Origin of the sequence: Cognatishimia coralii, from assembly GCF_037478305.1 — a bacterium.
GTDB classification, from domain to species: Bacteria; Pseudomonadota; Alphaproteobacteria; order Rhodobacterales; family Rhodobacteraceae; genus Cognatishimia; species Cognatishimia coralii.
In genome coordinates, this window is record NZ_JBBGAZ010000004.1 from 223,219 (window position 1) to 278,457 (window position 55,239).

The following is a 55,239-nucleotide window of genomic DNA, read 5'->3' on the forward strand; positions in this document are numbered from 1 at the left end:
CTTCAGGGATTGCTTGAGGGCTTTCTGGCCCAGGAGGGCAGCAACATCCTTGGGGTAGTTGCGGCGGTAGAGCCATGTCTGACCTTTCAGATAGGCATAGCGGATCTGTGCTGACATCTGTCAGGTTCCTTTCGGTTTAAAAATGGGGGAAGTGATCTTTCGCAAGATCATGTCGAAGTCTGGCTCGCCGTACTCACCTTCGAGCGGGCCAGTTAAAGAGTAGCCACCAACGCAGTCGTCATAGACCTCATCCACGAGGAAGAGGTGTTCTGGGATATCGTCGAAGGCCCTGATGACCACATGGTCTCCGGGATGGAGGTCCATGTTAGGATCTCGCCAGCAAGAGGTCCGGCAGGACGAAGCCAAGTGCCAGAGACATCGGCACCGGGAGCGGTACTGGCTGCATCCACGAAGGCATCATCGCCAGCAGGACAATGCAGTAGGACAGTCCGTTGGGGATGAGTGGCCTCACGCCCCACTTCCACCGAAGGAAAAGAAAAAGGGCCAGCCTCAAGCTGACCCCCAACACGCACCACAGCGTGAAAGAGCTGAACATCTGAATATCTCCTCTAAGAGTTCTCTTTATTCAGATGCTTGGTTTTGCGCGGTTTTTTGCAGAGCGGGCGAAAGCTCGGGCGGGGACCTTCGTTGTTTTTTGTTGAATGGCTTTGATGCGGATGAAGCGGACATTGGATCGGCCAAAGTTAAGTTCCGCTTGCAGAAGCAAAGCTGCTACTGGCTCCGTATCAACATTCTCTGCAAGCCTGGCTACGGGGTTTTGTGATTGCATCAGTTGCAAAATTGGTCGAATTCATGCTCTAGCAGGTTTTGAAACGCGCTTTTTGTGACGAGGGACCGAAGAGGATTGATTGAACGGATTGAAACAGTGGACGTGCTCGTCATTGGCGGGGGAACAGCAGGGTTCGGCGCGGCCATTGCGGCAGGTCGCCAAGGCTTGAACGTCACGCTAATGGAAGCAACTAGCAAGATCGGCGGTGTAATGGCCTTTTGCCCAGGAATGCCTTGGGGCGGGGGTTATCCTGTGGATCAGATCATCGGTGGTATATTGGAAGAGCTGACCGCGCGCCTTGAGGCAATGACCCCACCTGCAGCAGAAAAACGCTCCTGCACCCTCGAAAATTTCGGCCCGGAAATCATCTACGACCACGACATCGCGACATTGACGATGTTCGAGATGCTGGAAGAAGCCGGAGTGCAAGTCCGTCTGAATGCAACGGCAGTTGAGCCGCAAATGGAGGGACCTCGGATCAATGCGGTTCGCTGTTTTGACCGAAATGGCACGTTTGAGGTTGTACCGAAGATGGTCATCGATTGCTCTGGCGATGGTGACATTTCAGCCAAGGCGGGCGTGCCTTACGTCCTAGGCGATGAGAGTGGAAACATGATGGCGGTGACCATTTCGTTCCACATGATCGGTGTGGATTGGGACGCGGCCTTTGCCCACCCTGATCCGTATTTCACAGAATATGCGGCCAGAGGCATTGACGAGGACCGGCTGCACCCCGATCTGGCGAAGCTCTATCTGATGAAAGCGTTTCATCACGGAACCGTCTTTTGCAATTCTGTACATGTCCGCGGTGTTGACGGGACCGACCCAGTGGCCGTTGGTCAAGCCACGCAAGAAGGTCGCAGACGTTGCCTGCAACTGGCGCGTTTCCTCCAATCGGACGTTCCCGGCTTTGAGACCGCGCATATGTCCATGCTTTCGCCCACCGTGGGCGTGCGGGAAACGCGTAAACTGCAAGGCGTCATCCGAGTGACGGGTGCTGATCTTGCGCGGGCCACCAAGTTTCCAGATGGCATCGTAAGCTGCGACAATCCCATTGATGACGTCATGCGCAGTGATGGGGGCATGACTCATGACGCGGCGATTGAGAAGGGCAGTTACTACACCCTACCGTTTCGCGCTTTGATCCCCGAAGCCGTTGAAAACCTGATGTTCGCTGGGCGCATCATATCGGCGGATGCCACAGCCTTCGCTTCGGTTCGTGGGATGCCACAGTGCATGGCGATGGGTCAAGCGACGGGCACGGCTGCGGCGCTTGCCTTGGAAAAGGCGTGCCCGGTGCAAGAGGTGGACACCAATCTTTTAGTAGCGGAGCTCGCGAAACAAGGCATCAATCGGTTGGGGCCAGCCAATTGAAAGGATTTGACCCGCAATACACCGACCTCCCGGACTATATCTTGAAGTGCACGCGCATGATCTGGGAAGGGCGAGGGATTTCGGAGCTGGATTGGCACTATGGCGACAATCTTCTGGTGCGCACACCCGCGGGGATCAGCCGGGGTAATGCGGCGGGCAAGGCTAACACCATAGCTACGCTGGCGGAGTTCCCAGACAGGCAACTCTTAGGGGAAGACGTGATATGGAGCGGTGATGAAGATACAGGGTTCCTTTCATCCCACCGCATCCTATCTACTGCCACCCACCAGGGTGGCGCATTTGGGCCGGCCACTGGCATCACATGCACCTTTCGCACAATCGCGGACACCTTTTGCAAGGACAACCGCGTCTGGGATGAGTGGCTGATCCGCGATAATGCTGCAATTGCTGTTCAACTTGGTCAAAGCCCAAGGGAAGCCGCACATGCCGCTATTCTTGCGGGCGACACCAAAATGCCGCTCACGCCAGACACGGATATTGAAGGACCTTACAATGGTCGTGGCAACACGAATGAATGGGGTGAGAGACACGCGGACGTGCTGCGCAGCATCATGGCAGCAGATTTCTCAGTTATCCCGAAGCACTACGACAGAGCCTGCCATGTCTCGTTCCCTTGTCGGCAAGAAAACTATGGTCATGAGGCGGCGACTGAATTCTGGCTTGGTCTTCGTAGTGCCTTTCCCAGTGCGAACTTCACGGTTGAACATCAAATAGGCCGCGTTGATCCGATGATGTCCCCGCGCAGTGCGATCAGGTGGTCTCTTACAGGCACGCACGAAGGCTGGGGACGGTTCGGCTCGCCAACCGGTGCCCCCATTCATATTATGGGTGTCAGCCATGTTGAGTTTGGCCCTTGGGGCATTCGCCGCGAATTCACATTGTTCGATGAAATCGCGATCTGGAAGCAAATTCTGTTGCAAACGCAGCATGCTTAGGCCGTATTCGCCGTACTTGGACTATTTTCCGCCGGAGGTTGCACAGACTATCGCGCACGTCAGCTTTCTATCATCGCATGCCGTTTGCACTCTGTGCAGCAAACGGAACTCTGGACTCACTGCCGCTATTCGCTGCACCCGCCTTTTCATAGATACTTCTTTTCTACCCTCCCACAACACATCACGGAGGCTAACGAAGATTGACGACCACGACAAACACCTGGTCCAATAACGCAAAGAATTTAGCACTCAGATTACTTACGCCACCGCTTGAAAAACCGCGGGTTGCGGCGGACAAATTCATCTATCAATCCTGTAAGGCCGCCACGCTCAACGCCATGCAAATAAAGATAGCCTGCAGTTGCGCCGACAGCCGCACCTAAAGCGTCAACGATCAGATCACTCATTGTGTCATCAAGACCAGATTTTTGCATGTTCAAACCAAGCAGTTGATCCATGGTGAACTCAAACACTTCCCAACCAACTCCAATTGTCACCGCGAAGCAAAATGAAAAGGCTGCAACGCCAAAAGCAGGAGCTGCGAACCGATCGCCTTGAAACATCATAAAAATCAAAAGAAAGCCGGTCAGGCCGAGAGCTACTGCAGAACTACCGTGCATAGCCACGTCCCACCACCAATATCGTTCATAGAAATCAAAGACTTCCCCCAAAAAGAGAGTTCCGCCTGTGAACAAAACAACCCCAACAACAAAGCTGTCTGGCACCTTGATGTCTGCCCACTTCGAAATAACCACCGGAGCCAGCGACAACAGCAAAGTGGCCATTGTCACAAAGGCAAATTGCCAGCGGGCGAGAATAGCCGCAATGACTGTTAGAACGGCAAGTCCAAGCCAGATCAGTCTTGCTAGGATTGGTTGGTTGGCAAACATAAGGTGACAACTCCTGCTGGCTGTGGTGAAATTGGTGCAATGAGTATACCTCGCCTGCGGATTGCAACCTATAACCTTCAGAAATGCATAGGCATGGATCTACAACGTAGGCCTGATAGGAGCTTGCAGGTAATCAATGCGCTACAGGCCGATATCGTCGTGCTTCAAGAAGCGGATAAACGGTTGCCGCCCAGGCCGGCAGCTCTGCCACACAGAATGATCAAAGAACATGGGTGGCGCATACTCTCGTTTGGTGCTCCTGGCGGCTCGCTAGGCTGGCACGGCAATGCTATGCTGGTTTCAGCCTCCGTAACAGTTATGAAGTTAGGGCACATAGATCTTCCAGGTCTCGAGCCCAGAGGCGCTATTTTTGCTGATGTAAAGACGGCGATAGGTGAAGTTCGCGTTGTAGGGTTGCACTTGGGGCTACTTCGCTACTTTCGGTTATTACAAGTCGCAGCGATATTGCGATATTTGCAACAGCTTTCTCCTACTTCAACCATATTGGCCGGCGATTTTAACGAATGGGGAAGTGGTAAGGATCTCGATGCCATAGCCAAGGGCGTTACATTTATTAAGTCTCCCGCTAGCTTTCCTTCGCTACGTCCAATTGCGAGGCTTGATCGTTTCGCACTGCCTCCTGACTTAACCGCACTCGGTACAGATGTTCACACCGCTCAACCCGCGAGAATAGCATCGGATCATCTTCCCGTGTGGGTCGAAGTGACCAGAGTTTAAACTAAACCGACCATAGACTCAGTTCTTTTCCGCCATATTGAAGCCAACTCTCCCCCATCTCCCATTACTGGTACCTATTAGGAGGGAGCACACACCCACCTACGGAGTGAGCCACAGACAGCACCTCAGGGAGAGGCCTTCAGAGAGCCCTAAGAGAGGGCCGCAGAGAAGGCCAGAGAGACCTCCTAAGGCTCCCCAACAGCACCTCCGAGAGAAGCCCCCCCCAGCACCCCCAGAGAGCTCCAGAGAGGGCTCCTAAGGTATGGCTGGGATGTCGAAGTGCCCCATGTCACCGAGCCTGAGAAATGCCCCCGAAAGTGCCCCAGTTTGCTAGGTGCTCGGGTAAAGCCGAAGGGAAGTATCGAGAAGCAAGGTATCCTACCACCCCAGCCAAACACTTCCTTATTTTGATACGCTGTATAGTTGCCGCGCGAATGTCTCGTGATTTCGGGCGATTGTCAGACAGGGTTTTCTGCAGAGACGCGGGCCGGAGCATGAAAAGGGCATATTTCAGGCCCAAGTCTCTGTATGCGACTCCTGCGGTGCGAGTTTGCAGATTTCGGGTGTGTTTTCAGAGGCTCGCGACTTGATCGCGCTGTTCTGACCAGACCGCAGAGAAGCGAGTCTTGATCAGATAGTCTGTGGTGAGGCCATCAGGTTGTTCACCGGTGGAGATGCGGTCAAGAACGTCAGGCGCCAGCAGCGCCAGATTGGTCACATCCTGAACACGGCGCTTAGAGACACCTTCGGAATTGGCAATCTCTGAGAAGGTTTTGCCCGCAATTATCATTGCCAACCAGCTACGCCCCTTCACTATGTTCTGCACCAGCGTTTTGTCGATCGCTGCCGGCGCGTCGCCCAGATGCAGTTTCAGCTCAACGCCACGCCTGCGCATCTGGAAGGGAGCTTCGATGGTCAGCTCAACCAGATTGATCTGCTCCGGTTTGCTACCAAGACGTTCAGCAAGCATTGACTCGTCCAGCCGTACCGTCAGGGAACCCGGTCGCAAATCAACGCGCTCAATTAAAGCCAGCCGTTCCTTTCCTCCAAACTGAACCTGAAGCTTTTCCGTTACGACTGATAGTTCGGCTGCCGTCAAATCCGCAGTCAGCATTGCTGCGGCACCGGGTCTGGTCAGATGTTGCTTAATAAGCTCAGCCAGCAAGCTCTCCACCTGATCTGCGGGCAGCCGCCAGGCGTCCGGATGTTTCCGGCTGCGTTCTTTGACTAACCTTCGAGAGATGTAATAGCGAAGTCTCTTTCCGTTCTTTCGGCTGTGGCTGGGTGTCAGACGATCGCCGGTTTCATCAAAGAGCTTACCTGCCAGAAAGGATCTGATTGCCTTTTGTCTGGAGCCGCGAGCCACCGCTGCCCTACTCTGCATCATATCCTGAACTTTGTCCCAAATCGCCGGATCAATGATGGCTGGGTGCTGTCCCTCATAGACCAGTTTCTTGTGCCGGATGCGGCCGGCATAGATCGGGTTGCTCAAAATATGCTGGAGTTGACCGCGGTCGAAATGCGTTCCACCCGACATTTGACCGCCTGCTCGTTGCCGGCTCCGGGACTTGAGATCGAGTTCCTCCGCCCGTTCTTTTACATCCCGCAGGGTGCCAAGTTTCAGATAGAGGCCAAATAGCGTCCTGATCGTTTCAGCTTCAGTCTCATCTATCTTCAACGTTCGGCCATCCGGCTGATAGCCCATTGGCACACTACCACCCATCCACATACCCTTCTTCTTGGACGCGGCGATTTTGTCCCGGATACGTTCTGCCGTGACCTCGCGTTCGAACTGAGCAAAGCTGAGCAGCATGTTCAATGTCAGGCGCCCCATGCTGGTGGCGGTGTTAAAGCTCTGGGTGACCGATACGAAGGAAGTTTCTGCCGCGTCTAGCCGGTCAACCAGCTTGGCAAAGTCGGCCAGCGAACGTGTCAGTCTGTCGATCTTGTAGACCACAATCTGTTCGATGCGTTTCTCGTCCACAGCCTGCATTAGGCGCTGAAGCGCCGGACGCTCCAGATGGCCGCCCGATATGCCGCCATCGTCATAGCGATTTGGCAGCAGTTCCCAGCCCTCGTGTTTCTGGCTTAAGATATAGGCCTCACAGGCCTCACGCTGGGCATCCAGCGAGTTAAAGTCCTGCTCCAGACCATCTTCCGAACTCTTGCGGGTATATATTGCACAGCGGATCCGTCGCATCATTGAACTCCAAAGAAGCGTGGCCCGGACCAGCGAGTGCCCGTGATGTATCGCGCAATGGCGGATAAAGAACGCCATGTTCTGCCATCCATGACATAGCCGCCGTTGATCACCTCAACCAGATAGGTGCGCCCGTTCCATTCTCGAACCAGGTGCGAACCCGGCTTAGCCTGTGTAGATGGCGTCGTGCCTGACGCGATTTGTTTCAATCGGCGACTAGTCGTCACCGATAAGCCTCCCAGCTCCCTGTTTTGCAGTTCCCAGATCAGCACCCGCTTCATGAATTGAAGGGATAGATGTTTTGGCGGTGATCGCTCGAATATCTCCCTCCAGCGTTCAATGCAGCCTAGTCGATCCAGTCGCTCAATGTCATTGACCGCTCGTTCGAGCTGGAAAGTGCATGCACTCATCATTGCCTTACACCAGCGCAACGATGTGATAGACAGCACCTCTTTTGGCGTCGGTGCGTTCTACTGAAACTCCCGCCTTGCGCAGTGTCGATATCGCGGCCCGAGCCGTATGCGGCTGCCAGCCAAAAGCCTCCTGCATCTGCTTAGTCGTAGCGCCAGCCTTGCGGCTCAGCAGATTGATCAGCTGTTCCTGCCGCTCGGGCCCCGACTTTACGGCCTTAGCTTTCGCGACTTTGCTTTCTTGTGCGGATTCCGTCATCATCTCTCTCCACTCATTTGCGAAGGCCAATCCTCCGCCAGTACTGAGTGGAGCCCGGCGATCCCGGGCGATGTGTCGTGACGACAGTACCGCTCTCATTGGTCAGGAAGTCCAGTGATAATTAACAAGAAAGGCGTGAGGCCGACATTCGCTGCAGGTTGCGCCAACGTCTGAGATGCGGAACAAAGCCGCCGTCCAGGTGTGCCTCACCAAAGTCTGGTCCTTAGCCATAAGCGGATATGCAAGAAATATACGTCGGACAGGAATCGAATTCTTTCTGTTCCAATTGGACAAGGTTTTGAGCTGCCTAATGGTGATGATGTGGATCATTCCCTGATGCAATTTCTAAGTGATGTGCTTGATGATGGGCTCCAATGGTCATGATGCCAAAGAAACCAAGGCCTAGGACGCGAGCTCGATCCTCGTCTGATTTGACTGCAATTCGCATGATAGCACCATCTTTTGATGGCTCTGCGGTTACCAACTAGCCGGATGAGGCTTGCAACATTGGCGCATGGGCTAAAGTCATGCGCTGAACGGCCTGTGCGACGTCCCCAGCTCCGAAAACAGTGAACTCAGCTGAATTGCCATCAACCCGAATGTCTACAGATGCCTCAGTCGTGACGAGTTCCATGTCACGCAGATGATCTCGGAGCGCCTGAATGTTCACCTTTTCCCAGTCTGTCTTAGGATCCTTTGAAAGGATTTGAACGATTTCAGAAATCGCTGCGAATGCCGACTGGCCTGCCTCAACAGGATGGTTTGGCATGCCATGGACATGTTGAGCAAAGACAGGGTTAGCAAACAGAGTCACGATGATAGGGATGGAATATTTGATCATGAGGTATCCGCTCTTGCAGTGTAATCAGCGCAGTTGATACAAGCTTTCCACCAAATCGCTTATGATCGAAATCATATGTTACCTACGCCGTTCAACTCTTTAGATGAGCAAGAGCTCTCAGTTTCACACCTTTCAAAGGGCGATTATGTGTTTAGGCAAGGCGATCCAACAAAGGGATTGTTCTTCGTCATTTCCGGTGAAGTCTGTTTGATGCGTGTAACAGAGGCAGGAAACCATGTGACCATCTACAATGCTCGTGCAAATGATACCTTTGCCGAAGCGTCAATCTACTCTGAGACGTACCACTGCGATGCGGTTTGCCTGTCATCTTCGGAGATCGTTCAGATTTCAAAGAAAGCCGTTCGAATTAGACAGCGGAAAGATGCTGCGTTCTCTGAGGCCCTTACAAAACGAATGGCATTGCAAGTACAGAGCTACCGCCAACTCCTGACGTTTAATGCGGTAAAGTCTGCGAGTGATCGGGTTTATCTGGCAGTCACATCGGGAATGCTAAGTGGCCCAGTTACCCAATTTGCCAGTCAAATCGGACTAACGAAAGAGGCTTGCTATCGCGCCCTGAGAGATTTGACCGGAAACGGTATGCTGATCAAAACGGGTCGAGGCAGATACATCCCTTCGCGTCGGAACGATGATCGTAAAAATTAGGAAATCAGCCGAGAATTCCTGGCCAATTTTTCAAGCCAGCAGCGTTGTTTATTGGAATGTCTTGCCGAACTTCACAGTTTCGGCGTTCCGGACTCGACAACTGGTTTAGTGACGCTTTACGGCAAGACAAGCATCTAAGGCTCCGCTAAGAGCTCTCTTTATTCAGATGCTTGGTTTTGCTCGGTTCTTTTTTAGAACGCCTAACTTTTCAGACATTCAAATTTACTTCAATCACCCGTGCTTAGACTAACGGTGAAGACACGACCAAGAGATTGGGATACGACAATAGAATGAAAGTTGTGCTGCTTGCGAAAACACTTGGTTTATTGCTGCCTATTGCATTGATCTCGCTTGCCCTTGCCACCAGAGCGTCTACCGAACCAGAGGATGTAGGGCACGTTGTAGAAGATGCAGGCGGTCAGATTGAAAACGTGGCAGTCATCGTTCAACGCCAATCAGATGGACAGGTGTGGTCGAGCAACCTTGAACGTGCTCATCAGCGCTTCTCGCCTGCCTCCACGTCGAAGATCCCACACACGTTGATCGCGCTGGAACAAGGATATGCGAAGCCAGAGACGAACTTTTCTTGGGACGGAGTGCCCAGGAGTGTCAGAGCTTGGAACCAAGACCACTCTTTAGCAACGGCGTTCAAGGACTCTGTGGTGTGGGTTTACCAAGAAATTGCTCGAACTGCCGGTCGCAGCGCGTTGGCCGAAGCGCTAGAAGATTTCAGGTACGGAAACAGCAGTGTAGGGTCAATAAATCAGCTCACAACTTATTGGCTCGACAATACACTTCAAATCTCTGCCGTCGAACAAGTGGGGTTCCTATCGAGACTTGCTCAAGAAAAGCTTGAGCTTTCGGGCGACACATACACGGCGATAAAAGGTATGATGGTAAGTGAGGCCAGAGAGAATTGGGTTTTGCGATCCAAAACAGGGTGGTGGCATAGCAAAAGCGCAATGGACATTGGATGGTTCGTCGGATGGTTAGAATGCTCTGGCGAGACATACGTATTCGCTCTGAACATGGACATGCCAGATACCAGGTTTCTCTTAATGAGAAAAACCATCGTCTATGCAATCTTGGAGCACATTGACGCTTTCAACTGTGATTGAGTGGCGAAAGTTCGGTAAGCTAGTGCAACATCCTAGACTAGCGACACCTTAAGCTATGGCTTCTTGTGAACGCAAAGGTTCGGTCACGTTTGCCTTGTTGGTCAACCATGCCAAGGCATCATTGCGACTGTTAAAACACTTCGAGTTGCTCTCTTCTCTCAAACCGCACCTGTCAGCGAACATAGATGCAAACCTGATTTTAAGCGTCGTCTCAAAGTTTTCAGCTACAAATGCTATCCGCTCGTTCCGTTGAAAAGGGAGTAAAGAACCTCGTCGAATAATGAGCTGTCGGATTTCTGACACTTCAAAGTACTTCAGGTCAGAAAGCAAAAAGTTAAACAGTACTTTGGGACGGGATACGGCAACATCCGAGCTTTTCGCTTTTGAGATTAGTTCGGTAACATCATTTGGAGTAAATGGATCTAGCGCTGTTAGTTCAACGATGCCGGTTGTTGGTGAGTAGTTGCTTAGGATTGGCATTTTTTCTGCTCGAGTCTCTTATGGCTGCTCTAAGCCTCAAGCCTCAAGCCTTAGGCCGTCCACTAGGTGGAGGGTAAATACCCAAATTTCAACAGTTACATTTTGCGACAAAACTAGCTGTAGTTGCACGGGTTGGAATGGAGCTAATCTTAGCACGGTTTGAGACTTAAAGGTATGTGGTTATGGAATTCAGAAGAAACCAGCGACATTGGCAAATGAGCTCTCTTAGTAGACGATCTGTTTTCGGGGTCTTGCTTGCAGTCGCTGCTGCACCGCAATTTGCATTTGCACACAAGAATCAATTTCCCGACCGTTTTCTTCCTCAGTTGGTCAACTCGGGTCGACGGGATTGGGAGGCTGGTTCAGTTCACGTGGTACCAGATGATTACTTCCTCTACTTTATGTTAAATGACGGTTTGGCAATCCGCTACGGTGTCGGGGTCGGGCGCAAAGGGTTGTACAAATCGGGGACGTTTACGGTCGCACGGAAAGCAAAATGGCCTTGGTGGAGGCCCACAAATGCCATGATACGAAGAGAGCCACACAAGTACGCGCGATACAAAAATGGCCTGAAAGGCGGACCAAATAATCCGTTGGGTGCGAGGGCGATCTACCTATACGATGAGGCCGGTCGCGACACGTATCTACGTATTCATGGTACTAATGAGCCTCGAACCATTGGCTCCGCTGTCTCCAATGGTTGCGCGAGACTTACGAATGAACACGTGAAAGACCTTTACGAAAGGGTAGAAATTAGTGCCAAAGTTCACCTCCACCCTAAGGGCTAGGCGCACCAGCTAACCCTTGAACGACCGACAGATTGTATTGAACTGCAGCTACTCCAAGCTATTGCAGTAAAGCTTCAGATGGAGAATGGTGCATCAGAGAAATTGGTTCAAATTGGCAGGCTCAATTGAATTCGTTGGTCAATGCACATCAAAGAGGAATGAAGCAACGACTTGTTCTGAATTTCCTGAAAATTTAAACGTTCTAAGGTTGGGGCAAAGGCTGCAGTTCTTAGCGGTGGTTTGAGAGTGTCTATTTTCTCTGACTTGGATATGTTAAGTACTCTTTTGATTGCTTCAAAGGGAAGATTTGGTCAAAACCAGTAATTTAATTCTACGGCCAATCGTAAAAACAACCAAACTGGGCGACAAAGTGCGGAGTATTTGTTTAATCGCCTAGCGCAATTTAGCCTAACACGCATGTTTGTGGCCAATTCGATTTGCATACAACAGCAGGACGCTAATCCTTTTCCTACAACTCGATTGGATGTCGATGGAAACATTGAAAAAAAAACGCCTGAAGGGCACCAAAACCTGCACATCATGTCAAGCTTTTTCGGTGAGGTTTGGCTACAGGTAACTGATCGTAGCTTTCAGAGATAGAATTGGCAGGTTGGTTCGCGACACCGAAGGGGCCGTATGGACTAGTCCAACAAAAATAAACACCGGTTAGCTAGAACCCAGGGAGACCAGAGCGTGGCACGTCTATCGTGAGAAAGATCACCAAGTCGTCCTTTCGTTTTGGTGTGGCATTGAAAGCTTGGGATGCGTCGCTCCTCAATTTCTGCTTCGCAACTTCGTCAACACTTTCATAAACTCAACTAGATGGACCAAAGTTGGTTTTCTAGCTTACTCAGTGCGACGTCAATTAACGAACGCCAGATCTTTGTCAGGGCTTAGGCAGGTTGGTAACTAGGTTTGGAATGGGACGCCTTGACTGTTACATTCTGCGACAAAGTCTTAGCGGCGTCAGACGTATCGCTAATGTATTGGCAAATGATGGAACCTAAATCGTACATAATAGTCGTAGACGATCATCCCGAGATCCGTGACTCCGTCGCGCGGTACCTAAAACGCAATGGAATGGAGGTGGCAACCGCACAAAACGCTGCTGAGATGAATTTTCAAATAAGGGCTAGAACGCCTGATTTGATCGTTCTGGATGTGATGATGCCGGGCGAGAGTGGGCTAACTGCCTGTGCACGTTTGCGAGAAACGACGTCAATTCCGGTGCTGCTTTTGACGGCCTTGGACAGTGATGCCGACTTACTGAAAGGTTTTGAAAACGGTGCGGATGACTACATTGCAAAACCGTTCAATCCGCCTGAGCTATTGGCTCGCATAAAAGCGATATTACGGCGTACAAACACAGCGGCTAACAAAAACGATCTGGCAGGTCAAAAGGTGCTCCTAGGCGGAGCCACATATGATGTTGACGCACGCGTGATTGAGCGAGAGGACGGTCGCATGGAAGTATTGACCTCTGGTGAAGCGATGCTGCTTCTCGCATTGATCGAAAATGCGAGAGTTACCTTGAGCCGTGACGACTTGTTGCTCAAAACGACAGGCAGATTACCGGGCCCTTTCGATCGCACCATTGACAATCAGGTCAGTCGATTGCGCAAGAAGATCGAACCTGACGTTCTACGTCCGCGGTTGATCGCAACAGTCCGAAACGGAGGCTACGTATTGTCCTGTGATGTCGAGATACTTCCATGAAGCAGTTCAGTCTCTCTTTGCGCGTTCAACTTGTGCTTCTAGTTGGGGCAGCTTTTCTGGTTGGCCAAGCACTAAGCCTTGTGTTCTTCGCAGACGAACGATCTTCAGCGGTGCAAGCTGCGTTGGGAGCAGAGGCAGCGAGTCGTGCCGCAAATGTTGCTCTCCTGATAGAGAGCGCGCCATCTGAATTACATCAGCAAATTGTCATGGCCGCGAGTTCCCCGTTGGTGCGTTTCGAAATTGGGCCAGTTGCACAGGTGATGGATGGAGAACATCATGAGGATGCGGCGGTTGAGGCCCGTATTCGCGCATTATTGAACGACAGTTTCAGCCGAGCCATAAGGGTGGAAGTTCATGAAATTGATGGGATCGTCCTGCCAGTTCCAAATCTAACTCCGGAATTGGCGGAGATGCACGCCGATATGATGCGCGGTACACTTGCGGCGCTTGAGCTCGAAATCTCCATCGCCCTTTCCGGTGGAAATTGGTTGAATGTGGCAACGCGTTTTGAAAGGCCGCCATGGCAGCTATCGTCTGCCACGTTTTTATCGGTTCTGCTGTCTGCCGGGCTGGGCGCACTTGCTGTATTTTGGTTTGTCATCGCTCGGTTGACACGGCCACTGACGGCCTTGAAGCAGGCGACGGAAGCGTTAGGACGTGGAGGCCAGGTTGTGCCGCTCACCCCTGCCGGGCCACCAGAGGTGAAGGCGCTGACGCAAGCTTTCAATGTGATGCAGGATCGGTTGCATAAGTTTGTTGCGGATCGAACCATGATGCTGGCGGCCCTGGCGCATGATTTGCGATCTCCGCTTACGGCGATGCGGGTCCAATCTGCTATGGTCGATGACGTCGAGACTCAGGCAAGTATTGTGCGTTCGACAGAAGAAATGTCCGAAATGGTCGAGTCGACACTTGCTTACGCGCGTGGGGTTGGAACCGAAGAGGCCGTGGAGGACGTATTGCTTTCTGAAATAATGGAACGCGCAGGCGCGCGACCAGAAGACTGGCCCAACGGATTAGTGGTCGCAGCACGCAAAACGGCTGTTATTCGCGCGCTGCGCAATCTGATTGAGAATGCTCAGCGATACGGCAGTGTCGCCGAAGTACACTGGTCTGTCACGGGCAGCGACCTCGCAATCTGTGTGAAGGACAATGGTCCGGGAATTCCAGAAGAGCAGATCGAACAGGTGCTTGAGCCCTATGTGCGACTAGAGCAAAGCCGTTCTCGTGAAACAGGTGGGGCGGGGCTCGGTCTTTCCATCGCACGAAGCGTTTTCCTAGCGCACGGTGGCACACTTGCTTTGTCAAATCGGCAGGCTGGTGGACTCTGTGCGTGTGCAACGCTTCCGGGCGCTGTGGTGTCGCAACAAACTAGCGAGCTATCGCTGTCGTTACAAAATGATACGCAACACCACGAAGCCGAAGTGTTAAGCCATCCTCGATGAATACGGAGGCAGGCAATGACCGAACCGCCCAAATCTATCAGCCGACGAAGTCTACTCGTTGCGACGGCAACGGCGCTCGCTGCGCCTTCGGTGGTTCTGGCACAGTCTAGTGGAAATGGTGGGGTGCGGCGCAACGTGTCGTCTTTTGTTTTGCACGATTGGCAGGACCATTTTGAAAGCATCGGCAAGGGAATCTTGCTCTCAAATACAAATACGAGAGTTTTGCAGCACTGGACTGCGGATGGCAAAATGAGAGTATACCCAACGTCGGTGCCATTGACAGATGAACTGACCAAACGGGGCTATACAACTGTCGTCGAGAAGCGGAAAAATCCCAGTTGGCGTCCTACACCATCGATGCGCGAACGAAACCCGGAGTGGCCCTTGGTAATAGAGGGCGGAGCGCCCGAAAACCCCTTGGGCACGCGAGCGCTTTACTTGTCCTGGACCTATTACCGTATCCACGGAACACAGGACACCCGCAAGATCGGGCGCCGGTCGTCAAACGGGTGTATTGGGCTCTTTAACGAACAGATTGAGGAAGTATATGAACGGACTCCTATTGGCACGCAGGTGAAATTGATTTGATGAGCAAAGCAGGATTGTTCGTGGGCTCCGTCTTGGTGGCGGGTATCGCGGTGTTTGGCTACCAACTGATGAACCCGTCGCAGCCGGCGGGGCATTCGATGACGCCTCCGGATCTAAGTGGAATAGAAGATGGTGCGCCTATTGCCACGGTCGCCATTCCAGTGAGCTTTTCGGAGAATGCTGTTATTGGACAACGTATTTTTGAGGCAAAATGCGCCGACTGCCATGGTGCCAACGCCGCAGGTCAAAAGGGTGTCGCACCTCCCTTGGTTCACAAGATTTACGAGCCTTCGCATCATTCCGACATGGCATTCATAATGGCGGCGAAGAACGGAGTACGAGCGCATCATTGGGATTTTGGAAACATGCCTCAGATCGAGGGCATCACAGATGGTGAAGTGAAGCTTGTGGCCATATACGTTCGCGAATTGCAGCGCGAGAATGGGATCAATTGAAGGTGAACCGAAGCGCCTCGTATATTCGTTTCCTGCTGCTAACGGCCATTGCGGCGCTGATTTTTGTTCTTTCGCCGACCGATGCAGCGGCACATTCATCGCTCTCTCCTGACCTGGTCGCAGACGTTTATTTGGATGGTCCAGATGGCGACGCGCATTGCCATCGTGCAATTGAATGCGTCGTAACCTTTTACTTACAAGAGACGTTTGAACATACACCAGCCGACACGCCTTTATCTAAACCAAACACTCCAGCGGGCACAAATTTGGTTGGGGTCAAGCTGGGACGCGATCCGCCGATACCGATCGGATTTTGATGACTGAATAGATCTGAACATCAAAAACGGAGAAAAAGATGAAAACGACAAACGTAACTCTGGTCCTGTTGGCCAGTATAACTGCCGGTGTAGCACTGGCACACAGCGGTGCGACTGGCGTCGTAAAGGAGAGAATGGACGGTATGGCGGCCATGCAGAAAGCTGTGAAAGCCGTGACACCGATCATGCGCGGGCAAGTCGAATATGATGCGGATGCGGTGCGCTCTTTTGCTGCTGCGGTAGAAATGCACTCAGGCGAAGCCATGACCAAGCTGTTTCCGGAGGGAACCGGGGGCAAACCCTCGGAGGCCAAAGATCAAGTCTGGTCCGATTGGGAAGAATTTGAGTCTCTGGCAATGAACCTCGAAACCCTCGGCAAAACTCTGTCGGAGGCTGCGAACAACGGATTGGCCGTACAGGCGTCCGGCGGAACCAGCGGGTCCATGATGGGAACGGGAAACATGATGGGTTCGGGAACCATGATGGGAGGGAACTCGGCAATGGGCGGCATGATGGGTCAATCAAGTGACGGCATGATGGATGCCGACATGTTGGCCTCCATGCCCGCTGATATGCTTTTCACCCGGATTAGCCAGACCTGTTCAGCCTGCCATTCCAAGTACCGGCTGGAGTCGAACTGACATGCGTCGCCTGTTTTTGGGCACCGGAGCGATTGCCGTCTCGGCGGCAATCGGTTTCGTGGTGCTGACCGTCTGGCCTATAGGAGCCACACCGTCACCTGAGCTCGCCAATCTGACAGGCGATGTGAACAGGGGAGCCTACCTCGCCCGGGCCTCCGGTTGCATCGCCTGCCATACAAATCCGGAGGGTGGCGCGCCGCTGGCTGGTGGTGTTGAACTCGATACACCATTTGGCACGGTCTATTCGCCAAACCTGACCACCGATCCTGAGCAAGGCATCGGCAACTGGACGGTTGAGCAGTTCGCCGTTGCGGTGCGGCAAGGTATTTCGCCCGCGGGAGAGCCTTATTATCCCGCATTTACTTATTCCTTTTACGCGGATTTCACTGATCAAGAGGTTGCCGATCTCTGGGCTGCGTTTCAGACACTTCCTGCTGTTGAAACCCCATCGCGCGCGCCGGAGATGGCGTTTCCGTTCAATCAACGTGCGGGTTTGAAGTTGTGGCGTGCGCTGTTTCAATTCGACCCGCTAACAGAACCAGTTGAAGGCAAAAGCGACAGCTGGAATCGGGGCAAATGGTTGGTCGAGGGAGCGACGCACTGTGCTGCGTGCCACACCACCCGCAATCTGCTGGGCGGACGAAAGGTCGCAACAGCAAAGTTTGCAGGGTCTGATATGCTGCCCGGTGGGGGAAAGGCACCTCCGATTGACACCACGTCGCTTGTACAAGAGGGCTGGGACGCCGGAAGTCTGGCATACGCTCTGAAGACCGGTATTACACCGTCTGGCGACGCATTCGGCAACGCGATGGGGGAGGTTGTTCTTTTTGGAACTCAATTCCTGTCAACCGAAGATCTGGACGCTATGGCCGAATATCTAATGGACCAACCGTGATGATAGGAGACTTTGGATGAACCCGACACGGAGACAGGTGCTTGGCGGATTGGCCGCGAGCAGCGCCGTTCTCGCGTTGCCTGCTCGGGCAGTGGGCACAACCGCTCTGACAGCGCAGGTTGCGGATATGCAGCTTTTGCCCCAAGAGTACGGGCGGACGACGATTTGGGGATTTGGCGGCACCATGCCCGGCCCTGAAATCCGTGTCGCGCAAGTCAGCCGGGTACAGCGACATTTGATCAATGACTTGCCGCAGGCAACGTCGATCCACTGGCACGGAATTCGCATCGACAACGCGATGGACGGGGCCAGCGGATTGACACAGGACGCCGTTGAACCGGGTGCCGCCTTTGATTACGACTTCATCGCGCCAGATGCTGGCACCTACTGGTATCACGCGCACAATCGGTCATTTGAGCAAGTGGCGCGTGGCCTGTACGGCGCTTTGATCGTAGAAGAACCTTCCCCGCCCGATGTAGATGCAGAAGACGTGCTTGTGCTGGACGACTGGCTGGTCGATCCGGCCACTGGCCAGATTGATAGCGCCTTTGAATCGCCGCATGACCGCAGCCATGCAGGTCGAAACGGAAACTTCATTGCAACCAACGGGGTGTCAGGTCTCGCGAAGACTGCACGCAAAAACGAGCGTCGGCGTCTGAGGATTATCAATGCGGCAAATGCCCGGCTCTTTCAATTGCGGTTGGAAGGACTTGATGGTTGGGTCGTCGCGCTAGACGGGATGCCCCTGTCCCAACCCAAGAAAATTGGAAAGTCCTTTATTCTGGGCCCTGCACAACGCGCAGATGTTTTTGTGGATGTGACCGCTGATGTGGGATCATCTGCATACCTTCTTGCAATTCTGGATGGGGAAGCATGGCCGCAAGTTCGCTATGATGTGACCGGTCAATCGGCCAAGGCCAAACGAAATATGCCCAAACCGCTCCCGGAAAATTCGCATCAGAGGGTGAAACTTGAAGGGGCCACGTCGCTTTCCTTGAACATGGAAGGCGGCGCAATGGGAAGTCTTAGAGCCGCAACGTTTAACGGCGAGCGACTGAATTTCCGCCAGTTGGTTCGGGAAGGCCAGTTTTGGGCATTCAACGGTGCCATTGGGACAATGAACAATCCGCCGCTTGCCAAGCTCAGTCAGGGAGAAAACGTTCGACTGCGGATTCACAACGACACAGCTTTTCCTCATGCAATGCATCTGCACGGCATGCATTTCCATGAGGTCACCGAGGACGGTCGTTTGGGCCCGTTGCGAGACACGACCTTGTTGTTTGGAGACCAGACGCGGGAGATCGCCTTTGTCGCAGACAATCCGGGCCAGTGGCTTTTGCATTGTCATATGTTGTCGCATGCAGCGTCCGGCATGATGACCCGTATCGAGGTTGCCTGATGCGCTACTCGGTGGTCATTTTCATAATGGCCGTCGCAGCGGGCGGTGCTTGGTTCTGGTCCGGACCAGAACAACTTTCAGCACGTGCGGCAGGTAGCGGTGCAGGGGATATCGTTGCGGGTGAACAGATTTATGCTGAGTATTGCGCTGCCTGTCATGGCGCAAACCTTGAAGGACAGGAGAATTGGCGTAGCTCCGGCGCGGATGGACGATTGCCTGCGCCACCGCATGATGAGACCGGTCACACTTGGCACCATCCGGACAGTCTGCTCTTTGACTATACTAAACTCGGCGGCAAAGCTTTGATGGCGACGAAGGGCATTGAGTTCGATAGCGGAATGCCCGGCTTTGCCGACCAGCTGACAGACGCCGAAATTCACAACGTTCTGGCCTACATCAAATCGACGTGGCCGGAGCGCATTCAGAAAATTCAGGCCGAACGCTCAGAGGCCGAAGAACAACAGGATTGACAATGAAGCTTGCCAAACTCGCCCCTTTCGCAATCTCCGCAGCCGCGCTGATTCCTCTATCAGCATATGCTGATGACAAGTCAGACGAACGGATCAAGGAACTGGTCTATGAAGCCATCCTCGAAAATCCGCAGATCATCATGGAGGCAGTGCGCTTACTGGAAGAGCGCCAGCAACAGGATCAGGCCGCCGCCGCTGCCACTGTTCTGAAGGCTGAACGAGATAGGTTGGAACAAGACCCCAATGCCATCGTGCTGGCCAACCCTGACGGCGATGTCACGGTGGTAGAATTCTTTGACTATAACTGTCCCTATTGCCGCCGCGTCATGCCGCAGGTCGATGCGCTTGTTGAACAGGACGCAAACGTGCGTCTGGTCTATCGTGAATGGCCCATTCTGGGGGAGGGTAGCGTATTTGCTGCGCGCGCGGCTTTGGCCGCCCGTGAACAGGGAAAATATGAAGAATTTCACGTCGCAATGATGAGAATGCAGGGCCGGGCCGAAGAGGCCAGCGTGCTGCGGATCGCGCGCGACGTCGGGCTCGATATTGACCAGTTACGCCGTGACATGGACGCCCCTGAGGTGGATGAACATATCCAGACCTCGATGGAGTTGACTCGCGCGTTGGGCTTTAACGGAACGCCCTCCTTTGTCATCGGAGATGCCCTGATCCCGGGGTTTGTTGAGGCAGACGTTTTGATCGAGCAGGTTGCAGCGGTCCGGGAGGCCAAGAACCAGTAGATGAAATGGACCCGGCGAGAAACGCTAGGTGGCGGTCTGGCGGCGCTGTCGGCCGCAGGCATGCCCACGTTTGCGGCGACACGTAGTTACACTCTGCGCCCGGAACCGATCATGGCTTCTGTGGGTGGGATGCGGCAGGAACTGCTGGGATTCAACGGGTCTTGGCCAGGTCCGGAGCTGCGTGCGGGGCAGGGCGACCACATGCGCGTCCGCGTTGAGAACGGCCTGCAGGATGGTGTTCTGGTGCATTGGCATGGGCTCCGGTTACCAAACCGAATGGATGGCGTAAGCGTGCTGACGCAAGATGTGATCCCGCCGGATGCGAGCCACGACTATCGTTTCCCCGTGCCGGATGCGGGCACGTTTTGGTACCATTCGCACTACCTGTCGTACGATCAGGTCAGCCGCGGCCTTTTTGGTCCGCTCATCATTGATGAACAGCAGCCACCGGATGTCGATCATGACATAACGGTCCAGTTATTTGATATGTTGACCGACGACAGCGGAGTGTACGACGAGGATACAGGTGCCGAACAGTTTGCGGCAACTGGCAGAATCGGAAATGTGATGACGGCAATTGTCAGCCGGGAAACGGTCCAGCGTGGTGATCGGGTGCGGTTGCGGCTGATAAATCCGTCAATTGACCGCGTCTATAGCCTGCGCATCAATGGTATCGAAGGCAAGATTGTTGCCCTTGATGGTATGCCTCTCGAACAGCCGCAACCGTTCGAGGATATCATTCTGGCGCCGGGGCAGCGCTGCGACGTGATTGGTGACGTTTCAGACGCGATTGCGTTTGCCGATGACGACATCGGACAAACCTTGGGGCAGATCGCAGCGCAAGGCCAACGGCAGCGCAGGACAACTGCCATTCCTGCACTTCCTCCAAACCCGATGCCCCAGCCAAAGGGCCGCGAAGTCAAAGCGCGGCTTGTCATGCAAGGTGGTGCCGGAGGTGGAAAGCATGACGGTTTCGGGACTTGGGCGCTGAATGATGTGTCCGGGCTGCCGCGTGAGCCGCTACTCAATGTGCGGCGGGGAACAACCGCCCGGATTTCGTTATACAACGCCACGGCCTTCGACCATGTCATGCATTTGCACGGCCATCACTTCTGGGAAAATTCGGAGACAGGCCAACCGGGGGATTACAGAGACGGAACCTTCGTGCGTGCAGGCGAGGCGCGCGACATTCTGTGTGTCCTGGACAACCCGGGCAACTGGATGCTTCACTGTCACATGCTCAGCCATCAAGCGGATGGGATGGCGACATGGATCCGCGTTGCATGACACCCTTTGTCAGGCCAGTTCCGTTGGAAGTCCACTTAACGCGGCCTCGGCGCTCACCGTGGGAAAGGCTGAAGCGATCCAACCCGGTCCACGCGGGGAACCCATCATCCCTTCCGACACATCGATGAAGCCGCTGTATCCAGCCTCGCGCAAACTGCGCATGACGTATCCTGACCGTCCTCCGGTTGCGCAGATCAACGCCACTGGCCGACCATCCGCAAGTGTCTTGGCGGCGAACAGGCGCTCTGGAAAGCGGTCTTCGTGCAGGCTGATTGGCCATGCTCCGAGTGCCACGCCTGTTTCAGCCCATTCTTGACGCGAGCGGACGTCGACAAGCCGGATCAGGTCGTCTTTCAAGGCATCATGTGCATCCTTGGCAGACCATATTTCAGCTTGCTGCGCCCATACGCCTTGGCCGGGCAAGGTTCCCATCGCAGTCGCACCGACGATGAAAACGCGCCTTCCGATAGCGTCACGCAAATTAGTTTTTTTCGTCATCTGTCATTCCGCTGTTCATCATGGCACCTGCCTTGTGCGCAGCCATGCTTACGCCATTCCGAGCCGCGGCAAGTTCGTCCATCGAAATCGCATCGGCCCCATCCGAGTCGATAGCTTGAAAACGATCCACCAACACGGCGTGTTGCACGTGTGTATTCCAGCTTTGGAATTCGGAAAGATCAAGCGCTCCATTGCCGTTTGCATCGAAGCGGAGCATGATGTCTTCGTTGGTTAAACCACCCGCAAACAAGCCAGCTAGCGCGTCTGATGCGCGACCGTGCATCTGACCCATCATTGACATATGCATTTGCATCATCATCTGCACCACTTGCATATGATAGCCATCCATTTCCCCGATACCGGACATGCCTAGCATCCCCTTACCCGACATTCCCTGCATGCCGGATTGATCAACAAAAGGAGTATCGCCCTTCTGTGTTTGGTCTTCACCGTCATGATGATCCGGATTTGCCGTTGCAGGAGACGTCAAAATCGAAATGAGTGTGAGAACGGCGATCTTGTTTGAGCGGGCCATAATTTCTACCTTTGGCAATCATACGTGATGAGAACTATATATTTACGCCACCAAGATTTTACGCGCCCGAAGACGTAATGATTTGTCCGCGCAAGTGATTACAAAAACATACAAATTCCAGATCATAGACCACCTTGTCATCTGCTAAACCACAAGGGTGAAACGGTGAAGGAAAATCCGAATGATTCCAGAGATTGGACATTTTGCGCTGGTGTTGACGCTTGCGCTGGCTCTGGTTCAATCAGTCCTGCCGATCTGGGGGGCCGCACGGAGTGATCTGATCTGGATGAAAAGCGCGACTTGGTCGTCGCTTGGACAGGTCTTCTTCACCGCGATCGCTTTTGCCGCTCTTATGACCAGCTTCGTGCAAAGCGACTTCACAGTGGTTAACGTCGTAGAGAACTCTCACTCGCTCAAACCGCTGCTTTACAAGGTTTCGGGCACCTGGGGCAGTCATGAAGGGTCTTTGCTGTTGTGGGTACTCATCCTGACTGTGTTTGGGGCCATGGTGGCCGTGACCGCCAATAACGTGGCAATGCGCACGAAAGCGCGGACACTTTCGGTTCAGGCATGGATCAGCGTTGGTTTTCTGACATTCATGCTGTTTACGTCGAACCCGTTCGACAGGATCTATCCCGCGCCACTGGACGGGCAGGACCTTAATCCGCTTTTGCAGGATGTGGGGCTAGCGATGCATCCGCCGCTTCTCTATCTCGGGTACGTCGGCTTTTCGATTGTGTTCTCATTTGCCGTTGCTGCGCTAATCGAAGGCCGGGTTGACGCTGCCTGGGCCCGGTGGGTGCGGCCTTGGACGCTGGCGGCCTGGGTATTCCTGACCGCAGGTATCGCCCTGGGATCCTGGTGGGCCTATTATGAGCTGGGTTGGGGCGGCTGGTGGTTCTGGGACCCGGTCGAAAACGTCAGCTTCATGCCGTGGCTCATGGGGACAGCCCTGCTGCATTCCGCCATCGTGACTGAGAAGCGTGGGGCGTTTAAAAGCTGGACGATCCTGCTGGCGATCCTGACATTCTCTCTCTCGTTGTTGGGCACGTTCATTGTGCGCTCCGGTCTGCTAACATCCGTGCACGCGTTCGCCGTCGATCCGGAACGTGGGCTGTATATTCTGGGGCTTCTCGCTGTATCAATTGGCGGGTCTTTCGCGCTTTACGCGTGGCGGGCACCTTCCATGGAAGGCGGCGGCCTGTTCAAACCGGTCAGCCGTGAAGGCGGTTTGTTGGTCAACAACCTGATCCTTGCGGCCTCAACTGGCACCGTTTTGTTCGGAACCCTGTACCCGCTGTTCTACGAGGCCCTGACTGGCGGAGAGAAACTCTCGGTCGGACCTCCGTTTTTTAATGCATCATTCATTCCGATGATGGTGCCACTGGTGTTCGTAATGGGGTTGGGACCGTTTCTTTCATGGAAGCGCGCAACAGTTGGCGACGTTGTTGCGCTAGTCAAGATTGTGGGCCTGCTTGCGATCGGGTTTGGCCTTGTGGCCTGGTATGCTTTCCAGGGCGGGCCCGTGCTTGGCTATCTGTCACTGGGACTCGCAGCCTGGCTTTTGCTGGCGACGCTGCGCGAGTGGGCATTTCGCATCCGGCTTTTCGATGTACCCATGGATGAGGCCGTGCGGCGTGCCCGCGGGCTGCCCCGGGCGGCCCACGGCATGACTTTGGCACATGCCGGGTTGGCCGTTGCGATTTTCGGTTTTGTCGGGTCGAGCGTCTGGAAATCCGAAGAAATCCTGTTTGTCACACCGGGCAAGGTAATCCAGATCGCTGGTTTTGATGTGACCTTTGCGGGGGCTGAAAAGGTCAGAGGGCCAAATTACATCGCTGACCGTGGCACGTTACTGGTCAGCCGGGATGGCGCGCGCATCACGACGCTCTATCCTGAGCGACGGTTCTATCCTGTGGCACAAAGCACCACGACTGAAAGCGCAATTCGCTCGACGATGGCGGGCGATCTCTATGCATCGCTTGCCGAACCTGCCTCAGATCAGGCCGGGGCTCAGGGGGCCTGGACGCTGCGCATCCTCTATGAGCCACTGGTGAATTTCATCTGGGTCGGTTCGGCCATGCTGGTCCTGGGCGGGTTGGTTTCCCTCAGCGACCGGCGGTTGCGGGTGGGGGCACCGAGACGGCGCGCGGCTGCCGCGCCGGCCTTGCCTGCGGAGTAAGCCATGGTTCGTATTCTGGCATTCTCGCCGCTTCTGATCGCGGTCGTGTTCGGAGCCTTCTTTCTGTGGGGGTTGGACCCTGACAGAGACCCAAATGCAATCCCGTCAGTTCTGATCACTCAGCCAGCGCCCGAATTCGCGCTGGAGCCGGTCGAGGGGCTGGAGGTGCCCGGTCTTGCACGTGCAGACTTGATAGTTGCTGATCGCCCGGTGATCGTAAATGTCTTTGCGTCCTGGTGCGTGCCGTGCCGCGCTGAACATGCGGTCCTGACTGCACTCGCCGAGGACGAAGGCCAGACGCTCTACGGGATCAACTACAAGGACAAACCCAAGGACGCGGTGCGCTGGCTGAGTGATCTTGGCAATCCATACACGCGCATCGGATCAGACTTGACGGGCCGCGCCGGGATCGAGTGGGGGATCTCCGGTGTGCCGGAAACCTTTATCGTTGGGGCAGGTGGCATTGTGCTCTACCGCTATGTCGGTCCGGTCGTGGGCGATGAGGCGGTCGCCACATTTCGGGCCGCCCTCAAGGCCGCAGGCGCGCTGTCAGCGGGGGCCGGATCATGAGGCGCTTTTTGTCCTACATCGCGCTTAGCGTTGTTCTGGCCGCGCCGGTGCATGCGGTTGAACCCGATGAAATTCTTGCGGACCCGGTGCTTGAAGACCGCGCGCGGGACATCTCAAAGGGATTGCGCTGCGTCGTTTGTCAGAACCAGGACATCGACAGCTCCAACGCCGGAGTGGCACGTGACCTGAGGCTTCTTGTGCGCGAGCGCCTTGTTGCGGGTGACACTAATGAAGAAGTCATGGCCTACGTGCGGGCCCGCTATGGTGACTACGTTCTGATGTCCCCACCGCTGACACCTGCCACCTATGCGCTTTGGTTCACACCGGTTGTTCTGGCGGGGTTTTCCCTAATTGCATTCGTGGTGGTCACGCGCCGACGGCGAAACGCGCCGCTGGAAAAGACGTTAACGCCGGTTGAGGAAGAGCGGATCGCGTCGTATCTCAAGAAGACGGATCAAGGTGTAGCGAAATGATCTGGTCTGTAATCGCCGTACTAGCACTCGGGTCAATGGGCATTTTGGCGCTGTCGCTACGCGCCAAGACTGAGCTGAACAATCAAGCGGACAGCTCTCCGGCCATTTTTGCGGACCAGTTGGCAGAGCTTGACCGGGATGTCGCGCGCGGCGTTGTTTCGGCTACCGATGCCGACGCCGCGCGGATCGAGATCAAGAAAAATATTCTGCGACAGGCCCAAAAAGATCAAAGTGGGCCGCTTGTGTCGACACGCGGCAGCCGGATCGCGCTCTGGATTGCTATAACTTTCGTTCCCGTTGCCGCAGTCGGATATTATTCGCAATTTGGCAATCCTGCTTTGTCCCGCGTCGCCGTTGCCGAGCAACGACAGGCCCGAGAAGAGAACGCACGTATTGTCGCGCTGACCGAGCAGCTGAAAACCCGTCTAGAGACCGACGCTGAAGGCGGGCCGAGTGACGGCTGGATGCTTCTGGGCCAGACCTATATGCGCTTGGGGCGTTTCGGTGATGCCGCCGCCGCCTTCCAAATCGTGTCAAAGCGCGAAGAGGCGACCTCAGCGGTCTTTTCCATGCTGACAGAAGCTCTGGTCGCGCAAGAGAATGGCATCATGACGTCGGCAGCGGAGGCCGCGATCAACGAGGCTGCTGCCCGGGACCCGTCGAATCCTGCGGTGACCTATTATCGGGCTTTGGCGTTGCAGCAAGCGGGCCGGTCGGCTGCGGCACACGATCTGGTCATGGCACGCCTTGATGCGGCGGATGGATACTACCCCTGGATGGATACCCTGGTCGCGCAGGCCAACCGGATCGGGGATGGCATTGGCCGTGATCCGATCTCTCTGGCGCGGTTTGCGCCGATGCTGGCAGGTCGCGGGCCAAGTGCTGAGGATGTTACAGCCGCTCAGGAAATGAGCCAGGAAGATCGGGCGGCCTTTATTCAATCCATGGTTCAGGGGTTGGCCGACCGCTTGAAAGACGAACCTGACGATCTGGACGGGTGGTTCCAGTTGGGACGCGCGTATTCTGTTCTCGGCAACGCGGAAGGGGCAAAGGACGCATACAAGAATGCGGCAGCTTTGTCGGCTGATCTACCGCAGACCGACCCGAGAAAAGCAATCGCCGCCCAAGCGCTTGAATCGTTGTCGCAGTAATTCTCAGAGTTCCGCCAGATCCTTGAGACGTGCTCTTAAGTCGATAGGTTTGGCCGCCTCAATTGCGTCAAGCACCGATTGCGTGCTCAGAACTTCTGGGAGAATAATTCCCTCCGGCGCGCCCGGACCATAAATGGCATTGAAAGGAATTCCAAAGCGATTGTTCGCCTTCAAATAGCGGGCAATGACGTCACTGGGCCGTGTCCAATCCGCCTGCATCGCAATGATCCCATCCGCCCGTAGCGCAGAGACCACCGGCTCTCGATTTAACACGAGAGCCTTGTTGGCTTTGCAGGTCACGCACCAATCTGCAGTCACATCCACAACGACAACATGGCCGCGCGAAACGTGGCGGGCGATGGCGGAACGCTCGAACGGTGCCCAGATTGAGGTTGTGACATCTTGGTCAATCGGAGTTGGTTCAGACGGCGCAAGGCTGGGCGCCCAGAATAGACCAAAGGCAAGAACCGGGATTGTCAGCAAAACCGGAATGCGCCCGTAGCTTCCTGCGCTGGACAAAAGACCAACAATCACTGCTGCGATGACCAGGGTTGCAACAGTGGCCATCTGGCCGGCAACGCCGATCATGACCCAGGCAAGCCAGGCAACGGTTCCCAAGAGCAGAACGCCCATCGCGATGCGTACCCAGACCATCCAGGGACCGGGCTTGGGCAGCTCAGACGCAAGGCCGGGCTTCAGCGCAAGCGCAAGGTAGGGCAGGGCTAGGCCGAACCCCAGTGCTGTGAAGATAACCCCGATGTCGGCGTTGCTTCCTGCCAGCGCAAATGCAACTGCAGTTCCCAGAAACGGCGCGGAACACGGTGTCGCCAGCATTGCCGCAAAAAAACCCGTGAACACATCACCAAGATGCGACTGCCCGCCCGCGCGGCTCATGGAGGTTTGCAGTGTCGCCGGCAACGATATCTCGAATAAACCGAAGAGATTGCCCACGAAGGCTATCAAAAGCGTAATGAGTAGGATCAAAAAAAGCGGGTTCTGAAACTGGATGCCCCAGCCAACCGATATGCCGAAAACTTTCAAAGCCATCAGCACTCCTGCGAGCAGCCACATGAAGAGCATGATCCCGAACGTCGTGGCAATCAAACCGGTTCGGATCTGCGCGCGATCTTTGCCGCCGCTGGACACCAGGGAAGATACCTTTATCGCCAGCACAGGCAGCACGCAGGGCATCACGTTGAGGATGAGGCCGCCAAGGACAGCCACAAGTGCAAACCAGACAACCTTGCTCAAACCATTGGCTTCGCCCGCTGGATTGAACGGTGGCTCAGGAGCGGCCGCAAGCGTCGAAGGACGCAAGGTAAAAGCGCCATGGTTCTCGTCGGTCACCGTCAACGACAATGGTGCTGCGATTTCGCCAACCGTGTTGATCGGGAATCGTGCCCAGAGCGCTGTTCCGTCTTGGTTCAATCTGAGGTCAGGCTTTCCAAACGCAGTCCCTTCTCCGAACTCCGGAAACAAACCAACTTTACCGAACGGCTGCGTTCCAGTCAGGGAAACGATCAATTCGGTCTGATCCACGTCAACAAAAGCCTGCACTGAGGAGACTGTTGACGGCATCTCTTCTAATGGAATTGTGGCGAGCGCTGCCGATATGACCTCGGCAGAGGCTGGGTCCAACTCACTTCCCAAAGGAAGTTCGTGATCTAGCGACAGCTTCTCGGGAACACAGACATCGGAGCAAATAAGCAGATTGAGGTTCAGTGCGATCCGAACGGGTTCCCCCGGCGTGTCCAGAGAGAACTCGATTGGAAAGACAACACGGGTCTCATAGCCAAAATTCTCTATCCCAAATGCGGTGAACCGATCTGGCGCAGGCCAAAGATGGCGTGCTTCTTTCAGGTTCTCCGATCCGTCCCAGTCGAATTGAGGGGGAATGCCGACTTCGCCGGGCGACCGCCAATAGGTTTTCCACCCTGGCTCGAGCTCCAATACCAGAGCACCAGAAACGGTTTTTGCGCCAGGTGCGATGCCGTCTTGCGCAAATACAAGCGTTGCTTTGGTCGCCGGTGTCTCAACAGTGGTGCTTTGCGCCGCGGAAGCAGGTGACGCAACAAGCCCAAATGCTACGTTGAGAAACGCGAGGATGCCAATTGCCCAAAGGATGTATCGTGGTGCTTTCATCTCACTTGCCCGAGACACGGAAACCGGTACGCCCGTCGTCGCAAACAACCGTCTGAACAGACGCGCTTTGCTCATCCGCAATGCGACATCCAGCTATTTCCTTCAATTCTTTTGGCGCAGACCTGCTGGACAGCGTCGGTTGTCGATCCTCCGGTATGCAGGCGCAGCCCCCGAGGAACAGAAACAGCATCATGCGGCTCGCAAGCAAACCTACCTGCTGCGCACAAACGCCGGCATCCGGGACGGCTCAATCGGTGCATCCTGCACGGCGGGTTTCTTGGTTTTCTTTTCTCCGTGGCAGGACTTTCCCATCAAGGCAAACATTGCCACGTGAACGCCGACGCACAGAGCGATGGGGGCGAAGACGGCAAGATTGCTTGTCAGGCCTGCCAGCGTGCCACCCGCGATGAAAAACCCGGCGACGGGTATCAGCATGACCGTGCAGCAGACCGCCATGCCTGCGTGCATTAAGCCAAAGCCTTTTTTGCCGTTGTTTTCGTTGGTATCCGACATGAGCTTCTCCGTTGGTTTGCAGGTTTATGGCCCCTTCCCGCACTGTCAGGTCAAGGATACATTTCGAGACATTTGACGCGTTTGTCTTTCAATCCTGCGCGCAGATTGATTAAGACGGTCTGGATCTGAAGGAGACCTTTGAATGGCAGGGTTAACACGTCGACACTTTGTTGCAGGTGGTGCAGCGCTGTTTTCAGCACCATTGGCAGGGCTAGGCATTGCGGCTCCGTCATCGCCGCGAGAGATGTGGGATGTCTGGGACCAGCAAGTCACACCTGCTGACTACGATCCGGCGTCTTCAAATCCATGGGGCGTTCATCCACGATTTCTGCCGGTTCGTGTCGAGGCCAAGTCAGGCCTCGTGCCCGGTGACATCCATGTCGATGCCGTTGCACGGTACCTTTATCATATCGAACCGGATGGCCGCACCGCGATGCGGTACGGGGTAGCTATCGCAAGAGGGTCACTCTACGAGCCGGGCGTCTACTCGATGCGCTTCAAGAGAAAATGGCCGACCTGGACCCCGACGCCGGCGATGATCGAACGTGATCCCGGGCTATATGCGCAGCATGCGGATGGTATGGATGCAGGTCCAAAGAACCCCCTTGGCTCACGCGCCCTTTATCTATTTGTCGGGAATCGCGACACCTATCTCAGGATTCACGGATCGCCCGAACCGCGCTCAATCGGCGGTCGTGCAAGCTCAGGGTGCGTGCGGATGATCATGGCACACATTAATGATCTCTATCCCAATGTGGAGCCCGGCAAGACTGCGCACCTCTACCCGCCGGAGGACGTGATCGGGGGCTGATCCTAGCTTTGTGCCTGACAAATCGGGTTGCCGTTGGCAGTCCTCAGCGGCAGCCAGGTTTGCTCAACCGCGCCATCATGCAGATACCAGAAACAATTGTCGATCTGATCCAGTCGCACCTTACTGAGATTTTGGTAGGGCGCCGCCAAGGCCAGAAGCGGCTCTGGTAGCTCCCTATAAGCGCCATCAGCATCGAGAGGTGGCGTTGTTGCGCATCCTGTGAGGGCCAGAGCTCCAGCAATTAGAATGACGATCTTTGGACTCATGGAACTATGCACGCGTTTCCCTTCATTCAAACTGCAGTTGACGGATAGCCTGCGCCTTCCAAAACCTCAATGACGGCGACAGTAGAGATCGAAGTCTCGATCTCCGCGGTATGCGAGGCCAGGTCTGGCCTTAGAATTGCCGAAGGGTCACTCGCCTTCACCGCCTTTTCGATGGTCGCAACGCAATGGCCACAGCTCATGTCGGGGATATGCAATTTCATTCAGGGAATCTCCTTTAGCTCAGGGAAATCTACAGATTCCACATGGTGGAAGGTCAACCCAGAGAGTTCAAAAGATTGCGGCTCTGACGAAGTCGCAATAGTCGGCCATTGGTTACAATTTATGACATTTCGGTGGATTTACGCATGCTGCAGAATGCTCCTATACGGTCGACATGAAAATGTCGATCAGCGTGCAAGTGCGAAAGAAGTCTTTATTTCGTTCTTTTTTAGCGGCAGCAACGATACTAGCAGGCTCTTATACGGTGCGAGCCCACCCGCATGTATTCGTTGATGGTGGCTTCGATTTCGTTGTTTCGGAAGCCAAACAGTTCACAGCAATCCGCGTTACCTGGCGGTATGACGCTTTTGAAACGCTCTATATGTTGTCCGAGATGAATGTGTCCCTGGCTCCAAGCTTAGAACTTAGTGATTCGGAGCGCGAGTTAGTGGAAGCAACTCTCAGCAGCTTTCCTCCCGATTTTGATGGCTCAGTCCACATCAGCTTGGACGGCTCTCCCGTTGCGTTACAAGACCCGCGGAATTTAACAGCGCGGATGATAGGCGACCGTTTGGAGATTACTTTTCTGCGTGACTTGAAAGTCCCCGTGGGTTTGCGTGGGCAAAAATTTAACATTGGATTCTACGAACGTACCTATTTCTTTGCGTTCAGCCTATCCGATATCCCGGATTTTGGTCGCGCCGCAGATCATTGTTCGTATCAGGTGACGCCGTACGATACTTCGGCGCAATCCGATGAAGTGTTGCAAGAACTGGAAAAGCTAGGACGTGAGGAAACTCCAGAAGACAGCAATATCGGGGCTACGCTTGCCGACCGGATGGTTGTGTCATGTTTCTGAGACCGACAGTCATACTAGCAGTTTTCTTGGCATTGGCTTGGGGTCTTTATAATCAATGGCCGTCCATACTTGCCTGGACATCAGACAATCAACGCGGGTTTCAAAACGCGATGGCGTCAAGTTTGCGCGCGGTCCAAAGTGGTGACTCCTTTGCTGTACTTACATTGTGTGCGGCTACATTCCTTTATGGTTTGGTTCATGCAGCTGGGCCAGGACATGGAAAAATTGTTCTAGGGGCAAGTGCTGTGGCATCGAGAGCAGGGATGCTGCGGATGGTCTTCCTGTGTTTTTTTACAGCGATAGCGCAGGCGATTTCCGCAATCCTTTTGATCGGTTTGATTGTAGTTGCCCTGCGTTGGATGGGTGGCAGCGATGCTGTCCAAATAACGGAGGATTGGCTGAGCCCGATTAGCTTTGTCCTGTTTGCAGCCTTCGGCGGAGTCCTTTTAGCGCGTGGCACAAAAATAGTAAGTCAATACCGCAAAACGGCGCTTTCACTTGGAGTGCATTGCAACCACAAACACGGCCCGAATCTGGCAGAAATCGATGCCTTAACGTCTTTGCGCGACTCATTGTTGTTGACCGCTAGCATTGCTGTCCGGCCCTGCACTGGAGCGTTGTTTCTTTTGGTGATAGCAGGTCAGCTCGATGTGTTCTGGCAGGGCGCTATTGCCACGTTGGCGATGGGTGTAGGTACAGCTGTTTTCAATTCCGGAATTGCGGTCTCGGGTGTATTCGCGCGGACTCTGATACATTTGGGTAATAGCGACAAGATGTCGATTTCGACAGGCGTACTTTATCTATGTGCGGGCGTGTCCGTTTTGACCATTAGCCTGTCTCGACTGATCATTGGTTAATTATTTTTTGTATTGCCTCTTGAGCTTCCAGTGACTGGAAGCCCTATATCATCCAGGAAATCGCAAAAGGAAAACCGTTATGCCGCATACCATGCAAAAGACTTTGAAAATCGAAGGTATGTCCTGTGCGTCTTGCGTCGGTCGTGTGGAAAAGACTTTGGCAGCGCTGGATGGAGTTAGTGGCGTCTCGGTCAACCTCGCATCCGAGTCGGCTCATATATCTGTTAATGAACCTGTTCGCTTACAGGACGCAGCTCAGGCGCTCGAAGAATTGGGGTACCCAGCGCGAAAAGCGCGGATCACCCTGAGCATTGCGTCAATGTCTTGTGCGTCCTGTGTTGGAAGGGTCGACAAGGCGCTTGCAGATGTTCCGGGAGTTTTTTTTGTCACCGTGAACCTCGCGGCTGAAACCGCGGTGGTTGAATATCTTGAAGGTGCAGCGACGCCTGCGGACCTGATGGCAGCAAGTGCAGCGATCGGCTATCCGGCCGAAGTCTCTGAGGAAAATACCAGTCAGTCGCGCGCAGAGCGCAAGGCAGAGGAATCCGAGGCGCTGCGTCGCAACGTCATCGTAGCAGCTGTCATGACCCTGCCGGTTTTTGTGCTCGAAATGGGATCGCATCTCATCCCGGCCTTTCATATGGCAGTGGAAAACAGCATCGGAACACAGGCGTCCTGGATCATCCAGTTTGTTCTTGCGTCCTTCGTACTGTTTGCCCCGGGGCGGCACTTCTTCACGAAAGGCATCTCGGCGCTGCTGCGCGGCGCACCCGACATGAACAGCCTCGTGGCAGTTGGAACGGGGGCAGCGTGGAGTTACTCTGTGGTCGCTACGTTTATGCCGGGCCTCCTGCCAGATGGCGTGCGCGCGGTCTATTTTGAGGCTGCAGCGGTCATTGTTGTTCTGATCTTGATAGGTCGCTGGCTTGAGGCACGCGCCAAGGGGCGCACCGGCGCGGCGATTCAGGCATTGCTTGGGCTTCAGGTGAGAACTGCGAACGTATTGAAGGATGGTGTGACTGTCGAGGTAGACGTTGATGCTCTTGCGGTCGGAGATACCATTCTAGTGCGCCCGGGCGAACGGATCCCGGTCGACGGCGACGTGATCGATGGCAGCAGCAATGTTGACGAAAGCATGATCACCGGAGAACCCGTGCCGGTCTCAAAAGCCGCCGGCGCGGTCGTGACCGGTGGCACGGTCAATGGCACCGGCAGCCTGACCTTCAAAGCTGGACGTGTGGGATCTGACACGACACTGGCCCAAATCATCCGCATGGTTGAAGAGGCGCAGGGTGCTAAGCTGCCGATCCAGGGCCTGGTGGACCGCGTGACGCTTTGGTTTGTGCCCGCAGTCATGTTTCTTGCCGCACTTACTGTTGCGGTCTGGCTCATCGTTGGTCCGGATCCCGCTTTGACCTTCGCGTTGGTGGCAGGGGTATCTGTACTGATCATTGCATGCCCCTGCGCTATGGGGCTGGCGACGCCCACCTCGATCATGGTCGGAACGGGCCGTGCCGCCGAGATGGGGGTGCTCTTTCGCAAAGGGGATGCGCTGCAGGAGCTATCTAACGTCGATGTTGTGGCACTCGACAAAACCGGCACGGTTACAGAAGGAAAGCCGACCTTAACCGATGTCGTGATGGCCGAAGGCTTCGACCGTGCAACCGTTCTTGCGTTGATTGCAGCGGTGGAAGATCAATCCGAGCACCCAATTGCAGAAGCAATTGTCCGTGGCGCTCGGAGCGAGGGCATCGCAGTCCCGCCCGCCTCCGGGTTTCGATCTGTGACGGGCTATGGCGTTGCGGCCATGGTGGAAGAGCAGGAAGTGATGGTCGGCGCGGATCGTTACATGACCCGCGAGAATGTTGATATCGGGGCTCTCATTGAGATGGAAAAAGACCTTGCCAATCGCGGTCGCACCGCGCTCTACGCCGCGGTTGACGGCAAACTTGCCGCCCTAATTGCCGTCGCCGACCCGGTGAAATCCGCCAGCCGCGCGGCAGTCTCTGCCTTGCATGATCGCGGTTTCAAGGTCGCGATGATCACCGGGGACAAGCAGGAGACCGCGGAGGCCATCGCGCGCGAGACCGGGATCGACCATGTGATCGCCGGTGTGTTGCCGGACGGCAAAGTCGCTGCCTTGGATGAATTGAGGGCAGGGGGGCAAAGGGTTGCGTTTGTCGGGGACGGGATCAACGACGCACCGGCGCTGGCGCATGCTGATGTGGGCATCGCCATCGGGACCGGGACGGATGTGGCCATTGAGTCCGCTGATGTGGTTCTGATGTCAGGCGACCTGCGCGGCGTCGTGAATGCGGTCGAGGTGTCCAGGCGGACGATGGAGAACATCCGGCAGAACCTCGTTTGGGCTTTCGGGTATAACGTCGCCTTGATTCCGGTAGCCGCTGGTGTGCTCTACCCGGTGTTTGGCCTGCTTCTGTCACCGGTTCTTGCGGCAGGGGCGATGGCGCTTTCATCAGTATCCGTCTTGACCAACGCGCTGCGTTTGCGCGGCATCAAACCTGCCATGAACGAGAAGCGACCGATCGAACCGGCAGTCACAACCGCCCGATCACAGCCGGCGGAGTAGGGGGATTCACGTCATGAACATCGGAGAAGTTGCGGAACGTTCCGGCATACCACCAAAGACTATCCGCTATTACGAGGATATCGGGCTGGTGCGCCCGCAACGCAGCGGCAACGGCTATCGGGCCTTTCGGGAAACCGATCTGCATAAGCTTGCCTTTCTTGGCCGCGCGCGGGCGCTCGGGTTCTCGATTGAGGATTGCCGCAATCTTCTCGGACTCTATGAAGACGAGAACCGAGAAAGCGCGCAGGTCAAGGCGGTCGCCGAGGAACACCTGACCGCCATTGATGAAAAGATCGCGCAGCTTCAAACAATGCGAGAGACGCTTTCGCATCTGGTCAAATCCTGTCATGGCGACGCCCGCCCGAACTGTCCGATCCTCAGCGATCTGGCGGGCGACAAATCATGATACAGGCAGCTGTCGGGCACTGATGCTAGCACGACTTCTTGCTGCCATGATTGCTCAAAGATTCAGTTGTTATGATGAATATTACTAGGGAACGTTTTAGATGACAAACTTAGCTTTTGCCGCGCTAATCGCCGCCCTACCTTCACTTGGGGCGGCCGCTGAAATTGTTCCCTTTGATGGGAGTTGGAAAGAGCAAGGGTTTTTACGTCTTTTTTCAAATGACTACTTCCAGCGCGGAGGGCAATTGGATGTGGTCTCTGATGGCACGGTCTCTTTGCTTTGGCGCCCATTAGATCGGTCTCAACGGTCTGCACAGGCGGCGAGTTGGGCGTGGCGTGTGCAGGAAGGTGTTACCCCGACTGACCTTACGTTCAAAGGCGGCGACGATCGGAATCTGGCGGTCTATTTCGTCTTTGTAGATCCGGATCGCGCCGAAGCGCTGGCAGGTGGCAGTGCGCGTCGCATACTGCGAGAAGGGTCTGCGCGGGCTTTGATCTATGTTTGGGGTGGCCAACACAATCGCGGGGCAATCTTGCTTAGCCCGTATTCCAGCCAATTGCGCACAAAGGTTCTACGGGGAAGCGGCGCTGGCGCGCATCTGGAGACAGTTGATCTGGTTGCGGATTATCGAGCAGCGTTTGGAGGCTCTCCGGGTACCTTGGTCGGGCTTGCGGTTTCGGCCGACAGCGACGATACGGAAGGCAAGATCGTGGCGTCGATTTCCAACCTTATTCTGACGAACTAGCCCAATCAGCCCTGAATACGAAGTATCGCCTCCGCGAGGATGGTGATCAAAAATGCTGTTGCAACGAAAATGGCAGCAGCGAGGAAAAACGGGCCCACAACAAAAGGTAGGGGTTCAACCGCCTTTCGAAGCACATTCGACTGTCTGATTGCTGTCACGTACAGTGGCATCGCACTGACGAAGGTTGCATAGAAATAGACCCCAGAAACATTCTCGAAATAAGCAGACCGAGCCAAGGTTGGTGCCACGACTGAAATCGCGATCAGTCTGTCGCCACCAAAAGAATCGTACCAGTCCGCGGACAAAACATAGACCAAAGTATGCAGACCGAAAAACAGGGCAAGCCTAGCAACAACGTCTGTTGCGGCAAACACAATAAGGTCACGCCCCCGCATCTCATTTATGGATAGTGCGTATAAAAAAAGACTGACGTAGTTGATCACGAACACAACCGGGAGGCCATTGGTCAGAACTTGACGCAAGAACCTCAGCAGAGCCGGCCCACCCTGGCCCAATGCGGTCGATAGGCCTGGTGATAAGACAACGAAGAGCGCCAGCGGAGGAATCAGTCCTGCGATACTTACCAGCAAGACGTTTCGAAGAAACCGAAACCCAGACATGTGAAGTGAGAAGTAAGCTTTCAATCTACCAACCCGGATGTCTCTGACTTGTATCAGGGATTGGTCATGCTTTGAATACCGCTGCTTGGGCGTATGATTCTCGACCGAGGCATGTTGTACACTTGAGACCAAAGCCTAACTGATTGCGACAGTTAGTATTATTCCTTATCATGAATATTTTTGTTGCTGCGAAACTGTTACAAAAAACTACATTTTCCGACATGGCAGTCACTCAGAAACTAGACTAAGCCCTGGCTCTAACGTTGGAAGGAACCTCCTATGTCTTTTTTTGACAACCCTCGGAACATGGCTCTGACTGCCGCATTTGGCTCGGCTCTCCTGCTCGGAGGAGCGTTCATTTTTCAAGCGCTCGACTATTCCCCTTGCACGATGTGTATCTGGCAGCGTTATCCGCACGTGATAGCGATCGTAGCAGGGTTGGCTCTTTTGGCTGGGGCACCTCTAGTAATATCTGTTCCTGTTGGCGTAGCTTCTACTGCGACTACGTCAGCAATTGGCGTTTTTCATACGGGCGTTGAAAATGGCTGGTGGGAAGGCCCAAGTTCTTGCACAGGGTCGGGCGTGGATCTTTCGAGCATGGCTATCGCAGACCTCCTACCAGGGGCGTCCAACGAACCAAGCAATCTTGTCATGTGTGATGAAGTCGTGTGGCAGTTTTTGACTCTTTCCATGGCTAGTTGGAATGCACTGTTAAGCGCTCTCTTGGCTGCTCTGTGGTTCCACGCATGGATTACAAATGCTCGCGCAATGAGGCCGGGTCGCGCGCAAATCACCGCTGCGGACGGTTCATAAAGCGCCATGGTTCTCAACTTACGTTCACTCTTCTGGCTGGCTTTCTTCGGCATTGTGCTTTGGGCATGGTGGGTCATGTTCTCTATGGCAACTAGCCCGATGATGATGCCTTCAAAATTTGTGAGCTTGTTTCTTATGTGGTCGATAATGATGGCTGCGATGATGGGGCCAACCTTTGTTCCGACGATGAGAGCTTACGAGGATCTTATCACTTCGGCAGATGGGTCCCGTTCGGGATCACTGGGTGTCGTGCTTGGTTTTTTTGCAGTTTGGGTTGGGTTTGCGGCGATCATCGCTTTTGCACAGAACACATTGGCTGAAATTGGACTGCTAAACGCGATGGGCGCTTCTGTTTCTACAGCTCTGTCATCTGGTCTATTGATTGCCGCTGGACTCTATCAGTTCACGGCATTGAAACAAAGTTGCCTCAAGCATTGTCGTTCGCCAATAGTACAATTCATAGCCCACTGGCGGCCGGGATTCAGCGGTGGTCTACAAATGGGGCTTCATCACGGCGCGTATTGCGTCGCGTGCTGTTGGGGATTGATGGTTATTGGTTTTGTCGGCGGAACAATGGACCTACTGTGGATGGGAGGCGCAACGCTCATGATGACTCTCGAGAAACTCGAGAGTATTGGACGATGGCTTACTAAGCCAATGGGCGTTTCACTAGTTTTGTGGGGTTTGACGGTCGCAGCTTTTTAGGGGTCGGTTAAGCAGTCAAATTTCAAATTCTTGCGTCGCATTTCGCAGTGCAAATATCTTAAAACTGCACCTTCAGCTCAATAGTGGATTGAAGTGCTTGAACATACTCTGCAAGTCCACACCAGAAGTTGTAATTCAGGAATTAGCCTCTTGTGGCGGAGGTTGGAGGGACACTCCTCTCGCCTCGTAGAATGGTGCGTTTTTCAAGTGAAAAAGACCACCGTTAGCATTGAGACCTAGAATGCTGAGACATCCGGGTTATTGATGTGCGCTTTTGGCTGCTTCCGTGTTCTTCAAGTAACCTTCGTTGATTGTTCCTCTATGTTGCGCAAGTACGCACCAATACGGACCTAGTTTAGTTTGGCGACCGCCGGTATTGGGGCAACTGAGTAAATGGACGATAACAATCGCAACCGTCAGCGTTGCCTAGGAGACCATTGACGAGTGGTATTGCACTGAAGCCTGGTTCCTTCTCCAATGCGTCTTGCCTCTTCTTCGGATGTTCGATTGTTGGAAGCAGAACAAACTTTGGGAAATTTGAACAGGTTCAGCATTTGAATTTGTAGATTTCATAAGTTCCCAATTTCTGCAAATGGACAGTGTTTAAACGAACTGGCGAACAAAGTGGAGTGCCTCAATACCAGCGGCCATACGACCACGGGTCCCTCCAATCACGGTTCTGCCGATTTATGTTAATGTAGGTAACGGTGCCTTTTTCGACGCCATCGTAGGCAAGCGCTTGCACGATTGAGTCCACTTGATCATCGTGCCGGCCAGCAGGGAATGCAAGAAGCTCAGTCTCTAACTCTGACAACCAAGGTGCCTTTTCAGGAAGCCAAACGCGTCCTGACTCAAACTTCGGAGTTTGAATGTTGGCCCGGGCTTCTTTGGCTTGAGTCGCTGAGATGTCAATGACGTCAAAACCGTGTGAACGCAGGTCCTCAATCAGGCCTGTTCCAACGCCTGTATCTTCGATTAGAATAAGCCACGGTTTGTGCTTTTCTGCAGCGGCTATCATGCGAGCTTTTAGGTCAGGGTAGTTCAGCTTGTCACGAACGACATCCATTAAATAGTAGTGTCCATTTTTATACAGCCATGTTGTACCAACTGACCAATCGTTCTGAAGTCCGGTTTTGGAAGCTGTGTCCCAGCTTTGGAAAACGGTGTCGTCGTCGGTGATTTCTGGCAGAAATGGATAGTACTTGAGCCATTCTCGTTTGAACAAATGGCCGCCCGGTGGAACGGGCGATTGCTGATACTGAGCTTCAAATGCGGCGGAGCCAATATTGAGCTTGAGTTCGTCTAAGACAGACTGTGTTTCACGGGCGGGATGTAAGAGCGTACCTTTGCTGCGTTTATGATACTGCTTTGGTCCCACCAAGATCCGCTGATCTTCTTGAGCGATGGCTGGTAGATTCAAAACTGTCCAGCTGTCATCAAACTCAGTAACGTGCCCAACTAGGTCATCTACATGTAAGCGCTGAGTAACAATCACAATTGCCCCGGTGGTCTTGTGATTGATGCGAGACACCAAGGCGGAACTATACCATTCGTTGACCTTGTTCCTCAGTGCCTCCGAATGAGCATCGTCTGCCTTCAAAGGGTCATCGATGATAATTATGTCTGCACCACGCCCTGTGAGCACGCCGCCTACAGACGTTGCCAAGCGCACTCCTCGTTTTGTTAGTCGAACTTCCTGCTCAGTTTCTTTCTTTGGATCTATCCGCGCATCTGGGAACAGTTCCTTGAACCATTCCGATGTTAAGATTGTTCGATAATCGTTGTGGAGCTTTGACGCGAGGCTTTGCGCGTAGGAGACTGTGATGATCTCCTTTGTCGGGTCATGTCCATGTATGAAAGCAGGAAAAGCCACGGACGCTGATATCGACTTTGCTGACCTCGGTGGCATTGTGATGATGAGGCGCTTAATATGGCCTAACCTGACTTGCTCCAGCTTCCAGGCTATTGCCTCTATGTGCCAGTTGGGAAGATAATCAGTACCAGGATTGAGCGTGCCAAAGCACTTTGCGATGAACCACTTTAGTTGTGTGCGAAGTTTCAGTTTCAAAAGCAGCTCAGGGTTCTTGCGGATCATATCCTGCATTTCAACGCTCAATGTCGGGTTATGCGTCATTGGAGTTTTCCTTTTGCTCGTTCAGGTTAGCGCTCAAGGTTTCGATAGGATGTCCAATACCTTCGTTTGGTGCTGGCAAATCGAAAGGTGGGCTCAACTCAGCCATCATTTGCTCAAACAACGCCAAGTCTTCGTTTGAGAGTTTGTTCTGGTCGATTGTGTCGCTTTCTGAAGCTGCGTCGGAGTTAAGCAGCCCCAGCACAAAACTTGCGGCTCTGAGGTCGCCTTTGGCGGCCTTGTTTGCAATGTTGCGTAGCATTACCTCTTGAAGGGTAAGGCGCTTTGTTTTCCCGCCTTCTGAGATTTCAACTTTCTTGGAAAGCACCATGCGCATTTGTTCTTGAACGCTTTTGGGTTTTGCTTTCCGCCCTTTTGGATTGCCGCTCTGACCAGGTTTGAACTGTGTCGCTTTCGGCGGCCGACCATAGCCTACCTTGTAGTCTTGTGGCTCAGAGTGTTCATTTTCTGGAATGTCCTCGCTCATGGGTTTTGTCCAACGGTATTTGGCGCTCGACTGGACAACTCATCGAAGGTCAGTTCTTCGACGGCATAACGATCGCAAACCTCTTCCAAACGACGGCGTAGAATTGCGTCTTTGCCTGTAAAAAGCTGCCACCGCCTGATTGCTGTATCGATATATTCTGGTTCATATTCAACGCCGTAACATCGACGGCCTACCTTGTCTGCTGCCAGTAAGGTCGTTCCCGAACCGAGAAAGGGATCAAATACGACAGCCCCTCTTGGTGATGCATCCTTGATGGCTTCGGCAATCATTGCGACGGGCTTAACCGTTGGATGTAGCGCAAGATCGTCACCTTCCGCGGTTTGGAACGTGTTTACTCCAGGATAGGTCCAAACATTGCTTCGGTTACGACCGTACCGCCCAAGCTGCACGTTGTTGGTGCAGGCATTTCCTGGTTTTGTAAACACTGCAACGAGTTCATGTGCTGAACGATAGAATGATCCTTGTCCTGGAGTGGTTTTGTTCCAGATGCAGATATTTTTGAGACTTAGGCCTAGATCTCGGCCGACTGAAAGCAAAGTCTCGATGTGGCGCCAGTCCATGAATATGTAAAGCAGTGTACCGTCATCCACTTGGAGCAGCATGGCAGAAATGCTCTTGCTCAAAAACTCTGTGAATTCGTGATCTGACATCTCTCCAGATGCAAAAGCGAACTCTTCGTGTTTGGTTTTGCCCCTACCACCAACGTGCCCTTGAATCCGAACGTTGTATGGCGGGTCCGTGATGACCAAGCTCGCGCTTCGTCCGGCAAAAAACTCAGAGATTGCTTTTGCGTCGCGAGCATCCCCGCACAGAAGTTGGTGCTCGCCAAGTTGCCATATGTCTCCGGGTTTAGAGACCAATACCGAGGCATGCTCGGGCAATGTGTCTTCTTCGGTCTGAGATGGGGCAGGGGCTTCGTGGTCGGACAACAGAATGTCGATCTCGCCGGTGGCAAAGCCGGTGATCTCTAGATCGATGTCTATCGCTGGTAACATGTCAGCCAGATCGCCGAGCTCGATTGAGAGAAGTTCGCTATCCCAACCCGCGTTGAGAGCAATCTTGTTGTCTGCAAGGACGTAAGCACGCCTTTCAGCATCACTCAAATGGCTGAGACGCATCACGGGAACACGAGTAAGTTCTAATTTCTTTGCAGCCTGCAACCGGCCATGCCCGGCGATGACAACACAATCATCACCGATCAGAATTGGATTGGTGAACCCAAACGCCTGAATGCTTTCCGCATTTGATTGATCTGTTTCTTAGAATGGGTGCGCGCGTTTCGAAGATTGGGTTTGAGTTTACCTGTTGCGACAAACTCGATATTTTCTGGTATGGGTGGTCCAACGGGTAGTTCGCTGGCGCTAACTTGTGCTCGTGGTACTTTATTTTCCATTACTGCCTCCTGATTATCAACGCCGAGGAATCGACGGTGAATACAGAAAGTCAAAGTTTAAGAAATGATAATATGCAGCACTGATACTTTGTTAGTTCTGCATGTATAGTGGAGTGCCAACTGTGAGCTTCTTAGGATCAATTTTCCTTTTTAAAAGAACGATTTGAGTAACTTGGATACTTTTGAGAGAATTTGCTCTGCAGTCGTCGCAAAACGCTTTCCTCAGAAGATTTGCGGCGCTTTGGTGCCTTTGCGAGTACCGCCAGCGCGGCTTGGGCTACATTGGGCTGACGTTTCTCATCGATCAAGGATTTCATCTCATTGATCAATTCCGCATCTTGTTCGTGAAACGAGCCGCGAGGCCCAGCCTTGGATAGTGACGGTTTGCGCATTTGGACTTGAACATAGCTATAGACCGCTTGGCTAAGTCTGTTTTTAAGTTCGTTTCCATTAATGTCGATGCGAACCACATCCTTCAAACCTTCAGGCGGCAATTTCTTCTCGTCAGCAAAGACGTCACCGTTTGGCTTACAATAGATGTCGAACGCTGGCTGCTCGCTCTCCGTCAAATGGCGAAGGAAACGGTTTTGGATTTCTTTGCAGCAGTTGAGCACGACAGCGTGAACTAGATCTCGACATTCTCGCTGCTCTTTATCTGTTAGGTCTGACTGCGCGGCCGTCTTATCAAACGGATTTCTACCATTCCAGTTGCTTAGGACCGGTATGAGTTGGTCCAAAAATAATGGAAATTTGCCAATTTCGACATTCGAAAACGTCACAGTGACAGATGCCTTTTGGACCTGAAGTTCAAGATTAGCGGCCCAAGCGGGAGGCTCGCCTTCCAAGTGTCCGGCTTTTTGGAACACTTTGTAATCCCCCGGCGAATACAGGTGTTGCCTGATTTCCGTTTCCAAGTCAGATCGCCAATCAATTCCTTCGGGGAACAAAACAAACCAGTAGTGCTGCCAGCCGGCATCAAGAGACAGCTTTCGATTTCGATTGGTACCAGTCATTTGAACACCTCAGATACTCGGCATTTTCGAACCCTGCATCCATGCTACAACGTTAATTGTTCCCTGCATGCAAATTCAGTTTCCCTGCAGCGGAGCTTAGGGAATACGCTTCCTATAGTGCTGAATCCAATAATTTTCTTGGGGTTGGTTGGTTCGAAGTCAGCCAAAAAATTGAAACTTCCCTGATGTCTTCCCTGTAAGCAGGGAAAAGTTGCGAGACTAGTTAGCTCAAGACTGTGCGCACAGCCATCTTCCTTTCTTGAGCGTTTGCTAGGTGCGGTCAGGCCGCAGAGGCCCGGAATGCCCCCGAAAATGCCCCTGTTCGGGTGTCCCCACCAGAACACCCCGCGCGCCTCACTCACGGGACCTAGGAAGCTACCTACTTGGGAAGGGTGCATACTGCAGGGAAATAGGTACCAGTAATGGGAGATACCTAATAGATACCTTCCTTCCAGCTATCTGTGGACAGAAATTAAATCAAAACGTTCGGCAGGAATACTACGTCATGGTTTGGCCAATTGTTGCATGTATGACGCAAATGATTGAGCACACATATAGCTGCCTTGCCGCGTTAACTCCTAGATGTTTGTTTGTCCTGAACTTAGGTTTCAGGGTCAGAGATGTTGAAGATTATTCGCCTATTTGTCGTTGCAGCTGTTCTAAGTGGCTGCGTTGAAAACTCGGTTCAAGAGAGTTCGCAAGTACCAGTCAGTCAATATTCCCAAGAACTTTCCTCTTTGGCAGACAAAGGCTTTTCGCAGTGTGTTGAATTTGCTGCGAACGGTTCGGGACCAAACTCAAGCACATTGCTTAGTGCAGGATTCAGTGAGCGGAAAGTGCTAGGCTTTCCGGTTTTTGTACGCTCAGTTTCGGGACAAAACTCGCTATTCGACAATCAGTGGGTTTCATTCAGCTTCCGACCAAAACAGCAATCCTGCTTGTTCACCGCAACAAATGTCGGTGGAGGATTATGGGTTTCTGCCAGCTATGTTCGCACTCAGCTAACAAATGCTGGATGGAAAGAAGTTGATGATGGTTCTAATAAGACATTCACTTACACACGCGGTGCCAATTCGATCGTGATGTCGGGGCTTTCTTCCGGAGGACAAACTCAGTTCACGCTCAAAGCGAGCAACACCTGATTGTTCAACAGGAGAGACTGATCTGTAGGATCCGATCAGTCTCCCCATATATTGTCTGGATTGTAAAATCAGGCTCGATGATGTTCAGAGTCAAATCTAAAAACCGTGACGATAGCTGGAAGGAAGGTATCTATTAGGTATCTCCCATTACTGGTACCTATTTCCCTGCAGTAAGCTTCTTTACTAAGTAGGTTGCTTCCTATGTCCCGTGAGTGAGGCGCGCGGGGTGTTCTGGAGGGGATACCCGCCACACCCGAACAGGGGCATTTTCGGGGGCATTCTGGGCCACTACGGCCAGACCGGACCTAGCAAACACTCAAGAAAGGAAGATGGCTGGGGTGGTAGGATACCTTGTTTCTCGATACGTCCCTTCGGCTTTCCTGCAGCCCTTAGCAAACTGGGGCACTTTCGGGGGCATTTCTCAGGCTGGGTACAGGCTGTTCTAGGGAGCCGTAGGCGGACTTTCTGGGTGGGGCACTTCGACATCCCAGCCATACGGGTGCCTAGGGTGTTCCTTCTGTCTGCGAGAGGAACAGCTGTCTCACGGGTGCTGCCCTGGGAGCCCTCTCTGGCCCTCTCTGAGGCGCTGTCTGTGGGTCCCTCCTAATAGGTACCAGTAATGGGAGGTGGGGGGAGGAAAGAAGAAGAAAGAAGAAAGAAGAAAGAAGAAAGAAGAAGTGGGGAGGAAAAGAGCAAGCAGTCAATGGCGTTCTGGGACAGTCGCCTGCTCTGTTGGGGCTGCGCTATAAATAAGTACCAGTAATGCGAGATGGGGGGGGTATGGCGAATGGTAGCGGTTGTGAGCAATGAGTCCACAACTGCACATTTCTGCCGTGAGGCGAATGACAGCTATGAACAGCAGGACTTACCTTCCTGTATCGGCGGGCATGGAACGGTGGCGTAGGAGCAATAAACACAGCAATCCCCGTCGAGTGGTTTCAGCACTGTGTTGCAGGACGTGCACTCGTAGAACCACTGACACGAATCTGTTGGCATCATTTCTTCGGCCACATGCCCGCATTCGGGACAGGTGAGAACAGATTGAAGAACTACTTCGTTCGTTTGGGTCGCCATAGCGCGTATCCTGTAAGAATGAGAAAACCTGCGAGAAAAGGTAGCAACACGCCGTCACGATACACGTAATCAAGCATTCCACTGATCCCTAGCAGAGAGAATAACCACGGCAAGAAAGGTGTTAGGCAACAGACAGCTGCCAATCCTGTGCCGCCAAGACTTATGGGAAGCAGCCAGCTATTCATCCGTGACGCCTGAACAAAGCAAACATGGTGCGTGCCGCGTCTTCCTCCCACAAAGGAGAGCTCGCTGTTAGAAGGAAAGTAATTGTCGCAAAGCAGAGAATTGCGACTGTTGAACGGATGCGGCTTACACATGACCAACGCTTCCATAGCCGTATCCATCCCCAGGTGATGACAAGGCCTACGACCACGATAATTTCGATGCGATAAGCGACAAAGGGGCCCAGCAATAAAAGCCAAGAGCCTCCTAATCCAATAATTGATAGACCAATAGGCAATACGCAGCACGATGCGCTAAGCAAAGCAAGCAGGCCGGCGCCACCGATCAACAATCGGTTCGGCCCGTTGGCATCATTTTTATGTGTTTCGGTGTTAGACATCATGCCAGAGAATATGCATCCTGTAGTAACTACAGAAGCAAGTGGAGTCTGATCACATGATTGCGATTGGCGAAGCATCCCGCCTTAGCGGCGTTTCGATTGAGACCATCCGCTACTACGAGCGCGAGGGTATCATAGCGAGAGCCGAGCGTTCCGCGTCCGGACGACGAGCCTATTCAGACACTGAAATATTCGAGCTTCGGTTCATAAAACGTTGTCGCGATTTGGGCTTCTCATTGCCAGACGCAGTTGCGCTCCGCGATTTGGCCGATGCGCCGAACAACTCGTGCGAGACCGTAGAGAGGCTTGGGCGAGCACACCTTACGGAGGTTCGGTCGAAATTGAGGGAGCTACGGCAACTTGAGAAAGCTTTGTCTGAACTGGTTTCAAACTGTGCTAATGGCAATAATGACTGTCCAATGCTGGACGCACTAAGAGCAAGTTGACGGAAAGCTAAAATCGTTAGCACAGAAGGCTTCGTCCGCAAAGCAGACATCAACAAAAAAACCGAGAAGATCCCCTTCCCGAGCTTTCACCCGCTCTGTAAAAAACCGAGCAACTTCAAGCATCTGAATAAAGAGAACTCTTAGAGGAGATATTCAGATGTTCAGCTCTTTCACGCTGTGGTGCGTGTTGGGGGTCAGCTTACGGCTGGCCCTTTTTCTTTTCCTGCGATGGAAGTGGGACGCGAGGCCGATACTGCCCAACGGCCTGTCCTACTGCATTGTCCTGCTGGCGATGATGCCTGCATGGATGCAGCCAGTACCGCTCCCGGTACCGATGTCTCTGGCACTCGGCTTCGATAGTCGACATCGACTCCATTTGGCACTGCTCGCGATTGCATGTGGATTGTCCGGCAACCAATCCTTGAGCCTGTTTTCAGGGTTTCTTCATCTGGCGAAAGCAAATACGTAGGGTATCCCGCCGAGTTTACTAGCGTAGCGAAAGTTCCAGCCTCAGGTCCCTTTCCAAACACAAGAAAACGAATCTCGGGATCGAGACGTATTTTTATCGACGCCTCAAGCCTGGCAGTTTCCTCGTTGTTCGCAAGCGACATAGTTCCTGTGTTGAAATCAATTTCCAGCGTGCAACTTCGGCGGTTACTTCGATTGTCTTCAATTGCTTGCAATACTGAGACATCCGGATTTGGGATTAGCAATATTTCAAGCCCGCCACCGCATGGTAGTTCGATGTCAAAAAAAGGTGACCCGGCACCGTATCGCAAAACACGCGTCGTGTTTTCTGCAAGTGCGTCCACCGCATGCAATGCAATATCTGCTTCAACACAACCAGATGAAAGCGTACCGACGTAATCTCCACTCGCGAAGATGGTCATCATTGCACCAAGAGGGCGATAAGAGGGGCCCTCAATTCCAACTATCACTGCAAATGTGCATGGTTGGGTTGCTGTCAATGCCGCGATGATAGGATCCGTGCCTGTCGAATTTAGGTCGATCATAGGGTCCATAGTCCGGTAGTAGCTGTCAGGTGGGGTGGGCTTCTAATTCCCGCAGCGAAATATACCTACCTGGCAAGAATTTCTGTCCAGGTAGGCAATCTTAATTTTTGTCTTTAGCAACAGGACGATACAGCCCTACGTGTAAGTACACCGACAAGATGGGCGCGATATGCCGACGATCCATGCAGGTCCTCAATCATATCAGACGGATCACCCGACATGCCATCAATTGCAGAGACAGAGAAGTCCGTGCTCAATGCAGCTTCCGCTTCCCGCCAGCGGTACACACCATTATTCGATGCACCCGTTACAGCAACGCGAACCCCACTGGATGTTTTAGCGACAAAAACACCCACGAGTGCAAATCGTGACGCTGGCTGTTCAAATTTTTGGTAGTTGGCAACCTCCGGAACAGGAAATGTCACAGAGGTGATTATTTCGCCTTCGTCGAGCGCTGTTTCGAACATCCCTTGGAAGAACTCATCCGCCTGGATTTCACGTTTGTTTGTCTGAATCGTCGCCCCTGACGCCAAAGCGCCGGCTGGGTAACAAGCGGCGGGATCGTTGTTCGCAAGTGATCCACCAATCGTGCCTCGATTGCGAACCGCAGGGTCGCCAATTTTGCCAGCCAATTGCGCTAGCGCGGGATAAGTTTTCGCCGACTGTCTAGCTACTTCAGCATGCGTCGTAGCACCACCAATGCTAACGGTACCATCGCTTTGGCTAACACCCACCATTTCGGAAATACCGCTGAGACTAACCAAGACCTCTGCCGACGCCAAACGTTGCTTCATCGTTGGGAGCAAAGTCTGACCCCCGCCAATTGCTTGAGCGTCTGCTGATGACAGTGCCTTAGTGGCATCTTCGATTGTTTTTGGGTTTGAGAATTCAAAATTGTACATGTTTTTCTCCTGTCTGGTGGCTGGACCGGTTGCACCGGTCTAAGCCTTCCCAGATCATCCGTTCATCGCTTCCCAGACACGCGCGGGAGACACCGGCATGTCGATATGTTCCACGTCGTGTCCACCGCGTTGCAGCGCGTCTACAACGGCATTGACCACTGTTGGAGGCGATCCGATTGCCCCTGCTTCGCCGCAGCCCTTAACTCCAATCGGATTATGGGTGCATTCAGTTGCGTAGCTGTGATCAACAACAAGGTTGGGAAGATCATCGGCGCGTGGCATAGCGTAGTCCATCAGAGAACCGGACAGTAGCTGACCGTTCTCGTCATATACCCCATGCTCTAAAAGTGCCTGACCAATACCCTGCGCTAAACCGCCTTGCACCTGGCCCGTCACGATCATCGGATTTACGACGTTGCCGAAGTCATCCATGGCAACCATTGAGCAAATGTCGACTTTGCCCGTATCTGGATCCACCTCGACCTCGCAGGCGTAAGCGCCTGATGGATAGGTGAAGTTCGCAGGATCGTAAAACGCGGTTTCTTCCAACCCAGGTTCAATATCCTCAATTGGGAAGTCATGGGGGATGTAGGCTTTTAAGGCAACCTCGCCAAAGCCAACTTTCTTGTTGGTGCCCTTTACGGAGAATTCGCCATCCGCAAAATCAACATTCTCTGCGCTGTCTTCCATCATATGAGCGGCAATGAGAGTTGCTTTTTTGATGATCTTTTCGGTGGCCCGATAAACAGCAGATCCACAAACCGCAAGGCTACGTGACCCATAGGTGCCCATCCCAAACGGGATCTTTGAGGTGTCACCATGTACAATTTCAACCGACATCGGATCTACGCCAAGCATATCTGCAACCACTTGAGGGAATGCCGTTTCATGCCCTTGCCCGTGACTGTGCGCGCCAACCATGACGGAGATATTGCCGGTGGCATTTACGCGTACCGTTGCTGCATCGTAGAGACCGACCCGCGAGCCAAGTACCCCTACTAGATTGGACGGCGCAATTCCACATGCTTCGATGTAGCTATTGACGCCTAAGCCGCGAAGCTTGCCGTTCTTGGCACTCTCTGCTGCGCGTGCTTCAAAGCCTGCCAGATCTGCATGTTTTTCAAGGCCGTCCATAAGGGCATCATAGTTGCCACTGTCGTATTCAAGACCCGCAGCGGAGGCGAAGGGATATTGGTCGGGTTTAACGAAGTTCTTTCGACGAATTTCCACTGGGTTGATGCCAAGTTCCCGCGCAGCCTTGTCTATCACACGTTCAAGGCTAAACGTGGCCTCCGGACGACCAGCGCCTCGATACGCGTCAACGGGTGCTGTGTTGGTGAAAACAGCCTTGACGTTCACATAGACGTTCGGAACCGTATAATTTCCCGCCATCAAAGTTCCGTGGAGGAACGTCGGGGTCGCGGTTGAGAAGTTCGACAAATACGCGCCCACATTGGCCATGGTCTCGGTTCTGAATGCTATGAACGTCCCATCTGTTTCACAGGCCAACTCGATCTTTGTTACATGATCCCGCCCATGGGCATCGCTCAAGAAGGCCTCGGTCCGGGTGGATGTCCACTTTACCGGCCGCCCCAGCTTCTTGGCGGCTGCGAGTACCAACGCTTCTTCGCCATAGTGATAAATCTTTGATCCGAACCCTCCACCAACATCAGGTGCGTGAACGGTGAGCTTATTTTCGGGAATACCCATTACAAAAGCACTGATCAGCAAACGCGTAAGGTGAGGGTTCTGCGAGGTCGTGGTCAGCTTGTAGTCACCAGTGCCCGGGTCGTATTCCCCAATCGAGCAACGTGGTTCCATCGCATTCGGAACAAGACGATTATTGACCAGCTCAAGTGTTGTCACATGCGGAGCGTTTTTGATCGCCTCATCAGTGGCAGCACGATTGTCTTCTATCCAACCCCAGTCGAAACATTGGTTCGTACCTATCTCATCATGAACCAAGACATCATTGTTCGCCAAAGCATCGGCCATGTTGACGACGGCTTCCAGCTCTTCAATGTCGGCTTCGATGGCCTCAACAGCGTCCATCGCCTCTGCGAGCGACTCGGCGATAACGGCCGCATAGGCATCACCGACGTGCCGCACTTTTCCATGTGCCAAAACTGGGCGCTTTGGCTCTTTCATTGGGTCGCCATCTCGGCTCACAATTGCCCAACCTGCTGGATTGCCACCCACTTCAACGAAATCTTCGCCTGTGAACACGGCCACAACGCCTGGCATTTCTGCGGCTGCGGACACATCGATACTCTTAATCGTCCCGTTTGCGACGGTCGATCTCGCAAAGGCGCAATACGTTGTATTCGCAGGCGAATAGTCATCAGTGTACTTTCCACGGCCGGTTAGGAAACGAACGTCCTCACGTCGTTTCGTGGCAAAGCCCATTCCTCCATCTGCTGCCATATCCCTGACTCCTATTCTGCGGCCATAGCGACCGATTGACCGCTCGCTGCCATAATTGCGTTCACAATGCCCTGGTAGCCGGTACACCGGCATATATTGCCTTCGAGGTGGTTGCGGATCTCTGCTTCTGTTGGCTTGGGGTTCTCTTTTAACAGTGCTGCCGCGCTCATAACCATTCCCGGCGTACAAAACCCGCATTGAAGACCGTGGTGGTCTTGGAAGGCTTGCTGGATAACATTGAGCGACCCGTCGGCATTCGCCTGACCTTCAATTGTGTCCACATCAGCGCCGTCGGCTTCAACCGCAAGCATCGTGCAGGATTTCACAGCCTTGCCGTTAACATGCACTAGGCACGCACCACATTGGCTGGTGTCGCAGCCGACATGCGTACCTGTGAGGTTTAAGTCCTCACGCAATGCAGCGACAAGCAACGTTCGGTTCTCGACGTTGGCTGACATCTGTCGCCCGTTAATATTCATAGTAACTGTTGGCATCTTTTTCCTCCCTTTAGATGACTAGATCGGCGCGCTAGTTGAACATGCGTTTGAGCCAACCTTTTTTGGGTTTCTCTCCCTCTTCGTCTGCGTTTTCTGTTTCAACAGGCTCTTCTAAGCCGTCTTGAAAACGCTCAAAAAACTGATCGGCGAGCTTCTTCGTAAAGCCGTCAATGATGCGACTACCCAACTGGGCCAACTTGCCGCCGACCTTCGCTTCAACATCATAGGTTAGTCGCGTTCCGCCTTCATCTGTATCAGCGAAACTGACTTTGGCCGCGCCCTTCGCAAAGCCAGCTGGGCCGCCTTTCCCTTCTCCAGTAAGAAGGAGACTCTCAGACACTTTAATATCTGAAAGGGTGACCTGGCCTTTGAACGTTGCTTTTACAGGGCCAACTTTTTGGATGACGACCGCTTCGAAACCGTCCTCAACGCTTCCCGTGAGTTCTTGGCAGCCTGGAATGCAGGTCTTTAAGACCTCTGGGTTCAAAATCGCTTCCCATACCACTGTGCGTGGCGCTGCGATGTCTTTGGTGTCTTCTAGCTTCATGGACGGCCCCGTCAAAAATATTGACGTAGCGGAGCAAATTCAAAAAGCCCTGTGAAGACAGGGGCAGACAATTGCAGTGTGGAACTGTCTCAATTCTGAGACACGCGGCTTCTAACCTTTGATTCCAAACCGCTTCATTCGCCGATACAACGTTGCACGCGATACGCCCAGTTCACGGGCAGCCAAGCTTACGTTGTGATCTGCACGGATAAGCGCGCGTGTGATGGCCGCGCTTTGCGCGCGCGCAAACCCCGTTGATGCGCTATCTCGGCCAATCAAATCACCGAGCGGTATCGGCTTTAAGTTGCCAAAGGACTGAAGATCGAAAGCGCGACGCGCAGCGCGGGTCGCTCCGATAACGATATCATCGGCATTTGTCGCGAGAAGAGATACGCCGTCACTTGAGTCACTAACAACCATCACCCTTGCATCGCTGAACTTATCTTGAAACGCATCGGCCTCTATATTGCGAGCAGCTTGTCTAACGAGCTCGGCAATTAGGCCATTTAGTGCTTCTGTTTGGTCAGCGCGCGCAGAGGACACATCCAGAGCCGCCACGATTTCACCGTCAGGGCCATAAACCGGAGCATCAATACAGCTCATTCCGATATTGGTTGCCATAAAGTGCTGATCCCGGTGAACGATCAACTCTCTACCTTCTGCTAAGCAAGTGCCGATGCCATTGGTACCTTGCGCAGACTCGCTCCAATCAGCGCCGGCACCAAGTCCCCAAGCTCGAAACGCATGTTCGTCAGCCATCTGATATCGGTGGTCAATCACAATGCCATCTCGATCGGTCAATAGAACACAGCATCCGGAGCCACCAACTACAGCAAAAAGTTGATCGAGCTTAGACTCGGCTATTGTTGCTACACGTCCCAGTTCACGCTTTCTCGTTTCGATTTCTAAGTTGGTTAAGTACTCTGGGCCGTCTTTTCGGCCTGGATCCAAACCGTGTTTTCTTTGCGACCGCACCCAGGATGCCGCAAGTCTCGATCGCGCACCTGCTGCGCCCGACTCAACAGCACGGGCGACTCGGTCGATATGGAACTGAAAAGACGTAATCGTACAGATTCCCAATTTAACAACGAACAGTTTAGCTCAATTCGCAATCAGTTCAATCCGCGTGAATTTTTGTGCTTCAGTATTCGACTTACACCGAACTCTAACGAATTGTGTTGTCGAGCTTGCAGTCGGCTTTTCCGGGCAGAGCGAATTACGAGTGCAGCATCAGTTGTTCTAAACCTTAAGGCGCCATTCGCCACCGTATGTAAATCCTTCCAAGTCCGGCTGACCAAGCAACGGAAGCTAACGAAGATGGACTAGCACGACGAACATCCAACTGGGGTACATCCAAGCTATGTACTTACAGCTAGAGCTTTTCTTCCCTATCTGCATTGCTGGTTACTATTGTGAGCACTTCTTAATGTTCTTGCACAGTGTACATACCCATTCTGCGGTCCCGTCCTTTGGGCGGCCTAGGCTTTCCAAGTCATGGTGTGAAACAATGGATTGGGTTCTGCAAAAAGGGCAGGTTCCGATTGCAAAATAGTCCGGCACATGTGTGACCTTGGGTGGTGCGGGATTGCAAACCAATCGTTCCTCCACGTGGCGCTTTAGCGGCAAGTTTATATCGACTGCCAATTTGTGGCAACTTGGGCCAAGCCACTGTCGATGGTGCGACAGATCGAAAGGCTCCGAAGCGTCCCATTACTGGTACTCATGAGGAAACAGCAGACGGCACCAACCGAGGGAGAGGTGTCAGAGAGGCCTCCTAGGACAGCACCCGTGAGACAGCTATTCCTCTCGCAGACAGAGGGAGCACCCTCTGCACCCGTATGGCTGGGATGTCGAAGTGCCCCTATCGCGAGCTCCCTGATATGCCCCCGAAAGTGCCCCAGTTTGCTAGGTGCTTGGGTAAAGCCGAAGAACGCTATCGAGAAGCAAGGTATCCTACCACCCCAGCCATCTTCCTTTCTTGATATTTTGATAGGATTCTAAGCCGCCTTTGGGTTCAGAATGCCCCCGAAAATGCCCTGTTTGGGGGTGGCGGGTGCGGCCTTTGGTCCACGAGAGGCAGAGCTGTCTCAGGGGGCAACTGTGCCGCTCTGGGATACCAATCGATATGGACTTGCCAATCAACTGCTGTGGGTGGAAGTCGGACTATCGCTGAGGGTGCGATCCAAACTTGCCTGAAACAATCCGCAGCAAATTGAAATAGGAATCCTGAGAACTTTAGCGCGCTGATTTCGAAATTGAAGCGTCAAGCCGAATCAGTGTCTTTCACGCACATTGTAAGAGACAATTTGACCGTGATTTCGAGACAACGAACCATTGGAAATGGTCATTGTTTCCGCCAATTGCGTGTCCGCCACACTTTTGCCATAAATTGGTGACTTCGGCAGGCCGCGACGCTTAGCGTTTCTCTTCGGGGAGACAATTATGTCAAGTATCGGGGACACCGTTGGTAAATTAAGCAACCAACTTCAAAAGTTGCTTAGATTTTCTGTGTCCTGTTCGCTTTCCATTTCGCTCGCATGTTTTCCATTTTCATCGAAGGCATATTCCGTAGACAACTCGTCTACTGGAGCCAATGGTGTCGATGGTGTCAGCGTGTTGGGCGTAGTGGTGGTTAACCCGGGAACCGGCGGCGTTCCGGGTTCTATTAACCAGGGCATTGGTGGAAACGAAACGGGGGTTTCAGTCTCTGGTTTAGGGGGGCGAGGAGGTGGTGGCGTCGAGGGATTCATCGGGCTTGTACCCGATGGAAAAGGTGGGCTGCGATTGGCAATTCAGAGCGGGTTCGCTGGGGGCACTGGTGGTCATGGAGGCAATCATTCTGTAACGGTCAATGCGGGTGCCAGTTCCACAACCAGTTCACGGGGGCAACACGCGGTAACCATCAACAGTCGCGGCGGCACCGGAGGTTTAGGCGGTGGTGGCTTCAGTGTTGAAATTCTCAAAATTGGTTACAGCGTCAATGGCGGTAACGGTGGAACTGGCGGCGCAGGCGGAAATATTTCGGTCACCAATAACGGCTCTCTAAAGCGTCCGACCTTTAATTTGAGACATATCCGGCAGCCGTAAAGTAGTTCCAGCACTCTTGTGGCGAGTAGAGATCGCAAATCTCGGACAGAGCATTGAACATGTCAGTGAAGTTGCGCGCACC

The 55,239-nt window shown here is 53.4% G+C and carries 61 protein-coding genes (1 of these 61 only partly in view); 32 read left to right on the top strand and 29 right to left on the bottom strand.

What is annotated here, in order from left to right:
* The 3 genes in view from WG622_RS09910 to WG622_RS09920 are tightly spaced (at most 3 nt apart) and all read right to left on the bottom strand, a layout consistent with a single transcriptional unit that may run on beyond the window.
* Window positions 1-117: the start of a DUF6538 domain-containing protein gene (locus tag WG622_RS09910; protein WP_339403446.1), read on the bottom strand. The gene continues 1,149 nt to the left of window position 1, outside the view; only the first 117 of its 1,266 coding nucleotides appear in the window; the start codon lies at window positions 115-117; its stop codon lies off the left edge, out of view.
* A gap of 3 nt (window positions 118-120) precedes the next feature.
* Complete coding sequence (locus WG622_RS09915) at window positions 121-324, bottom strand: hypothetical protein (protein WP_339403447.1); 204 nt, start codon at window positions 322-324, stop codon at window positions 121-123.
* Window position 325: 1 nt separating this feature from the next.
* Complete coding sequence (locus WG622_RS09920; RefSeq protein WP_339403448.1) at window positions 326-472, bottom strand: hypothetical protein; 147 nt, start codon at window positions 470-472, stop codon at window positions 326-328.
* Between the two features lie 393 nt (window positions 473-865).
* Here WG622_RS09920 and WG622_RS09925 point away from each other — a divergent pair, with 393 nt between their 5' ends.
* Together WG622_RS09925 and WG622_RS09930 are read left to right on the top strand one after the other, a co-directional pair.
* Window positions 866-2,164, top strand: a complete 1,299-nt coding sequence (locus WG622_RS09925; RefSeq protein ID WP_339403449.1) for an FAD-dependent oxidoreductase — start codon at window positions 866-868, stop codon at window positions 2,162-2,164.
* Complete coding sequence (locus tag WG622_RS09930) at window positions 2,161-3,120, top strand: nuclear transport factor 2 family protein (RefSeq protein WP_339403450.1); 960 nt, start codon at window positions 2,161-2,163, stop codon at window positions 3,118-3,120. The genes WG622_RS09925 and WG622_RS09930 overlap by 4 nt, the downstream gene beginning before the upstream one ends.
* A gap of 254 nt (window positions 3,121-3,374) precedes the next feature.
* Here WG622_RS09930 and WG622_RS09935 read toward each other — a convergent pair whose 3' ends face one another.
* Window positions 3,375-4,010 carry a DUF2238 domain-containing protein gene (locus WG622_RS09935; protein ID WP_339403451.1) on the bottom strand — a complete coding sequence of 212 codons (636 nt, stop codon included), beginning with the start codon at window positions 4,008-4,010 and terminating at the stop codon, window positions 3,375-3,377.
* Between the two features lie 39 nt (window positions 4,011-4,049).
* On the opposite strand from WG622_RS09935, the gene WG622_RS09940 reads away from it, so the two are divergent.
* Entirely contained in the window at window positions 4,050-4,748 is a 699-nt protein-coding gene (locus WG622_RS09940) for an endonuclease/exonuclease/phosphatase family protein (RefSeq protein ID WP_339403452.1), read from the top strand.
* A gap of 571 nt (window positions 4,749-5,319) precedes the next feature.
* Here WG622_RS09940 and WG622_RS09945 read toward each other — a convergent pair.
* The 4 genes from WG622_RS09945 to WG622_RS09960 all read right to left on the bottom strand — a co-directional run bounded on the left by WG622_RS09945 (window position 5,320) and on the right by WG622_RS09960 (window position 8,458).
* Window positions 5,320-7,026 (bottom strand): recombinase family protein, encoded by a 1,707-nt coding sequence (locus WG622_RS09945; RefSeq protein ID WP_245168726.1) that lies wholly within the window; start codon window positions 7,024-7,026, stop codon window positions 5,320-5,322.
* Window positions 6,948-7,361 (bottom strand): DUF2924 domain-containing protein, encoded by a 414-nt coding sequence (locus WG622_RS09950; RefSeq protein ID WP_339403453.1) that lies wholly within the window; start codon window positions 7,359-7,361, stop codon window positions 6,948-6,950. Before WG622_RS09950 ends, WG622_RS09945 begins: the two co-directional genes overlap by 79 nt.
* 4 nt (window positions 7,362-7,365) lie before the next feature.
* Window positions 7,366-7,620, bottom strand: a complete 255-nt coding sequence (locus tag WG622_RS09955) for a DUF3489 domain-containing protein (RefSeq protein ID WP_209357079.1) — start codon at window positions 7,618-7,620, stop codon at window positions 7,366-7,368.
* 481 nt (window positions 7,621-8,101) lie between these two features.
* On the bottom strand, window positions 8,102-8,458 hold the full coding sequence (locus WG622_RS09960; protein ID WP_339403454.1) for a hypothetical protein: 357 nt from the start codon (window positions 8,456-8,458) through the stop codon (window positions 8,102-8,104).
* A 75-nt stretch (window positions 8,459-8,533) separates the two neighbouring features.
* On the opposite strand from WG622_RS09960, the gene WG622_RS09965 reads away from it, so the two are divergent.
* Complete coding sequence (locus tag WG622_RS09965; RefSeq protein ID WP_339403455.1) at window positions 8,534-9,124, top strand: Crp/Fnr family transcriptional regulator; 591 nt, start codon at window positions 8,534-8,536, stop codon at window positions 9,122-9,124.
* A 290-nt stretch (window positions 9,125-9,414) separates the two neighbouring features.
* Window positions 9,415-10,242, top strand: a complete 828-nt coding sequence (locus tag WG622_RS09970) for a penicillin-binding transpeptidase domain-containing protein (protein ID WP_209357076.1) — start codon at window positions 9,415-9,417, stop codon at window positions 10,240-10,242.
* 48 nt (window positions 10,243-10,290) lie between these two features.
* Here the strand turns inward: WG622_RS09970 and WG622_RS09975 are convergent, their stop codons facing one another.
* Window positions 10,291-10,722 carry a hypothetical protein gene (locus WG622_RS09975; RefSeq protein ID WP_209357075.1) on the bottom strand — a complete coding sequence of 144 codons (432 nt, stop codon included), beginning with the start codon at window positions 10,720-10,722 and terminating at the stop codon, window positions 10,291-10,293.
* Window positions 10,723-10,937: 215 nt separating this feature from the next.
* On the opposite strand from WG622_RS09975, the gene WG622_RS09980 reads away from it, so the two are divergent.
* The 12 genes from WG622_RS09980 (at window position 10,938) to WG622_RS10035 (ending at window position 21,463) form a co-directional block, all read left to right on the top strand.
* Complete coding sequence (locus tag WG622_RS09980; protein ID WP_209358130.1) at window positions 10,938-11,510, top strand: L,D-transpeptidase; 573 nt, start codon at window positions 10,938-10,940, stop codon at window positions 11,508-11,510.
* Between the two features lie 996 nt (window positions 11,511-12,506).
* Window positions 12,507-13,226: a response regulator gene (locus tag WG622_RS09985; protein ID WP_209358129.1), complete on the top strand. Its 720-nt coding sequence runs from the start codon at window positions 12,507-12,509 to the stop codon at window positions 13,224-13,226.
* Window positions 13,223-14,671 carry an ATP-binding protein gene (locus tag WG622_RS09990; protein WP_209357074.1) on the top strand — a complete coding sequence of 483 codons (1,449 nt, stop codon included), beginning with the start codon at window positions 13,223-13,225 and terminating at the stop codon, window positions 14,669-14,671. Before WG622_RS09985 ends, WG622_RS09990 begins: the two co-directional genes overlap by 4 nt.
* A 15-nt stretch (window positions 14,672-14,686) precedes the next feature.
* The gene (locus WG622_RS09995) at window positions 14,687-15,259 is read left to right on the top strand and encodes a L,D-transpeptidase (RefSeq protein ID WP_339403456.1); all 573 of its coding nucleotides are present in this window, start codon (window positions 14,687-14,689) and stop codon (window positions 15,257-15,259) included.
* Entirely contained in the window at window positions 15,259-15,714 is a 456-nt protein-coding gene (locus WG622_RS10000) for a c-type cytochrome (RefSeq protein WP_209357072.1), read from the top strand. The genes WG622_RS09995 and WG622_RS10000 overlap by 1 nt, the downstream gene beginning before the upstream one ends.
* A gap of 2 nt (window positions 15,715-15,716) precedes the next feature.
* Window positions 15,717-16,031: a hypothetical protein gene (locus tag WG622_RS10005; protein ID WP_209357071.1), complete on the top strand. Its 315-nt coding sequence runs from the start codon at window positions 15,717-15,719 to the stop codon at window positions 16,029-16,031.
* A gap of 38 nt (window positions 16,032-16,069) precedes the next feature.
* The gene (locus WG622_RS10010; RefSeq protein WP_209357070.1) at window positions 16,070-16,672 is read left to right on the top strand and encodes a c-type cytochrome; all 603 of its coding nucleotides are present in this window, start codon (window positions 16,070-16,072) and stop codon (window positions 16,670-16,672) included.
* A 1-nt stretch (window position 16,673) separates the two neighbouring features.
* Window positions 16,674-17,567: a c-type cytochrome gene (locus tag WG622_RS10015; protein ID WP_339403457.1), complete on the top strand. Its 894-nt coding sequence runs from the start codon at window positions 16,674-16,676 to the stop codon at window positions 17,565-17,567.
* Between the two features lie 16 nt (window positions 17,568-17,583).
* Window positions 17,584-18,966 (top strand): multicopper oxidase family protein, encoded by a 1,383-nt coding sequence (locus WG622_RS10020; protein WP_339403458.1) that lies wholly within the window; start codon window positions 17,584-17,586, stop codon window positions 18,964-18,966.
* A gap of 26 nt (window positions 18,967-18,992) precedes the next feature.
* A complete protein-coding gene (locus WG622_RS10025; RefSeq protein WP_339403459.1) occupies window positions 18,993-19,436 on the top strand; it encodes a c-type cytochrome in 444 nt (147 codons plus the stop codon).
* 2 nt (window positions 19,437-19,438) lie between these two features.
* Window positions 19,439-20,176, top strand: a complete 738-nt coding sequence (locus WG622_RS10030; protein WP_339403460.1) for a DsbA family protein — start codon at window positions 19,439-19,441, stop codon at window positions 20,174-20,176.
* Window positions 20,177-21,463 carry a multicopper oxidase family protein gene (locus WG622_RS10035; RefSeq protein ID WP_339403461.1) on the top strand — a complete coding sequence of 429 codons (1,287 nt, stop codon included), beginning with the start codon at window positions 20,177-20,179 and terminating at the stop codon, window positions 21,461-21,463.
* A gap of 9 nt (window positions 21,464-21,472) precedes the next feature.
* On the opposite strand, the gene WG622_RS10040 is transcribed toward WG622_RS10035, so the two are convergent.
* Both WG622_RS10040 and WG622_RS10045 read right to left on the bottom strand, forming a co-directional pair.
* Window positions 21,473-21,961 carry a rhodanese-like domain-containing protein gene (locus tag WG622_RS10040; RefSeq protein ID WP_209357065.1) on the bottom strand — a complete coding sequence of 163 codons (489 nt, stop codon included), beginning with the start codon at window positions 21,959-21,961 and terminating at the stop codon, window positions 21,473-21,475.
* Entirely contained in the window at window positions 21,945-22,496 is a 552-nt protein-coding gene (locus tag WG622_RS10045) for an EF-hand domain-containing protein (RefSeq protein ID WP_209357064.1), read from the bottom strand. The genes WG622_RS10040 and WG622_RS10045 overlap by 17 nt, the downstream gene beginning before the upstream one ends.
* A gap of 181 nt (window positions 22,497-22,677) precedes the next feature.
* Here WG622_RS10045 and WG622_RS10050 point away from each other — a divergent pair, with 181 nt between their 5' ends.
* Genes WG622_RS10050 through ccmI form a run of 4 tightly spaced genes read left to right on the top strand, consistent with a single transcriptional unit; the run spans window position 22,678 to window position 26,872 of the window.
* Window positions 22,678-24,678, top strand: a complete 2,001-nt coding sequence (locus WG622_RS10050) for a heme lyase CcmF/NrfE family subunit (RefSeq protein ID WP_209357063.1) — start codon at window positions 22,678-22,680, stop codon at window positions 24,676-24,678.
* Window positions 24,679-24,681: 3 nt separating this feature from the next.
* On the top strand, window positions 24,682-25,248 hold the full coding sequence (locus WG622_RS10055) for a DsbE family thiol:disulfide interchange protein (protein ID WP_209357062.1): 567 nt from the start codon (window positions 24,682-24,684) through the stop codon (window positions 25,246-25,248).
* Entirely contained in the window at window positions 25,245-25,721 is a 477-nt protein-coding gene (locus WG622_RS10060) for a cytochrome c-type biogenesis protein (protein WP_209357061.1), read from the top strand. The genes WG622_RS10055 and WG622_RS10060 overlap by 4 nt, the downstream gene beginning before the upstream one ends.
* Window positions 25,718-26,872: a c-type cytochrome biogenesis protein CcmI gene (gene ccmI / locus WG622_RS10065; RefSeq protein ID WP_339403462.1), complete on the top strand. Its 1,155-nt coding sequence runs from the start codon at window positions 25,718-25,720 to the stop codon at window positions 26,870-26,872. Before WG622_RS10060 ends, ccmI begins: the two co-directional genes overlap by 4 nt.
* A gap of 3 nt (window positions 26,873-26,875) precedes the next feature.
* Here the strand turns inward: ccmI and WG622_RS10070 are convergent, their stop codons facing one another.
* Window positions 26,876-29,014: a protein-disulfide reductase DsbD family protein gene (locus WG622_RS10070; RefSeq protein ID WP_339403463.1), complete on the bottom strand. Its 2,139-nt coding sequence runs from the start codon at window positions 29,012-29,014 to the stop codon at window positions 26,876-26,878.
* Window positions 29,015-29,224: 210 nt separating this feature from the next.
* Window positions 29,225-29,527, bottom strand: a complete 303-nt coding sequence (locus WG622_RS10075) for a DUF2933 domain-containing protein (RefSeq protein WP_209357058.1) — start codon at window positions 29,525-29,527, stop codon at window positions 29,225-29,227.
* A gap of 142 nt (window positions 29,528-29,669) precedes the next feature.
* Between WG622_RS10075 and WG622_RS10080 the strand changes: the two genes are divergently transcribed.
* The gene (locus tag WG622_RS10080; RefSeq protein WP_209357057.1) at window positions 29,670-30,338 is read left to right on the top strand and encodes a L,D-transpeptidase; all 669 of its coding nucleotides are present in this window, start codon (window positions 29,670-29,672) and stop codon (window positions 30,336-30,338) included.
* Between the two features lie 2 nt (window positions 30,339-30,340).
* Here WG622_RS10080 and WG622_RS10085 read toward each other — a convergent pair whose 3' ends face one another.
* Both WG622_RS10085 and WG622_RS10090 read right to left on the bottom strand, forming a co-directional pair.
* Window positions 30,341-30,604 carry a hypothetical protein gene (locus WG622_RS10085; RefSeq protein ID WP_339403464.1) on the bottom strand — a complete coding sequence of 88 codons (264 nt, stop codon included), beginning with the start codon at window positions 30,602-30,604 and terminating at the stop codon, window positions 30,341-30,343.
* 26 nt (window positions 30,605-30,630) lie between these two features.
* On the bottom strand, window positions 30,631-30,825 hold the full coding sequence (locus WG622_RS10090) for a heavy-metal-associated domain-containing protein (RefSeq protein WP_209357056.1): 195 nt from the start codon (window positions 30,823-30,825) through the stop codon (window positions 30,631-30,633).
* 173 nt (window positions 30,826-30,998) lie between these two features.
* Here WG622_RS10090 and WG622_RS10095 point away from each other — a divergent pair, with 173 nt between their 5' ends.
* From WG622_RS10095 to WG622_RS10115, 5 genes are all read left to right on the top strand, one after another.
* On the top strand, window positions 30,999-31,682 hold the full coding sequence (locus WG622_RS10095) for a DUF1007 family protein (protein ID WP_339403465.1): 684 nt from the start codon (window positions 30,999-31,001) through the stop codon (window positions 31,680-31,682).
* Window positions 31,673-32,539 carry a nickel/cobalt transporter gene (locus WG622_RS10100; RefSeq protein ID WP_209357054.1) on the top strand — a complete coding sequence of 289 codons (867 nt, stop codon included), beginning with the start codon at window positions 31,673-31,675 and terminating at the stop codon, window positions 32,537-32,539. The genes WG622_RS10095 and WG622_RS10100 overlap by 10 nt, the downstream gene beginning before the upstream one ends.
* Window positions 32,540-32,618: 79 nt before the next feature.
* Complete coding sequence (locus WG622_RS10105) at window positions 32,619-35,129, top strand: heavy metal translocating P-type ATPase (RefSeq protein ID WP_209357053.1); 2,511 nt, start codon at window positions 32,619-32,621, stop codon at window positions 35,127-35,129.
* A gap of 13 nt (window positions 35,130-35,142) precedes the next feature.
* Window positions 35,143-35,535, top strand: a complete 393-nt coding sequence (gene cueR / locus WG622_RS10110; RefSeq protein WP_209357052.1) for a Cu(I)-responsive transcriptional regulator — start codon at window positions 35,143-35,145, stop codon at window positions 35,533-35,535.
* A 100-nt stretch (window positions 35,536-35,635) separates the two neighbouring features.
* On the top strand, window positions 35,636-36,280 hold the full coding sequence (locus tag WG622_RS10115) for a DUF3047 domain-containing protein (protein ID WP_339403466.1): 645 nt from the start codon (window positions 35,636-35,638) through the stop codon (window positions 36,278-36,280).
* Window positions 36,281-36,285: 5 nt separating this feature from the next.
* Here the strand turns inward: WG622_RS10115 and WG622_RS10120 are convergent, their stop codons facing one another.
* Entirely contained in the window at window positions 36,286-36,723 is a 438-nt protein-coding gene (locus tag WG622_RS10120) for a hypothetical protein (RefSeq protein WP_339403468.1), read from the bottom strand.
* A gap of 483 nt (window positions 36,724-37,206) precedes the next feature.
* Here WG622_RS10120 and WG622_RS10125 point away from each other — a divergent pair, with 483 nt between their 5' ends.
* A complete protein-coding gene (locus WG622_RS10125) occupies window positions 37,207-37,713 on the top strand; it encodes a disulfide bond formation protein B (protein ID WP_245168788.1) in 507 nt (168 codons plus the stop codon).
* Window positions 37,714-37,719: 6 nt separating this feature from the next.
* On the top strand, window positions 37,720-38,418 hold the full coding sequence (locus tag WG622_RS10130; protein ID WP_209357049.1) for a DUF2182 domain-containing protein: 699 nt from the start codon (window positions 37,720-37,722) through the stop codon (window positions 38,416-38,418).
* 634 nt (window positions 38,419-39,052) lie between these two features.
* Here WG622_RS10130 and terL read toward each other — a convergent pair.
* The 5 genes from terL to WG622_RS10155 all read right to left on the bottom strand — a co-directional run bounded on the left by terL (window position 39,053) and on the right by WG622_RS10155 (window position 43,463).
* Window positions 39,053-40,552: a phage terminase large subunit gene (terL, locus tag WG622_RS10135; protein ID WP_339403469.1), complete on the bottom strand. Its 1,500-nt coding sequence runs from the start codon at window positions 40,550-40,552 to the stop codon at window positions 39,053-39,055.
* Window positions 40,542-41,036 carry a DUF5681 domain-containing protein gene (locus WG622_RS10140; RefSeq protein ID WP_339403470.1) on the bottom strand — a complete coding sequence of 165 codons (495 nt, stop codon included), beginning with the start codon at window positions 41,034-41,036 and terminating at the stop codon, window positions 40,542-40,544. The genes terL and WG622_RS10140 overlap by 11 nt, the downstream gene beginning before the upstream one ends.
* Window positions 41,033-42,217 carry a DNA modification methylase gene (locus WG622_RS10145; protein ID WP_498371367.1) on the bottom strand — a complete coding sequence of 395 codons (1,185 nt, stop codon included), beginning with the start codon at window positions 42,215-42,217 and terminating at the stop codon, window positions 41,033-41,035. Before WG622_RS10145 ends, WG622_RS10140 begins: the two co-directional genes overlap by 4 nt.
* 38 nt (window positions 42,218-42,255) lie before the next feature.
* Entirely contained in the window at window positions 42,256-42,450 is a 195-nt protein-coding gene (locus tag WG622_RS10150; RefSeq protein WP_339403471.1) for a ParB N-terminal domain-containing protein, read from the bottom strand.
* 137 nt (window positions 42,451-42,587) lie between these two features.
* Window positions 42,588-43,463 carry a hypothetical protein gene (locus WG622_RS10155; RefSeq protein WP_339403472.1) on the bottom strand — a complete coding sequence of 292 codons (876 nt, stop codon included), beginning with the start codon at window positions 43,461-43,463 and terminating at the stop codon, window positions 42,588-42,590.
* A 620-nt stretch (window positions 43,464-44,083) separates the two neighbouring features.
* Here WG622_RS10155 and WG622_RS10160 point away from each other — a divergent pair.
* Window positions 44,084-44,605, top strand: a complete 522-nt coding sequence (locus WG622_RS10160; RefSeq protein WP_339403473.1) for a hypothetical protein — start codon at window positions 44,084-44,086, stop codon at window positions 44,603-44,605.
* 849 nt (window positions 44,606-45,454) lie between these two features.
* Here WG622_RS10160 and WG622_RS10165 read toward each other — a convergent pair.
* Both WG622_RS10165 and merF read right to left on the bottom strand, forming a co-directional pair.
* Window positions 45,455-45,679 (bottom strand): GDCCVxC domain-containing (seleno)protein, encoded by a 225-nt coding sequence (locus tag WG622_RS10165; RefSeq protein WP_245168727.1) that lies wholly within the window; start codon window positions 45,677-45,679, stop codon window positions 45,455-45,457.
* Window positions 45,655-46,023, bottom strand: coding sequence for a mercury resistance system transport protein MerF (gene merF / locus WG622_RS10170; protein WP_339403474.1), 369 nt, complete (start codon window positions 46,021-46,023; stop codon window positions 45,655-45,657). Before merF ends, WG622_RS10165 begins: the two co-directional genes overlap by 25 nt.
* Window positions 46,024-46,297: 274 nt before the next feature.
* On the opposite strand from merF, the gene WG622_RS10175 reads away from it, so the two are divergent.
* The gene (locus WG622_RS10175) at window positions 46,298-46,687 is read left to right on the top strand and encodes a MerR family transcriptional regulator (RefSeq protein ID WP_209357080.1); all 390 of its coding nucleotides are present in this window, start codon (window positions 46,298-46,300) and stop codon (window positions 46,685-46,687) included.
* 194 nt (window positions 46,688-46,881) lie between these two features.
* Here the strand turns inward: WG622_RS10175 and WG622_RS10180 are convergent, their stop codons facing one another.
* From WG622_RS10180 to WG622_RS10205, 6 genes are all read right to left on the bottom strand, one after another.
* A complete protein-coding gene (locus WG622_RS10180) occupies window positions 46,882-47,700 on the bottom strand; it encodes an XdhC family protein (RefSeq protein ID WP_339403475.1) in 819 nt (272 codons plus the stop codon).
* A 113-nt stretch (window positions 47,701-47,813) separates the two neighbouring features.
* On the bottom strand, window positions 47,814-48,602 hold the full coding sequence (locus WG622_RS10185; RefSeq protein ID WP_339403476.1) for an FAD binding domain-containing protein: 789 nt from the start codon (window positions 48,600-48,602) through the stop codon (window positions 47,814-47,816).
* A 54-nt stretch (window positions 48,603-48,656) separates the two neighbouring features.
* Window positions 48,657-51,026: a xanthine dehydrogenase family protein molybdopterin-binding subunit gene (locus WG622_RS10190; RefSeq protein ID WP_339403477.1), complete on the bottom strand. Its 2,370-nt coding sequence runs from the start codon at window positions 51,024-51,026 to the stop codon at window positions 48,657-48,659.
* A gap of 11 nt (window positions 51,027-51,037) precedes the next feature.
* The gene (locus WG622_RS10195; RefSeq protein ID WP_339403478.1) at window positions 51,038-51,520 is read right to left on the bottom strand and encodes a (2Fe-2S)-binding protein; all 483 of its coding nucleotides are present in this window, start codon (window positions 51,518-51,520) and stop codon (window positions 51,038-51,040) included.
* Between the two features lie 34 nt (window positions 51,521-51,554).
* Window positions 51,555-52,070 (bottom strand): SRPBCC family protein, encoded by a 516-nt coding sequence (locus WG622_RS10200; protein WP_339403479.1) that lies wholly within the window; start codon window positions 52,068-52,070, stop codon window positions 51,555-51,557.
* A 111-nt stretch (window positions 52,071-52,181) separates the two neighbouring features.
* Window positions 52,182-53,150 carry a GAF domain-containing protein gene (locus WG622_RS10205; RefSeq protein ID WP_498371368.1) on the bottom strand — a complete coding sequence of 323 codons (969 nt, stop codon included), beginning with the start codon at window positions 53,148-53,150 and terminating at the stop codon, window positions 52,182-52,184.
* A 1,362-nt stretch (window positions 53,151-54,512) separates the two neighbouring features.
* On the opposite strand from WG622_RS10205, the gene WG622_RS10210 reads away from it, so the two are divergent.
* Window positions 54,513-55,157 carry a hypothetical protein gene (locus WG622_RS10210; protein WP_339403481.1) on the top strand — a complete coding sequence of 215 codons (645 nt, stop codon included), beginning with the start codon at window positions 54,513-54,515 and terminating at the stop codon, window positions 55,155-55,157.
* The last annotated feature ends 82 nt before the right edge of the window (window positions 55,158-55,239 follow it).

Excerpts from the sequence above, each read along its gene's own strand:
- WG622_RS09915 (WP_339403447.1), bottom strand. The coding sequence starts at position 324 with ATGGACCTCCATCCCGGAGACCATGTGGTCATCAGGGCCTTCGACGAT.
- WG622_RS09935 (WP_339403451.1), bottom strand. The coding sequence starts at position 4,010 with ATGTTTGCCAACCAACCAATCCTAGCAAGACTGATCTGGCTTGGACTT.
- WG622_RS09940 (WP_339403452.1), top strand. The coding sequence starts at position 4,050 with ATGAGTATACCTCGCCTGCGGATTGCAACCTATAACCTTCAGAAATGC.
- WG622_RS09945 (WP_245168726.1), bottom strand. The coding sequence starts at position 7,026 with ATGGCGTTCTTTATCCGCCATTGCGCGATACATCACGGGCACTCGCTG.
- WG622_RS09950 (WP_339403453.1), bottom strand. The coding sequence starts at position 7,361 with ATGATGAGTGCATGCACTTTCCAGCTCGAACGAGCGGTCAATGACATT.
- WG622_RS09955 (WP_209357079.1), bottom strand. The coding sequence starts at position 7,620 with ATGATGACGGAATCCGCACAAGAAAGCAAAGTCGCGAAAGCTAAGGCC.
- WG622_RS09960 (WP_339403454.1), bottom strand. The coding sequence starts at position 8,458 with ATGATCAAATATTCCATCCCTATCATCGTGACTCTGTTTGCTAACCCT.
- WG622_RS09965 (WP_339403455.1), top strand. The coding sequence starts at position 8,534 with ATGTTACCTACGCCGTTCAACTCTTTAGATGAGCAAGAGCTCTCAGTT.
- WG622_RS09970 (WP_209357076.1), top strand. The coding sequence starts at position 9,415 with ATGAAAGTTGTGCTGCTTGCGAAAACACTTGGTTTATTGCTGCCTATT.
- WG622_RS09975 (WP_209357075.1), bottom strand. The coding sequence starts at position 10,722 with ATGCCAATCCTAAGCAACTACTCACCAACAACCGGCATCGTTGAACTA.
- WG622_RS09980 (WP_209358130.1), top strand. The coding sequence starts at position 10,938 with ATGAGCTCTCTTAGTAGACGATCTGTTTTCGGGGTCTTGCTTGCAGTC.
- WG622_RS09985 (WP_209358129.1), top strand. The coding sequence starts at position 12,507 with ATGGAACCTAAATCGTACATAATAGTCGTAGACGATCATCCCGAGATC.
- WG622_RS09990 (WP_209357074.1), top strand. The coding sequence starts at position 13,223 with ATGAAGCAGTTCAGTCTCTCTTTGCGCGTTCAACTTGTGCTTCTAGTT.
- WG622_RS09995 (WP_339403456.1), top strand. The coding sequence starts at position 14,687 with ATGACCGAACCGCCCAAATCTATCAGCCGACGAAGTCTACTCGTTGCG.
- WG622_RS10000 (WP_209357072.1), top strand. The coding sequence starts at position 15,259 with ATGAGCAAAGCAGGATTGTTCGTGGGCTCCGTCTTGGTGGCGGGTATC.
- WG622_RS10010 (WP_209357070.1), top strand. The coding sequence starts at position 16,070 with ATGAAAACGACAAACGTAACTCTGGTCCTGTTGGCCAGTATAACTGCC.
- WG622_RS10015 (WP_339403457.1), top strand. The coding sequence starts at position 16,674 with ATGCGTCGCCTGTTTTTGGGCACCGGAGCGATTGCCGTCTCGGCGGCA.
- WG622_RS10020 (WP_339403458.1), top strand. The coding sequence starts at position 17,584 with ATGAACCCGACACGGAGACAGGTGCTTGGCGGATTGGCCGCGAGCAGC.
- WG622_RS10025 (WP_339403459.1), top strand. The coding sequence starts at position 18,993 with ATGGCCGTCGCAGCGGGCGGTGCTTGGTTCTGGTCCGGACCAGAACAA.
- WG622_RS10030 (WP_339403460.1), top strand. The coding sequence starts at position 19,439 with ATGAAGCTTGCCAAACTCGCCCCTTTCGCAATCTCCGCAGCCGCGCTG.
- WG622_RS10035 (WP_339403461.1), top strand. The coding sequence starts at position 20,177 with ATGAAATGGACCCGGCGAGAAACGCTAGGTGGCGGTCTGGCGGCGCTG.
- WG622_RS10040 (WP_209357065.1), bottom strand. The coding sequence starts at position 21,961 with ATGACGAAAAAAACTAATTTGCGTGACGCTATCGGAAGGCGCGTTTTC.
- WG622_RS10045 (WP_209357064.1), bottom strand. The coding sequence starts at position 22,496 with ATGGCCCGCTCAAACAAGATCGCCGTTCTCACACTCATTTCGATTTTG.
- WG622_RS10050 (WP_209357063.1), top strand. The coding sequence starts at position 22,678 with ATGATTCCAGAGATTGGACATTTTGCGCTGGTGTTGACGCTTGCGCTG.
- WG622_RS10055 (WP_209357062.1), top strand. The coding sequence starts at position 24,682 with ATGGTTCGTATTCTGGCATTCTCGCCGCTTCTGATCGCGGTCGTGTTC.
- WG622_RS10060 (WP_209357061.1), top strand. The coding sequence starts at position 25,245 with ATGAGGCGCTTTTTGTCCTACATCGCGCTTAGCGTTGTTCTGGCCGCG.
- ccmI (WP_339403462.1), top strand. The coding sequence starts at position 25,718 with ATGATCTGGTCTGTAATCGCCGTACTAGCACTCGGGTCAATGGGCATT.
- WG622_RS10070 (WP_339403463.1), bottom strand. The coding sequence starts at position 29,014 with ATGAAAGCACCACGATACATCCTTTGGGCAATTGGCATCCTCGCGTTT.
- WG622_RS10075 (WP_209357058.1), bottom strand. The coding sequence starts at position 29,527 with ATGTCGGATACCAACGAAAACAACGGCAAAAAAGGCTTTGGCTTAATG.
- WG622_RS10080 (WP_209357057.1), top strand. The coding sequence starts at position 29,670 with ATGGCAGGGTTAACACGTCGACACTTTGTTGCAGGTGGTGCAGCGCTG.
- WG622_RS10085 (WP_339403464.1), bottom strand. The coding sequence starts at position 30,604 with ATGAGTCCAAAGATCGTCATTCTAATTGCTGGAGCTCTGGCCCTCACA.
- WG622_RS10090 (WP_209357056.1), bottom strand. The coding sequence starts at position 30,825 with ATGAAATTGCATATCCCCGACATGAGCTGTGGCCATTGCGTTGCGACC.
- WG622_RS10095 (WP_339403465.1), top strand. The coding sequence starts at position 30,999 with ATGAAAATGTCGATCAGCGTGCAAGTGCGAAAGAAGTCTTTATTTCGT.
- WG622_RS10100 (WP_209357054.1), top strand. The coding sequence starts at position 31,673 with ATGTTTCTGAGACCGACAGTCATACTAGCAGTTTTCTTGGCATTGGCT.
- WG622_RS10105 (WP_209357053.1), top strand. The coding sequence starts at position 32,619 with ATGCCGCATACCATGCAAAAGACTTTGAAAATCGAAGGTATGTCCTGT.
- cueR (WP_209357052.1), top strand. The coding sequence starts at position 35,143 with ATGAACATCGGAGAAGTTGCGGAACGTTCCGGCATACCACCAAAGACT.
- WG622_RS10115 (WP_339403466.1), top strand. The coding sequence starts at position 35,636 with ATGACAAACTTAGCTTTTGCCGCGCTAATCGCCGCCCTACCTTCACTT.
- WG622_RS10125 (WP_245168788.1), top strand. The coding sequence starts at position 37,207 with ATGGCTCTGACTGCCGCATTTGGCTCGGCTCTCCTGCTCGGAGGAGCG.
- WG622_RS10130 (WP_209357049.1), top strand. The coding sequence starts at position 37,720 with ATGGTTCTCAACTTACGTTCACTCTTCTGGCTGGCTTTCTTCGGCATT.
- terL (WP_339403469.1), bottom strand. The coding sequence starts at position 40,552 with ATGACGCATAACCCGACATTGAGCGTTGAAATGCAGGATATGATCCGC.
- WG622_RS10140 (WP_339403470.1), bottom strand. The coding sequence starts at position 41,036 with ATGAGCGAGGACATTCCAGAAAATGAACACTCTGAGCCACAAGACTAC.
- WG622_RS10150 (WP_339403471.1), bottom strand. The coding sequence starts at position 42,450 with ATGGAAAATAAAGTACCACGAGCACAAGTTAGCGCCAGCGAACTACCC.
- WG622_RS10155 (WP_339403472.1), bottom strand. The coding sequence starts at position 43,463 with ATGACTGGTACCAATCGAAATCGAAAGCTGTCTCTTGATGCCGGCTGG.
- WG622_RS10160 (WP_339403473.1), top strand. The coding sequence starts at position 44,084 with ATGTTGAAGATTATTCGCCTATTTGTCGTTGCAGCTGTTCTAAGTGGC.
- WG622_RS10165 (WP_245168727.1), bottom strand. The coding sequence starts at position 45,679 with ATGGCGACCCAAACGAACGAAGTAGTTCTTCAATCTGTTCTCACCTGT.
- merF (WP_339403474.1), bottom strand. The coding sequence starts at position 46,023 with ATGGATACGGCTATGGAAGCGTTGGTCATGTGTAAGCCGCATCCGTTC.
- WG622_RS10175 (WP_209357080.1), top strand. The coding sequence starts at position 46,298 with ATGATTGCGATTGGCGAAGCATCCCGCCTTAGCGGCGTTTCGATTGAG.
- WG622_RS10180 (WP_339403475.1), bottom strand. The coding sequence starts at position 47,700 with ATGATCGACCTAAATTCGACAGGCACGGATCCTATCATCGCGGCATTG.
- WG622_RS10185 (WP_339403476.1), bottom strand. The coding sequence starts at position 48,602 with ATGTACAATTTTGAATTCTCAAACCCAAAAACAATCGAAGATGCCACT.
- WG622_RS10190 (WP_339403477.1), bottom strand. The coding sequence starts at position 51,026 with ATGGCAGCAGATGGAGGAATGGGCTTTGCCACGAAACGACGTGAGGAC.
- WG622_RS10195 (WP_339403478.1), bottom strand. The coding sequence starts at position 51,520 with ATGCCAACAGTTACTATGAATATTAACGGGCGACAGATGTCAGCCAAC.
- WG622_RS10200 (WP_339403479.1), bottom strand. The coding sequence starts at position 52,070 with ATGAAGCTAGAAGACACCAAAGACATCGCAGCGCCACGCACAGTGGTA.
- WG622_RS10210 (WP_339403481.1), top strand. The coding sequence starts at position 54,513 with ATGTCAAGTATCGGGGACACCGTTGGTAAATTAAGCAACCAACTTCAA.